The organism is Leclercia sp. M50, assembly GCF_037150775.1.
Lineage (GTDB): Bacteria > Pseudomonadota > Gammaproteobacteria > Enterobacterales > Enterobacteriaceae > Enterobacter.
The window spans coordinates 1-57671 of the sequence record NZ_JBBCPK010000011.1; the positions used below are offsets into that span (position 1 = coordinate 1).

The window sequence follows — 57671 nt, forward strand, 5'->3', positions numbered from 1 at the left end:
AGCGCGGTGGTCCCACCTGACCCCATGCCGAACTCAGAAGTGAAACGCCGTAGCGCCGATGGTAGTGTGGGGTCTCCCCATGCGAGAGTAGGGAACTGCCAGGCATCAAATCAGGCCGAAAGCCCATCCTCACGGATGGGCTTTTTGCGTTTCTGCGCATTCTATCCCGTCTTTAAAGTTATCCCCCTAACCGATTCCATATACGGTAAACTATCCCGGTTTTTGCATCTGGATAGCGTCTATGAATCACTCCCTTAAGCCCTGGAACACCTTCGGTATTGACCGAAATGCCCGACAGATCGTGCGGGCCGACGATGCGCAGCAACTGCTGGCCGCATGGAATCACGCCACGCAACACAACCTCCCTGTTCTTATTCTGGGCGAAGGCAGTAACGTTCTCTTTCTGGAAGACTTTTCTGGTACAGTGATCGTTAACCGCATCAGCGGGATTAAAGTTGAAGAGGCGCAGGATTGCTGGCGTTTGCACGTGGGAGCCGGGGAGAACTGGCATCGCCTGGTGCAGTTTACCCTTGAAAATAATATGCCGGGGCTGGAAAACCTGGCGCTAATCCCTGGCTGTGCGGGTTCATCTCCTATTCAGAATATCGGTGCCTATGGCATCGAACTCAAACATGTTTGTGATTATGTCGACTGTATCGAGCTGGCAACGGGTAATCCGCTGCGTTTAAGTGCGGAACAGTGCCGCTTTGGCTATCGCGACAGCATTTTCAAACATGAGTATCAGGATAAATATGTCATCGTTGCGGTTGGTCTGCGCCTGACCAAAAACTGGCAGCCTGTCCTTACCTACGGCGATCTCACTCGTCTGGATCCTGCCACGGTCACTGCAAAAGAGATTTTCGACGCGGTTTGCCATATGCGAATGAGTAAATTGCCCGATCCGAAAGTGAACGGTAACGCCGGAAGCTTCTTCAAAAATCCGGTTATCTCCGGTGAAAAAGCCGAAACCTTACTCGCCCAGTGGCCGCAGGCGCCACACTATCCGCAGGCAGATGGCAGCGTTAAGCTGGCTGCGGGCTGGCTGATCGATCAGTGTCAGCTTAAAGGCACAACCTGTGGCGGCGCAGCGGTACATCGTCAGCAGGCCCTGGTGCTTATCAACGAAAACAATGCGACCAGCCGTGATGTCGTGCAGCTGGCCCATCAGGTGCGCCAGCATGTGGGTGAAAAATTTGATGTCTGGCTGGAGCCGGAGGTGCGCTTTATCGGCCATCACGGTGAAGTTAATGCGGTGGAGGCCATTGCATGAAGGATCATACCGTTCCCCTGAAGCTTATCTCTGTTCTGGCTGATGGCGATTTCCATTCCGGTGAACAGCTGGGCGAACAGCTGGGAATGAGCCGCGCCGCCATCAATAAACATATTCAGACCCTGCGTGACTGGGGAGTGGATGTCTTTACCGTGCCGGGCAAAGGCTACAGTCTGCCGGAGCCGGTTCAGCTCCTGGACGAAGCCTTTATCAGCAGTCAGATCACCGACAGCAGCGTTGCCGTTCTGCCGGTGATTGACTCTACCAACCAGTATCTGCTCGACCGACTTGACACGCTACAGTCCGGCGACTGCTGCGTGGCAGAATACCAACAGGCGGGTCGTGGCCGCCGGGGACGTAAATGGTTTTCGCCTTTTGGCGCCAATCTTTATCTCTCCATGTACTGGCGTCTGGAACAAGGTCCCGCCGCCGCCATCGGCCTCAGTCTGGTGATTGGCATTGTGCTGGCAGAAGTGTTGCAGTCGCTGGGTGCCGACAAAGTGCGCGTGAAGTGGCCAAACGATCTCTATCTGAACGATCGCAAACTGGCTGGTATTCTGGTAGAACTGACCGGGAAAACCGGTGATGCCGCGCAGATCGTAATGGGTGCGGGGATAAATCTGGTGATGCGCAATGTACAGGCCGAAGATATTAATCAGGGCTGGATCAACCTGCAGGAAGCAGGGATCGCCATCGATCGCAATGTCCTTGCCGTGCAGGTGATTAACGAGCTACGCCACTCGCTGAAAATCTTCGAACAGGAAGGTTTAGCCCCGTTCCTGCCCCGCTGGGAAAAGCTGGATAACTTTGCTCACCGTGCGGTGAAGCTGATTATCGGCGACAAAGAGATCTACGGCACGTCGCGCGGTATCAACGAGCAGGGCGCGCTGTTACTGGAGCAGGATGGCGTGATTAAACCATGGGTCGGCGGCGAGATTTCACTGCGCAGCGCCGAATAAATTGCGGGGAGCCGCGGGCTCCCCGGTTCTTCAGCTATACCGCCGCCACCCCCCGTGCGAAGCGGCAACCAGAATAATCCCTAAACGCCTGGTTACACTCTCTTAAACAGTTCCCGATAAGGTATACTCTGAAAGCAGCAGGGTAACAGTTGATTAACCTGCCTTTCGCGTTTCTGGAGATCCATTTTGCGTGTCAGCCGCTCTTTAACTATCAAACAAATGGCGATGGTCACTGCCGTCACCATGGTGTTTGTTTTCGTCTTTTGCGTTATTTTGCTGTTTCATGCCATTCAGCAAAATCGCTACAACACGGCTACGCAACTCGAGAGCATCGCCCGCTCAATCCGTGAGCCTCTCTCTGCCGCTATTCTGAAGGGTGATATTCCTCAGGCGGAGTCCATTATCAAAAGCATCAAGCCGGCAGGGGTCGTCAGCCAGGCGGATGTTGTGCTGCCGAATCAGTTTCAGGCGCTACGCATGAACTTTATCCCGGAGCATCCGGTACCGGTGATGATGAAGCGGCTGTTTGAAATGCCGGTGCAGATCTCCCTTCCGGTCTATTCGCTACAGCGTCCGGCGAACCCGCAGCCGCTGGCCTATCTGGTGCTACAGTCTGACTCCTGGCGAATGTACAAATTTGTCATCAGTTGGATCTCAACGTTGGTAACCACTTACTTATTATTGACGCTGATGCTTACCGTGGCGCTGACCTGGTGCATAAACCGTCTCATCGTCCATCCGCTGCGTCGCATTGCCCGGGAGCTGGATACCCTCTCGCCGCAGCAACAGATGGGGCACCAGCTTGCCCTGCCGCGCCTGCATCACGACGACGAAATTGGCATGCTGGTCCGCAGCTACAACCTCAACCAGCAGCGTATGCTGCGCCAGCATGATGAGCTCAACCACAATGCCACCCGTTTTCCGGTGTCGGAACTGCCCAACAAGGCATTTTTGATGGTGATGCTGGAGCAGGCGGTGAAGCGGCAGCAGACCATGGCGCTGATAGTGGTGGCCTGTGAAACATTGCAGGATACCGCCGGCGTGCTGAAAGAGAGCCAGCGAGAGATGGTCTTGCTGACGCTGGTCGAAAAGCTGAAATCCGTGCTTGCGCCGCGGATGGTACTGACGCAGGTAAGCGGCTACGACTTCGTGATTATCGCTAATGGCGTCAAGGAGCCGTGGCATGCCATCACATTAGGTCAGCAAGTGCTTACTGTTATCAATGAGCGGTTGCCGGTTCAGGGGATCCAGCTGCGCCCGAGCGCCAGTATTGGTATCGCCATGTTTTACGGTAACCTGACCGCAGAGCAACTTTACCGCCGGGCATTTTCCGCCGCGTTTACCGCCCGGCAGAAGGGTAAGAATCAGATTCAGTTCTTTGAGCCCGAGCAGATGGAGAAAGCGCAGCAGCGGCTCTCAGAAGAGAACGATATTCTGACCGCGCTGGACAGCAACAATTTTGCCATCTGGCTACAGCCGCAGGTCGATCTGCGTACCGGTGAGGTCCATAGCGCCGAAGCGCTGTTGCGGATGTGTCAGCCCGACGGCAGTTGGGCGCTTCCGGAAGGGCTGATCGACCGTATTGAAAATTGCGGCCTGATTGTGACGGTGGGTCACTGGGTACTGGAAGAGTCCTGTCGTCTGCTGTCAGCCTGGCAGTCGCGTGGGGTGATGATGCCGCTATCGGTTAACCTGTCGGCGCTACAGCTAATGCACCCCAACATGGTTCCGGACCTGCTGGCGATGATTCTCCGCTATCGGATTAAGCCGGATACCCTCATTCTGGAAGTGACCGAGAGCCGCCGGATTGACGATCCTAACGAAGCGGTAGCGATACTCCGCCCGCTGCGGAATGCCGGGGTGCGCATCGCGCTGGACGATTTTGGCATGGGATACGCTGGTCTGCGCCAACTGCAACATATGAAAACCCTGCCGGTAGACGTACTGAAGATTGATAAGGCGTTTGTGGAGGGGCTGCCGGAAGACAGCAGCATGGTCGAGGCGATTATCCAGCTGGCGCGTAGCCTGAAGCTGAGCATTATTGCCGAAGGGATCGAAACCGAAGCCCAGCGTCATTGGCTGGCCGATGCCGGGGTAGAGTGCGGGCAAGGATATCTGTTCGATAAAGCCGTTCCTGGCGATATTTTTGAGAGTCGCTATCTTAAACACAATGCCAATAGCGCTGATGACTGAAATGTTGCTGGATTGTGCGAGTCAGCTCAAATTTCTTAACATTTGCGTTTCAATTTCAGCCTGAACTTCTATCTGTCCTGATTTATGGGTGGTATTTTAAGGCCGCAGGTAACGGGTAACCCTACATTTCCTGCGGCTTTTCTTCCCAAGGACATCTTATGAAAACCTCTCTCTTCAAAAGTCTTTACTTTCAGGTATTAACCGCCATTGCCATTGGTATTCTGCTTGGTCATTACTACCCTGAATTAGGCGCCCAGATGAAACCGCTTGGCGATGCTTTCGTTAAGCTGATTAAGATGGTGATCGCGCCGGTTATTTTCTGCACCGTCGTGACCGGTATCGCAGGCATGGAAAGCATGAAAGCCGTTGGCCGTACGGGTGCGGTGGCGCTGCTCTATTTCGAAGTCGTCAGTACCCTCGCGCTGATCATTGGTCTGGTGATTGTTAACGTCGTGCAGCCCGGCGCGGGCATGAACGTTGACCCCTCGACGCTGGATGCGAAAGCGGTGGCGGTCTATGCCGAGCAGGCGAAAGATCAGGGTGTGGTCGCCTTCCTGCTGGATGTGATCCCCGGCAGCGTAATTGGCGCCTTCGCCAGCGGGAATATTCTGCAGGTGCTGCTGTTCGCCGTGATGTTTGGTTTTGCCCTGCATCGCCTCGGCAGCAAAGGTCAGCTGATTTTTAACGTTATTGAAAGCTTCTCGCAGGTGATTTTCGGCATTATCAACATGATTATGCGTCTGGCACCCATTGGCGCCTTCGGGGCAATGGCCTTCACCATCGGTAAATATGGTGTCGGTACCCTCGTGCAGTTAGGCCAGCTGATCATCTGCTTCTATATCACCTGTATTCTGTTTGTGGTGGTGGTGCTGGGCAGCATCGCCCGCGCGACCGGCTTCAGCATCTTCAAGTTCATTCGCTACATCCGTGAAGAGCTGCTGATTGTGCTGGGCACCTCCTCATCCGAATCGGCGCTGCCGCGCATGCTTGATAAGATGGAGAAGCTGGGCTGCCGTAAATCGGTCGTCGGGCTGGTGATCCCCACCGGCTACTCCTTTAACCTGGATGGGACATCGATCTACCTGACGATGGCGGCGGTGTTCATCGCCCAGGCCACTAACAGCCATATGGATATCTTCCATCAAATTACGCTGCTGGTTGTGCTGCTGCTCTCCTCAAAAGGAGCGGCTGGGGTCACGGGGAGCGGATTTATCGTCCTGGCGGCAACCATCTCCGCGGTGGGACATCTGCCGGTGGCCGGCCTGGCGTTGATCCTCGGTATCGACCGCTTTATGTCTGAAGCCCGTGCGCTGACCAACCTGGTCGGTAACGGCGTGGCAACAGTAGTCGTGGCGAAGTGGGTAAAAGAGCTGGACCACAAAAAGCTCGACGATACGCTGAATAATCGTGCGCCAGACGGCAAAACACACGGTTTGTCCTCCTAAAATCTTCCCTCAGGCCCGCATTCCCTTGTCGGGGTGCGGGCTCCTGCGCATAATGGCCCAGCATACTTGTCATAATTCGATAAGATTTATTTCGGGTAAATTTCACTTCATGCCGTGACGTTTCGTTTCATGCGCGGTCTAATCGGAGTGTTTTGTACATCATATTTAGAGTGCGACAGGGCGTGTGGCACTCTTTGTTACCAGGAATGTTGATCAGGGGTTCACATGCAGGGCACAAAAATTCGACTCTTAACCGGCGGTTTGCTCATGATGGCAGCAGCCAGTTACGTGCAGGCTGACGCGCTCCAGCCGGACCCGGCCTGGCAACAGGGAACGCTGTCTAACGGTTTTCAGTGGCAAGTTTTAGCCACCCCACAGCGCCCCAGCGACCGCATTGAAATCCGCCTTTCCGTCAATACCGGCTCCCTGACCGAGAGTACGCAACAGAGCGGTTTCAGTCATTTCCTGCCCCGTCTGGCTCTGACCCAAAGCGGTAGCCTTCAGGCTGTACAGGCCCGTTCACTGTGGCAACAGGGTATCGATCCGAAACGCCCGCTGCCGCCTGCTGTCGTCTCCTACGACTACACCATGTTTAACCTCAGCCTGCCAAACAACCGCAACGATCTGCTTAAAGAGGCGCTGACCTGGCTGTCAGATACCGCCGGTAACGTGTCCATTACCCCTGAGACGGTGAATTACGCCCTGAGCAACAGCGACATGGTGGCGACCTGGCCTGCGGATACCAAAGAGGGCTGGTGGCGCTATCGTCTGAAAGGTTCGGCGCTGCTGGGCCACGATCCGGCAGAGCCGCTAAAGCAACCGGTTGATATTGAACAGGTGAAGTCGTTCTACCAGACCTGGTATACCCCGGATGCCATGACCCTGATTGTGGTCGGTAACATTGATAGCCGCGCGGTGATTGAGCAGATTGGCAAAACCTTCGGCGAGCTGAAAGGCAAACGTAACACGCCAGCGCCGGTGCCAACGCTTTCACCTCTGCGCGCAGAGCCGGTGAGCATCATGACCGATGCCGTGCGCCAGGATCGTCTCTCCATCATGTGGGACAGCCCGTGGCAGCCGATTCGTGAATCTGCCGCGCTGCTGCGCTACTGGCGCGCCGATTTAGCCCGTGAAGCGCTGTTCTGGCATGTTCAGCAAACCCTGAGTAAGAACAACGCCAAAGATATTGGTCTGGGCTTTGATTGCCGGGTGCTGTTCCAACGCGCCCAGTGCGCCATTAATGTTGAGTCGCCGGGCGACAAGCTGAACGCCAATATGGCGATAGTGGCAAAAGAGCTGGCGAAAGTACGTGATAACGGCCTGAGCGAAGAGGAGTTCAACGCGCTGGTGGCGCAGAAAAATATTGAGCTGCAAAAACTGTTCGCCACCTATGCCCGTACCGATACCGATATCCTGATCAGCCAGCGTATTCGCTCCCTGCAAAATCAGGTGGTGGATATCGCGCCGGAACAGTATCAGAAGCTGCGTCAGGATTTCCTTAACAGCCTGACCGCGGATATGTTGAGCCAGGATCTGCGTCAGCAGCTTTCTCAGGATATGTCGCTAATTTTAATGCAGCCGAAAGGTGAACCTGAATATGATATGAAGGAGCTGCAGGCGACGTGGAACGACATTATGGCACCCGCGCAGTAAAAGGAAAAAGGCAACGTAAGTTGCCTTTTTTAATGGATACAGCCCTTAAGCAGGCATCGCTTCGCGTGGAATGATGGCGCCGCGATACTGGATCACCGTGCTGGCGGTCAGGTGGCCGCGCTGCGCTGCCGCTTCCGGCGTACCGCCCGTCAGACGCACCGCCAGATAGCCGGCGCTGAAGGAGTCACCCGCCGCGGTCGTATCAATCACTTTCTCTTTCGCCAGCTTCACCGCAGGTACTTCGATAACCGCTTCTCCGGCGATCGCCACCAGGCACGAATCTGCCCCGCGCTTAATTACCACTTCGCTGACACCGGCGGCCTGCGTACGCGCAATCACCTCATCAACCGGCTTCTCGCCCCACAGCGCATCTTCGTCGTCGAGGGTTAAGAAAGCGATATCGGTGCATTCCAGCATCTGGCTATAGACCTGCTGCGTCTCTTCGCGGCTGGCCCACAGGCGTGGACGGTAGTTGTTGTCGAAAATCACCTTCCCGCCGTTGGCGCGGCATTCGCGCAGCAGGGAGAGCAGTTTTTCACGGCTGCTCTGGCTGAGGATCGCAAGGCTGATGCCGCTCAGATAGAGGTAGTCGAAATGGGCCAGCGTTTCGCAGATCTGCGCCGCGCTGTCGCTCTCCAGCCAGAATTTGGCGGCAGCTTCGTTACGCCAGTAATAGAAGGTGCGCTCGCCGGTGCTGTCGGTCTCGATGTAATAGAGGCCCGGCAGGCGGTTTTCCATCCGCTGGGTCAGGGAGGTGTCGACATTTTCACTCTGCCATGCGTCCAGCATCTGCTGGCTGAAATTGTCGGTGCCCAGCGCCGTAACATAGTTTACCGCCAGCGCGTCAGCATCGACCTGACGAGCAATATATACGGAGGTATTTAAGGTGTCGCCACCAAAGCCGCGGCTGACTTCCGCGCCTTTCTGGGAGAGTTCGATCATACATTCGCCGATCACGGCAATTTTTTTGGACATAGTCGTGAACCTGGATAATTAAACTGCGGTTAGTTTGCGCTGGAGGCCGGAAGCGGTCAACTGTATTAAAACGACGTTCCATTATTTTTTTGAACTCGGACAAGTTCCTGACGGGTTTGATATCTCAGATTTTCATTTTCGTCCGCAACCGGACATAAAGTTCTCTTACCAGGAGCCGATAATCCTTTGACCAGTCCCGACAGGCTCTTTCCCATTCAACAGGACATCTGAAATGAAGTTAAGGCAGGACATCCAGCTGCTGAGCATCCCTGAAGCGAGTATTGAGAACTTACAGGAACACCGCTACTGGCTGCAATGTGAGCGCGCTTATACTTATCAGCCGATCTACCGCACCGACGGTAAGCTGATGGCGATTGAGATCCTGACCGTCGTGACCCATCCTTCAAACCCGGCACAGCGGATTGCACCGGATCGCTACTTCGCGGAAGTCCCCGTGCGTCATCGTCTGGATATCCTGGAGGAGCAGCTCGCCATGCTGGCGGTGAGACAAAACTTTTTCGCCGACAACAACATTCTGGCTTCGGTTAACGTCGATGGCCCAACTCTGCTGGCGGTGCGGCAGGATGAGAGCCTGCAGAAGCTGATCCAGCGGCTGCCGTGGCTGCGCTTTGAGCTGGTGGAGCACGTTCGTCTGCCACAGGACTCCTCGTTTGCCACCATGTGTGAGTTTGGCCCGCTGTGGCTGGACGACTTTGGCACCGGTATGGCGAACTTCTCCGCCCTGAGCGAAGTGCGTTACGACTACATCAAAGTGGCGCGCGATCTGTTCATTATGCTGCGCCAGACGCCGGAAGGGCGCAATCTGTTCACGCTTCTGCTGCAACTGATGAACCGCTACTGCCAGGGGGTTATCGTCGAAGGCGTCGAGACGCTGGAAGAGTGGCGCGATGTACAGAACTCACCCGCCGCTGCCGCCCAAGGCTATTTCCTCTCCCGCCCGGTGTCGATGGAGACGCTCGACAACGTAATCATCACCCTGTAAAACTCAGCAGCTTCCCGTAATAGCGCGTGGTTAACGCGTTATTACCGGACGCTGCCGCCCCCTTTCCGCATGCCTGGACTATATTCATGAAAGGCAAGTGATTACTGAAAGGGAGTATGGGATGACAAAAACAGCGAAGATTATCACCTGGACAGGGGGAGTCTTCTTGTTGCTGATTGTGGTGCTGATTGTCGTGATCGCGACATTTGACTGGAACCGCCTCAAACCGACCATCAACCAGAAAGTCTCGACCGAACTTAACCGTCCTTTCGCTATTCGCGGGGACTTGGGCGTGGTATGGGAGCGGCAGAAGGGCGAAACGGGCTGGCGCAGCTGGATACCCTGGCCGCACGTTCATGCTAACGACGTTATTCTCGGCAACCCGCCGGACATTCCTGAAATCACCATGGTGCATCTCCCGCGCGTGGAGGCCACCCTTGCGCCGCTGGCGCTGCTTACCAAAACGGTCTATCTGCCGTGGATCAAACTGCAACAGCCAGATGCCCGGCTGATCCGCCTGTCGGAGAAGACCAATAACTGGACCTTCGATCTGGCAGGCGATGATAAAGAAAAAGATCCTGATGCCCAGCCTTCGTCCTGGTCTTTCCGCCTCGATAATATTCTGTTCGATCGTGGGCGGATCGACGTGAACGACGCGGTCAGCAAAGCACAGATGGAGATCTTCGTCGATCCGCTGGGCAAGCCGGTACCCTTCAGCGAAGTGACTGGCGATAAAGGCAAAAAGGATAAGGTCGGCGATTACGTCTTTGGCCTGAAGGCGGAAGGGCGCTACAACGATCAGCCGCTGCGCGGCACCGGTAAAATTGGCGGTATGCTGGCGCTGCGCAGCGAAGGCACCCCCTTCCCGGTGCAGGCTGACTTCCGCTCCGGCAATACCCGGGTGGCTTTTGTCGGTACGGTGAACGACCCAATGAAGATGGGCGGCGTCGATCTGAAGCTGAAATTCGCCGGGGATTCGCTGGGCGAACTTTATGAGCTGACCGGCGTATTGCTGCCTGATACGCCGCCGTTTGAAACCGATGGTCGGCTGGTGGCGAAGATCAATTCGGAAGAGGCCTCGGTCTACGATTACCGCAACTTTAATGGCCGGATCGGTGACAGCGATATCCACGGTTCGCTGACCTACACCACCGGCAAACCGCGGCCGAAGCTGGAAGGTGATGTGGAGTCGCGTCAGCTGCGGCTGGCGGACCTCGGGCCGCTGATTGGCGTCGACTCCGGTAAAGGCACCAAAGCGGAGGAGGTGCGCAAGCAGGCGCCGCCGTCCGGCAAAGTGCTGCCGAACGATCGCTTCGAAACAGATAAGTGGGACGTAATGGATGCGGACGTGCGCTTCAAAGGGCGGCGGATCGAGCATGGCAGCAGTCTGCCTATCAGTAATCTTTCTACCCATATCCTCCTGAAAAACGCCGACCTGCGTCTGGAGCCGCTGAAGTTTGGTCTGGCTGGCGGCACCATCTCCTCAAATATCCATCTTGAAGGCGATAAAAATCCGATGCGGGGCCAGGCCGATATTCAGGCGCGACGGCTGAAGCTGAAGGAGCTGATGCCGGATGTGGAGCTGATGCAGAAAACCCTGGGGGAGATGAATGGCGATGCCAAAATTCGCGGTACCGGCAACTCTGTTGCGGCCCTGCTGGGGAACGGTAACGGCAATCTGAAGCTGCTGATGAACGACGGGCTGGTGAGCCGTAACCTGATGGAAATTCTGGGTCTGAACGTCGGGAACTTCATCGTCGGCCAGATCTTTGGCGACGACGAGGTGCGGGTAAACTGCGCAGCGGCCAATATTGACCTGGTCAACGGCGTCGCACGGCCGCAGATTTTCGCCTTCGATACTGAAAACGCGGTGATCAACGTCACCGGCACCGCCAGTATGGCCTCGGAACAGCTGGATCTCACCATCAACCCGGAAAGTAAAGGCATTCGCATCGTGACGCTGCGCTCGCCGCTGTACGTGCGTGGTAGCTTTAAAGATCCGGATGCGGGGGTGAAGGCGGGGCCGTTAATTGCTCGTGGTGCGGTGGCCGCTGCGCTGGCGACCCTGGTTACCCCTGCTGCAGCGCTGCTGGCGCTCATCTCGCCGTCTGAGGGGCAGGCCAATCAGTGTCAAACCATTCTGTCGCAGATGAAGAAATAGTGGGAGGCTTTGCCCGGCCTACAGGAGAATGTAGGCCGGGTAAGCGCAGCGCCACCCGGCATTAAGGATCACAATGACTGATGGCGAGTCTCGTGAGTCAGCAGCAGCGCAATCAGCGTCAGTGCCGCCATCGCCGCCAGGTAGATCCCTACGTATTGCAGACCGTAATTCGCCTGTAACCAGGTAGCGATATACGGCGCCACGGACGCACCCAGAATCGAAGAGACGTTATAGGAGAAGGAGGCGCCCGTGTAACGCACTTCGGTCGGGAAGAGCTCTGGCAGCAGCGCGCCCATCGGACCGAATGTCAGCCCCATCAGGCTCAGGCCAATCAGCAGATACGCCATCACCAGCGCCGGATTACCGGAACCGAGCAGCGGCGGGAAGACGAACAGCGCAAACAGAATAATCAGCGAAGTGATCACAATCATGCTCGGGCGACGGCCAAAACGGTCGGCCAGCAGGCCCGCAATCGGCACCATCACGCCAAAACCGATAACCGCCATCATCAGCATCCAGAGCACTTCGTTACGCGGCAGGCCCAGGCCCACCGGCGCAGGCGTGGTGCTGAAGGTCATGGAATAGACGGTCATGATATAGAACAGCGTGTAGGTCGCCAGCATGATGAAGGTGCCGAGCACGGTCACGCGAACGTGTTTGGTCAGCAGCGTGCCCAGCGGGATTTTTACCTGTTTTTTCGCGGCGGCCACTTTGGCAAACACCGGGGTCTCGTGCAGGGAGACGCGCACATAGAGGCCAATCAGCACCAGCACCGCCGAGAAGATAAACGGAATACGCCAGCCCCAGGTCATGAACTGCTCGTCAGTCAGCAGCCAGGAGAGCAGCAGGAAGGTGCCGTTGGCAAAGAAGAAGCCAATCGGCGCGCCCAACTGTGGGAAGGATCCATACAGCGCACGTTTGCGTGGCGGGGCATTTTCGGTGGCCAGCAGCGCCGCGCCGCCCCATTCCCCGCCCAGTCCCAGACCCTGGCCAAAACGGGCCAGCGCCAGAAGCAGCGGGGCCAGAATCCCGATGGTTTCATAGGTCGGCAGCAGGCCGATGGCAACGGTGGAGATCCCCATGGTCAGCAGCGAAGCAACCAGGGTTACCTTACGCCCGACGCGATCGCCGAAGTGACCGAACAGGGCCGAGCCGATAGGGCGCGCAACAAAGGCGATGGCGAAGGTTGCCAGCGACTGTAGCGTGGCCGCCGTCGGGTCGCCCTGCGGGAAGAAGATATGCGGGAAAACGATAACCGCAGCGGTGGCGTAAATATAGAAGTCGAAGAATTCGATGGCGGTGCCAATCAGTGACGCGACGACGACTTTATTGCGCGAGTTAACCGGGGCGTTTTCCTGCTCTGAATTGAGTGTTGTGGCTGTGGCTTGCATAAACTTTTCTTATTTTTGGCGAACGAAAGGCCATATTACGCACAGCAAAAGCGATATTTCAATCTGTAACAAACGCAGCGGCCGGTGAAAAAGAGAGCAAAAAGCGGATAATTTTCGGACCAGAAGAATCACATCTATGAAATGCTTCACAGAAATAAAAAGTTGGAATATATAACTGGTTTTCGGTTAAATAAAAGTTACAGGCTGGATTTATATGCTGAAATGATGAATCGGGCTGATATATTTCATTCTTATTCAGCCCGATAGGGGAATTAACGGTGGCTTTTACCGGGCATTCGCCGGTCATCCGGGTACTCGGCGGTGGCGATCCATGCCGCGCAGAAGAGGGTCAGTCTGGCGAAGAAATAGAAGAAGGCCAGCAACCCCAGCACGGAGCCGAATGCCGCCCCGGACGGGGAGGTCACCAGCGACGGCAGGGTGTAGGTCATCACGATTTTAATGACCTCAAAGCCGATAGCGGCAATGAACGTGCCGCGGATCAGCGCCTTACGGCGAGGGCGATGACGCGGCAGGCGCCAGAAAATCCAGAAGAAGAGCAGGTAGTTCGCCAGCATCGAGATCCCTAACCCCACCAGATGCCAGACCGGCTTCAGCCACTCGATGGTGTCGAGATAGAGCGCGGAGATGATCATCTGCTGCGCCGAGCCTGCCGCGGAAGTGATGGAGAGGGTGATAACCAGCGCCACCAGCAGCCCGATCAGCGAGACGAAGTCGCGGAAATACTTAATCCAGATTTTCTCCTGGTCCTGCGGCTTACGCTCCCAGACGTCGCGCGACTGGGCGCGGATCGCTTCACGCAGGTTGCCCATCCAGTTGATGCCGGAGTAGAGCGCCACAAACAAACCGACTATCCCGACAGTAGTACGTTGCTGGACGGCGGTGTTGATGGTGCTTTTCAGGGTCGAGGCCAGCGTCGGATCGCTGACGTTTTGCAGGATTTTGCTGAAGATGTCCTGCAACAGCGTCGGGTGCGACACCAGCACAAACCCCGCTGCCGCAAAGGAGAGCATCAGGATGGGGATCATCGACAGGAAGGAGAAGTAGGTGATTGCGGCGCCAAACTGGTTGCCCAACCGATCGTTAAAACGCTCGGCGGCGAGCAGCAGGTGAGCAATCATTGGCCGCTGATGGAACAGCTGGGTGAGATCTTTCGCCTTGTCGAGCAGGCTACCCCTTTTGCGCTCGGCGGTAATTTTGGGTTCATCTGGCGCCGGGGGCGGGCTATTTTCCAGTTTCTTAATCGGCTCGTAGTCCAGATCCTGGGTGGGACGTTGCTGGCTGCTATCCGGCATCAGTCACGTTTTCCTTATCGTTAGCGAGAGTTCATTGCAATTATAGCCTGCGCTCAGTCAACGTAGGTTTTCATGATTTCCGTGAGCCAGGCCATAAACAGATGCACCCGTCGGGAGAGGTTGCGGCGGTGGGGATAAATGAGCGACACCGGCATGGGCCTGGCGCGGTACTGCGGAAGGATCTCCAGCAGCTTTTTGGCCCGCAGGGCGTCACGCACGCCTACCCGCGGCACCTGAATAATTCCCAGCCCGGCGAGGGCGGAGGCATGGTAAGTCTCGGTGCTGTTGACCGTCAGGACACCGCCGGTCTTAACCCAGTGGGTCGCCTCACCATCGTAATATTCGAACCCCTGGGGCCGGGTGCCGAGATGCGTTGCGTAATGCACCACCGCATGGGAGGTTAAATCATCCAGCCCGTCGGGATAGCCAAAACGCGACAGATAATCGGGGCTGGCGCAGTTGATCACCGACAGCCTGCCGAGCGGGCGGGCAATTAAGCCGGAATCTTTCAGGGTGCCGACGCGCACCACGCAATCAAATCCTTCCCGAATCACATCCACCAGCCGGTCGCTGCTGCTCAGCTCCAGTTCAATGCCGGGGTACTGTTGCAGAAAAAGCGGCAGTTTGGGGATGACTAAATTTCGCGCAACGTTGGCCGGCATATCGACGCGTATTCTTCCACTGACGCTGGCAGGGTCGTGCAAAAAAAGACCATCCAGTTCTTCCATATTGGTCAGCAGATCTTTGGCCCGTTCGTAGTAGACCATACCGTCCTGCGTCAGGCTGACCCGACGCGTGGTACGGTGCAGCAGCTGGGTGCCAAGCCCGTTCTCCAGCGCCTGAATCTGGCGCGATACGCTACCTTTAGGCAGGCCCATTGAATCTGCGGCGCGGGAAAAACTCTCCAGTTCAGCGACGCGAATAAATAACTGCATTGCGTGAATTTTATCCATAGGGAGCGCTCATTGTTGTTTATTTTGAAACAGTGAAGCGTTGCGTAGCGTATTTATTGATTTTCTATCACCTAATAAGCTCTTTCTCAATCATCACAACAGCCGAAACGAGGTTTCTTATGACTGAACGTATAGCAATAGTGACCGGCGGCAGCCGCGGGCTCGGTAAAAACGCGGCGCTGAAGCTGGCAGCAAAGGGTGTCGGGATCCTGCTGACCTACAACCGGAGCGAGCAGGAAGCGCTCGAAGTTGTACGTGAAATTGAACAAAAAGGGGTAAAAGCAGCAGCATTGCAGCTGAACGTCGGGGATATTGCCAGCTTTGAACAGTTCGCCACTAAGGTGAGTGAAAAACTGCATTCAGTCTGGCAGCGCAACACCTTCGATTATTTGTTGAACAACGCAGGTGTGGGTTTATATGCCCCCTATATGGAAACCACGGAAGCGCAGTTTGATGAAGTGATGAACATCCATTTCAAAGGCCCGTTCTTTCTGACCCAAGGGCTATTGCCGCTGATGGAAAACGGCGGGCGGATCCTCAACGTCTCATCTGGCCTGGCTCGTTTTGCGCTACCGGGCTCCAGCACCTATGCGGCGATGAAAGGGGCTATGGAAGTGCTCACCCGCTACCAGGCTAAGGAGCTGGGGGCGCGCGGGATCACCGCCAACATTATCGCCCCGGGGGCTATCGAAACCGATTTTGGCGGCGGTCGCGTACGCGATAACAAAGCGATCAATCAGCAGATCGCCTCCCAGACAGCGTTGGGCCGCGTTGGGTTACCGGACGATATCGGCGATGCGATTGCGGCGCTGCTCAGCGACGAACTCGGCTGGATGAATGCGCAGCGCGTTGAGGTCTCCGGAGGGATGTTCCTGTAATCAGGTGCCGGGGAGGGAGCCCCGCGGCACGCTTAGCAATACTCTTTTCTCAACAGCCCAAACAGCCAGTCGTTATGCCACTCACCTGCCAGCCAGTAGCTTTCGCGCAGTTCACCTTCCAGCACAAAGCCCACTTTTTCCAGCAGACGTTTAGAGGCGACATTGCCCGCCGTCACCGTAGCGGTCAAACGGCGGATACCTCCCTGCATAAAGGCGTAATCGCACACCGCCTGTAAGGATTCAAAGCCGTAACCTTTGCCCTGCGCCTGCGGGGCAAAGAGGAACCCCACTTCGGCACAATCATCATCGCGATGAATATAGCCCGTGACCCCTAGCGGGGTCTGATTGTGATCGCGCACCACCAGGCACAGCCAGTGATCACTGCCTGGCGACCACGCGGGCAGGCGAGAGGTAAACGTTTCGCGAATGGCCTCTTCCGGACGGGCTTCGGCCACGTAGCGCATCACATCGGGGTGTTGCTGTAGGGAGAGAAAAAAGGGCCAGTCCTCTTCCTGCAGTGGGGAACAGGTTAAACGCGGGGTGTGCAGCACAGGCATGCCAGATCTCCGGGAGCTTTTGTAAATGATATTAACATTATCACTGAAATAGTGCCGGTTATCGGGTATGTTTAATCTGGTATAACCACTTAAAAAACAACCGCTCTCCGTTCGCTGCGCCTGAATCTTTGCGCGGCAGTTAAGGATAATGATGACCCTCAGTAAATCGCACGTGATCCGCGAGCAGTTTGAACGCTGTCTGGGAATTATTCGTCAGGCCTCTGTGGAGATCCTGCTCCTGTTAAAGGTGCATGTTGCCGAAGGCAAAGATCCCCGTTGGTTCCTTGAGCAGCTGGATTCCGCCAGACTGGCGCTGGGGGGCTGGGCGAGCGTGGCAAAACGCCTGAACCTCAACGATGCGGAGCTCTCACAATTCACCCTGCAATTGCGGCTTTTGCAGCAGCGGGTGCCGCAGTATGAGAGCGGGCAGGATGTGAGCGACAACCAGCTGATTGCCGCGACGCGCTTTGTGACGGCCCTGGAACACCTGCGTTTGCAGCAGCCGCTGCTGACCTACAGTACCGAAATGAGCCCCGGCGATGAGCTTCAGCAACAGCAAGCCCGGAAACAGGTACGTGCGCTGGAATTGATGATTAAAGGGCTGATTATGCAGGCCTGGCCGGATCCAACGCGCCTGAACAATCACCTTAAAACGCTCTTCGGTGCCGATCGGGTTCGCCGCTGGCTGCAGCAGGGCGAGCGCAACGATGCCCTCGGCGGCATGATGTTTAGCGAGCTGGCGCTGATGCTGGTGGACAAGAAAGAGTACTCCCGCTCTTATTCGGCGCTGTTCAGCGATCCCGCTCTGCTGACGCTGATGGTGGAACCGCGTAAGACGCTCCACTCCTTTCTTGATGATATCCGCCTGATCCGCAACAACATCATTGCCCGGCAGCCGCTGACCTCCGCGCAAATCCTGCTGCTGGACAACTACTACGCCCAGATTGCCGGCCCCGTTCAGCGTGCCTTTAACGAAGGCCGTACCGCCGTAAACCCGGCGGGGTTGATGGCAGAGAATAACCACGAGCTGGAGCTCTTCTGGGAAAATGCGCGAGAAAAAAGCCGGGCCACCGGCGATGACATTTTTGAGGTGCGCGACGCTATCGATAAACCGAACCGTCGGCCCGCGCGCACCCCGGAGCAACGCGATCACCTGATCTCGGTGGGGCTGTGGGGGGCGGTGGGGGTGATGGTGATGGGAATGCTGGTGGCGGGTACCTGGCTATTAATGGAAAGCAGCACGCCGACCCAGGCGGCCAGTACCACCTCGCCTCCTGTGCAAACGGCGGCGGAAGAGATGCGTGAGTCGCCCTCCTCCCGCGAAACGCTGACGCGCATGGGCGTCACCTGGGATGAGAATAACTTCCGCGCAGCGATCGACAGGAACGATACCCGCGTGGCGCTGCTGTTCCTGAAGGCGGGAATGGAGTGGAAGCTCTCCTGGACAGAGCACGCCCTGTCGGTGGGACATCGGGAGGTGCTGGATATCCTGATGCGCTATCGTCTGCAGATGGGGCAGGCGAAGCCCTGCCGACAGTTTATCAACACCCTCGCACACGCGATGTCAGCGGGCGAACCGCTGACGGATCTGCGTAAAGAGTATCTGCAGGCATTTTGTACCGTTCCGGCGGTGGTAGAACGCCAGCGACGCGAGATGGATCAGGCGAAGCGGCGGGCACAGGCCCAGCCGGACGCCAGTACCAAAAAATGGCAGACGATTCATACAGCCATTTATGAGGTGATCCGCTGACAACGCGGGGAGCTACGGCTCCCCGTACAGGCCAATGAGTCTGCGCACCACGCCGTTAGTCCAGCCAAAACCGTCCTGCAGGGGATACTCACCCCCGCCCCCTTCCCGGGGCTGGCTGCTGGCGATGTGGTACTTCTCGATGAGCTTGTGATTCATTTTGTAGAAATGGTTTACCGTGTGCAGCCAGCTCCACGCGATCTCATCCCCCAGAGAATCATTGCCGTATTGTTTGAATCCCTGGATCGCCATCCACTGTAATGGCGCCCAGCCGTTAGGTTTATCCCACTGCTCCCCGGTTTCATACTCGGTGGCAAGGATACCGCCCGGCGTCAGGAGGCGCGCTTTTACCGCGTCGGATAACCGTTCGGCCTGCTCATGGGTACACATACCGACATACAGCGGCACGATGCTGGCCGCGGAAAAGAGCGCCAGCTGCTCCCGGCGCCAGTCGTAATCGCGATAGCAGCCGTTCTCCTCATCCCACAGATAGCGGTTAACCGCCGCGCGGCGATCGCTCGCTTTCTGGCGGAAGCGATCCGCAGTCTCTTTATCCCCTTTTGAGGCTGAAATATTGGCGATGGCGCTCTCCAGCTTGAACAGGAACGCGTTGAGATCGATAGGGATAAACTGCGTGGTGCGGATACTCGCCAGCCGGCTCGGATCCCGCAGCCAGCGGGAGGAGTAGTCCCAACCGGAGGCAGCCCCGGCGCGCAGATCGCGATAGACCTCGTTAGGTGGACGCCCGGAGTGACGGGCGGTTTCAACGTCCTCTATCCAGGATTCATCCCTTGGAGTGTCACGGTCATCCCAGTAACGGTTGAGCAGAGAGCCGTCCGGCATACGTACCGCACTGCGATAGGCCTGGTTGAGCAGTAGCGACTCCGCGCCGTCCATCCAGAAGGCGTACTCCATCTTCAGATGGTCCAGATAGCGTTTGGCACCGCGCACGCCATCCTCTTCAAACAGCTCCACCATCAGGGCAAACACCGGCGGTTGCGAGCGGCTCAGATAGTAGGTGCGGTTGCCGTTAGGAATATGACCGTACTTTTCAATCATCCACGCAAAGTTATCTGCCATGCACTTGAGCATGTCGTGGCGACCGCTTTCGGCCAGCCCCAGCATGGTAAAATAGGAGTCCCAGTAGTAGGTCTCGCTGAATCGCCCGCCGGGGACGATGTAGGCCTGCGGCAGCGCCAGCAGTGACGACCACGGGATATGATCCTGCGGCTCCCGGGTCAGTACCGGCCACAGGTTGTCGATATGGTCTTTGAGCGAGAAAGAGGGATCCGATACATATTCGCTCGACAGCACTTCTGGCAGCCAGAAGTGGTTTTCCACAAACTGGCGCAGGTCAAAGTCGCGGTGTCGTCTCACCTTGCGATAGCGGATAAGGATATCCAGCGGATCCATTTTCGGCGCACAGTCTGGAAAGGTTTTGCTGTCTTCAAACAGTCGCGACGACTGAACATGCTCGAAGAGTTCAAGGTAGCGATCGGCAGGGGTGAGCGCATCGGATGCGGGCAGCCCTTCAATCATTTCAGGTTCCGGTTCCGCCTCGAGCATTTCATCCAGTTTTAACTCGCAGGGATCGATTTCGTAGAGAAGTTCTTGTTCTATGTCGAACTCTACGGTCTCTACAGTGCGTATTTTCTGGTTGAACATGGTGGTCAGGACCTCCGGTTTGCGTAGTCTCAGGTCTGGTTTTATCCGGTTGCTTACTAATCTTAGACATTCGCTTCGGTCTGTGGTGGAGGAAATGTGCGGTAGATCACGCTTTGCTACGAAGCGAAAAAGGGGGCTGTTGGTGCCATGTTGATGTTTTTCAGGCAATAAATAGAACATCCAGCCGCTAAGAGAGCGAATAAAATTCGGATCATTCGCTATCCCATTATGAGGGGATCAGGCGACAACCTCCACTTCTTCAGTGGAGCGACAGTAAAACGCCCGGGAAAGCGCGGGTTGGCCTTTTTTAAAAAAATATTGCCAGGCAATGATCTCCCACTCTTAGTTCTTTCTCAGAAAACTCCTGCCTGGCAGGTTGCAATAAGTTAGTGTCTGGTAGGCGTTTTTTTATTGTAATGTTTTTTGGTGTGATTTTTTCTCAGAAAAATCCTGCAACATGATTAATATTCTCCTTAATGACATATATTGCAGGTTGGTTGCGGCATATTGCCCAAAGAAAAAACCATCGCTACAATGCGCCTATCCGAAATAGCAACGCTTAACGTTATACGTTAAGCGTTGCTATTTCGGTCTAAAGGAATGGGTGTTCTCTACGGTGTTATTTTTCTAAAAATATACCGGAAGCACTCTGTTCAATATGAAATAATCATAATAAGGATATGTTAAATGAAAAAAATCAACATGACTGAAGCAAGTGCAATTATCGGTGGTACTTGCGAAACGTGTGAAAATACTTATGAATTAATGATCGTAAACGGTTCTGACGTATGCGCTGCAGTGACTACTTGCACTGACAAAAATGGCGTTGTGACCAGAAGTTACAAAGTTTCAGACAAAAACAACTGCCCAGCTATCGGCTAAGAAACGTCTGTTTCTTATATAATCAGAATAAATATTAATTATTCTGAAGGGCGTTGTAAGATTTCTGCAACGCCCCCCTTAGTGCTTCTCCCGTGAGCGTCTCCTATTTTATTTTCAGGATGAAAAGCCTCCCATGAAAAAAAGAATTCTTCTTATTCTGGCTTACACCATTTTTATCGCTGTCATTTCATCATTGATTACGACCGGCTGGTTCCATTATTTCGTATTCAATAAGAACGGTAATAGCGCGCAGCAAGCATTAATATCACTGCCAGCGGATAAAGTAGCAAAAAGCCCAATCGCTGACGGAGAGGATATTATTGAAATTTTTTCATACGGTTGCCATTACTGTGTGGTGAACGAAAAAAACGTTGCTGCGTTGGAAAAACGCTTGCCCGCCGGGAAGAAACTGGTACGTCTTCATTTCAACCTGGATAAGCAAGGCGGGTTGGCGCGCTTTGCACCGGTGTTCGCCACGCTGCAGGTGATGGGGATTGAAGAAGCGCATCGTGAAAGCGCCTATCAGGCGGTGATAAAGGATAAAGTTGATTTAAGCGATCCAGCGCAGCGCACTGCCTGGTTGGAAAAAAACAATATTAACGTGGATAAATACAATACCGTCAGCCAGTCTGCTGAAGTAAAAGCGCTTATGGATTATATGGTTCGCGTTACTCAGTATTATAACATCAATGCAACGCCATCATTTATTATTAATAAAAAATGGGTCGCGCTTCAGGACAGTGATTTCTCCTCTTTCGCGGACAAATTACTCACGCTGTTAGAAACCGATCGCGCGCCGGAGTAATAATGAAATTTTTTGCCCTGTGGTGTGCGCTGTTGTGGAAAAACCTCGCCGTCAGATGCCAGCTGTTATTACATAAGCTCGGGCTTATCAGCTACAGGGCACATTGCTTATTATTCCGGTGCATGCACTATCGCGTTATGTTCGCTTTCTCACATGTAAGCCGCTTTCTGGGGCTGACACGGCGTGATGTGAAATTACGGGCCGCCGTTGCCCAATCCAACCGCCAGTGCCTGCTTCATGATAACAAAGCATTTGACTATATCTGGCTGACACAGCGGCGTGAGTTACTGGTCCAGGCCGCGACCTACGGACAAAATCGCTGGGTCCTGCATGAGCTAGCCGCCTGTACGGCGCAGCTCAACGCTGTCGTCGAACCGTTACAACGGGCAGGCCAGCCGGTGATCCTCGCCCCGTTACATATGGTTTCGGACATACTCAGCACGATGATCGGTGCCACGGTCTACCCAGGCAAGGCGACGGTGATTACGTCACGCAGTGCCGATGTCTATTCTGCAGCCGAACGGCAAACGGTTGGTCTCGATCTTACGTATTGTTCCATACACGATGATAATAAAGACATCGCCGGAAAGCTGATGACCTCGGTAATGGATGCCGCGACCAACCAGCGCAATATTATTCTATTTCCGGATATCACTCCGGACTTTACGCAGTTTGCCAGTAAAGACAAAGCCGGGAAATTAAAATGCCAGTTATTCGGCCGCCCGGCTAGTTTGCATAGCGGCATTATCCGGCTGGCGAGAATGATGTCAGCGAAAGTGGTTTTTTATCATCTTTATTACGATAACGGCCTGAAAATTTACATTCATACTCCGGTTCCGGCAAATAAAGTGAAAGACGAAATGCCGGGCATCATTGAAAAAAGTATTCGCGAGTATTCCACTGACTGGATGCTTTGGCATTCACACTCGTTATTCTTCATTAATGATTGAAAATAAATAAGTTTACAGCGCGGTGACAGTGATATTAAAGATGAGAACAGGACGTTCAAAGGTGTCAATTATGGAACATATCATTCCTGAAATGGTTTATCAGGCAGAAACAAACGAATGCGCGCTGGCCTGTATTTCCATGCTGGCGGAAACACAGGGGGTCAATGCGCCTCTTGATGCGTTGCGCGAGCGTTTTCCGGCGTCTGCCCACGGCACCGCACTTTCAACCATGTGCGATATCCTGAGCGAACTGGCGATCCCCGTTTATCCGGTCGCTTTCGATTTGCATGAACTTGCAGAACTACCGTTACCGGCCATTTTGCATTATGGCGCGAGCCACTATGTGCTGCTGGCCTACCGTCAGGGAAGCTATGTTTGCGTGATGAATCCGGCGATTGGCGAGCAGCTCTTACCCATCGCCGCGCTGAAATCTGAAATCAGCGGTTATGCCCTGGTGCTCGACCAGGAGGCGAAGAGCGCCGCACCGCCGAGGGAGAAACAGAAACGCACACGACGCTTTCGCGCGCTGGAATGTATGAGTTTAAAACAGACGGCAGCGATCCCAGGCATTTATCGACTGATGCTGCTGGCGTTTCTGATTTCACTGACCTTGTTCATCATGCCGGTGATGGTCAGCTCTGCTATCAACAACGTTTTCTCCTCGGGCGGTAAAACAGAATTTCCATATTTCTATTACCTGCTGGCCTTTGTCGTCTCAACTCTGCTGGCTTTCTTTGTACGCAGCGTGACCGAGCGTTTTATCAAACGTTTTGTGGTGATGCAGAGCGTCAGCGGTTTTGCTCATCTTCTGATGAACTCACTCGCGTTCTTCGAAAAACGCAGCCCCGGCGAGATCTTCAGCCGATTCTCCAACTGGCAAATGGCGGCAGCCCAAAAAATCGAGCTGGATAACGGCCTGCGAATAGACTGGGTGGTGGGAGTCATTGCGCTGGGGGTCATGTGCTACATCAGTCCACTGCTGGCCGCCGTTTCCGCCATTGGCGTAACGCTGATGGGACTGGTCAGCGTTTGGGCTATTTTCCGCGACCGCTATTTTACGCAACAGATGCAGGTGAAGAGCGCAGAGCAAAGCGATTTTCTGCTGGAAACCATCCAGGGGTTTGCGACGCTGAAATCGGCTGGCTTGACCAGCCAGCGTCAGACCGCCTTTACAAATTATGTCGTCTCCCTGTTTGACTGTCGGCAGAAACAGAAAATCTACGAGCAGGTGAAGGGGAGTCTGTATCAGCTGATTGGCAGTCTCGAGATGGTCTTTTTTATGCTGCTGGCGTTGCCGTTGCTGAAAAATAACAGTATCTCGCTGGGTGAGTTTTTTGCCTACAGCTTTGTGCGGCAGATCTTTACCGCCTATATCACCCAGATCTTCTTCTCGGTTCTGCGCAAAAACCAGCTGCACGTGATCGATACCCGCGCCGCCGATCTGTTCCCCAGGGTGAAAGAAGAGCGTCACGACGCACTACTGCCGCCCGTGGCGTTTAATCATCAGCTCCACTATCGTGAATTGCAGTATGCGTACGATCCCGGCAAACCGGTGCTCGACAACGTATCGATGGTGCTGCGCCGCGGTGAATCGCTGGCGATTATTGGCGAGTCTGGCGCGGGAAAGAGCACATTGCTTAAAGTCATCACCGGGCTTATTGAACCTCAGTCCGGGGAGATCCTCGCCGACGGACAGCCGGTAAACAGTCGTCAGGCGCAGAAACTGTTCTTCCTGCAAAGTCAGGAGGACATCCTTTTCAACACCAGCGTATTGCAGAACATCACGCTGTTCGATCGCGAGTATGATGCAAAAAAACAGGCGCGCATCAATAAATCCCTGCACGGACTGAACCTGACCGACGTGATTGAACGTCTCCCGGGAAAACAGAACGCCCTTATTCGCGAAAGCCATCCCGCCCTGTCGCTTGGGCAACGTCAGCGTCTGATGCTGGCCCGGGCAATGTACAGCGATTGCCCGGTGATGGTGCTGGATGAGCCGACTGCCAATCTTGATGAACAGACCGCTCACCAGGTGATGCAAACCCTGATTGACCATTGCCGTGAATATGAAAAAACGCTGATCGTCGTGACGCACAGTGAAACGACGCTACACCTGTTTGACCGTCTCTGTTCAATGAAAAAAGGCCATATAGAAACGGTGGCGAGCACCCCTGTGTCCGTCATTCTCCCTGAAGGAGAACCGGCGTGAAATTGACATTCAAACAGCTACCGGCCATGACGGGCAGACGCCGCAAAACGTTTTATGCCCTGGGCGCGTTGGCCGTGGCGCTGGTGCTCGTCGGTGTGCTGGCTGTGCAACGTATGTGGTCCGGGACCGACGTGCCGGTCGTTACGCAGGTAATATCACGTGGTGATATCCAGAAAACCGTCCTGGCGACCGGCATCCTCAAACCTTCTGTGCAGGTCAATGTCGGTGCACAGGTCAATGGTCAGCTAAAAAAACTGCATGTTCGCGCCGGCGATCGCGTTACTAAAGGTCAACTGCTGGCTGAAATTGACCCGGCGTTGCAACAAAGCGAGCTGCGTAAATCTGAAGCGGCGCTGGATATTGCCATCGCCCAGAAAGAGGCCGCCCAGGTCACGCTCAAACAGTACGATCTTGAGCTTAAACGCCAGCGGCGGATGGATCGTGACGGTTCGGGTACGAAGAGCAATCTTGAAGAGGCGCAGGCGAGGTTCGATACGCAGAAGGCGCAGCTGCTCGTCAATGAAGCGCAGATCGTACAGGCGTGGATGGCGCTGGAAACGGCAAAAGCCAATCTGGGTTATACGCAGATTATGGCACCGGTAGACGGACAAGTATTGGGTATCGTGACCCGGGAAGGACAGACCGTCGTCTCTTCGCAGACCGCGCCGACCATTCTGGTACTGGCTGACGTTGATACCATGACGGTGCATACGCGTATTTCAGAAACAGACATACTGAAAGTCCATCCTGGCCAGCCGCTGTGGTTTTCCGTTGTGGCCGATCCTAAGCGTCGGTACCAAAGCGTGATGGGTGCCCTTCAGGCTGCGCCAAATGATGCTTTACAGGATGACAATGCCCGTCCACAGGGGCAACAAGCCTCCGCCGTCTATTACGATGGTGTATTCAGCGTACCGAACCCCGACCATCTGCTACGTACCTCCATGACGGCACAAGTGTTCATCATCACCGATGAGGTTAAAAATGTACTGCGCCTGCCCCTGATGGCGTTGGGTCAGCAGCAGGGAAAAGATCGCTATCAGGTGCAGGTAATGAAGGGCGATAAGATCGAACAGCGGCAGGTGCGAGTTGGCATCAACGACCGTCAGTTCGTTGAAGTAAAAGAGGGGCTGAGCGAAGGCGAGCATGTGGTGATGGTGCAAAATGAGACCGGGGCTGCGCATGGCTAACGCGCCGGTTATCGAACTTTCGCACATCTCCCGCCACTTTGGCTCGGGCAGCGCTGCGGTCACTGTGCTGAAGGATGTCTCCCTGCGTGTGGACGTGGGCGAGATGGTCGCCATTATCGGTGCATCGGGTTCCGGGAAATCCACGCTAATGAATATCATTGGCTGTCTGGATAAGCCGTCGGAAGGCGAAATGCGCATTATGGAGATTCCTGCGCAGGTGGCCAGCAGCGAACAACTTGCAGAACTACGCAGCCAGTATCTGGGCTTTATTTTCCAGCGCTATCATCTGATGCCCTATCTGACGGCCATCGAAAACGTCACCATTCCGGCATTGTATACCGATATGCCTGCCTCTGAACGTCGGAGACGGGCTAAGTACCTGTTGACTCGCCTGGGCCTTGGTGAGCGTATGAATTACCGGCCTGCACAGCTGTCAGGCGGGCAGCAGCAACGCGTCAGTATCGCACGAGCCCTGATGAACGGCGCGCCGGTGATTCTGGCGGATGAGCCTACGGGGGCGCTCGACAGTACCAGCGGCCAGGAACTGATGGCCATTTTGCATGGACTGCATCAGGCCGGGCATACGCTTATTATCGTCACCCATGACCGGCATATCGCCGAACAGTGCCAGCGCATTGTCGAAATCCATGACGGGCAGATTGTGGCTGACCGGGTCAACACGGTTATGCCGAAGGCGACCACTCATGACCTTCCGACCATAACTGCCACCGGGCGAACGCCTGCCTGGCAGAGCATTAAGGAAGCGGTGCGCATGGCGTGGCGCTCACTGCTTGGGCATCGGATCCGTGCCTTCCTTTCCATGCTGGGCATCATTATCGGCATCTCTTCTGTTGTCTCATCTATGGCGGTCGGTGAGGGGGCTCGGCAAAGCATTCTCAGCCAGATAAGCCAGCTGGGAAGCAGCTCGGTCGAAATTCGTCCCGGCCTTGGCTGGGACAAACTGCGGCCCGATTTTGAACGGGCATTAACGCTGGACGATGTGGACTTGCTCGGCAAGCAGCCATACATCGACAGCCTGTCCCCGGTGGTGAATAAAACCGTCATGGCGCTCCGGGGCGGTAAGCAAGTTGTTGTCTCCCTGTCGGGGGTCAGTAACGGATTCTTTCGCGTGCAGGGGCTGAACTTTGTCAGTGGAAACCGCTTTACGGCACGCGATCTGGATGAACGTGAGCCGGTGGTCATTATCGATCCGAATGTGCGCAGCACCCTATTCCCCGGCGGACAGGATCCTTTGGGCGAAATTATTCAGCTTTCCGGCGTGCCTTACCGGGTGATCGGCGTGGCGCAGAAAAAAGGGCCGAAGTATTTCGGCGAGCAACTTGGCGCATGGATCCCCTACACCTCGCTGCTGGAACGGATGTCGGGTGATACGCCGTTGCAGTCCATTACCCTGCGTATCGCCGACGATTATCCGATCGATGTTGCCCAGCGAAATGTGGAGCAACTGCTGGATTCGGTGCACGGCAGGCGGGATTTTTTCACCATGACCAACGATCAGATGACGAAGACGATTCGCAAAACCTCGGAGTCGATGACTCTGCTGATCACCGCGATTGCCGGAATTTCTCTGCTGGTAGGCGGCGTCGGGGTGATGAACATCATGCTGGTGTCGGTAACGGAAAGGACCCATGAGATTGGCATTCGCCTCTCGGTCGGTGCCCGGCCTGCGGACATCATGCGTCAGTTCCTGATTGAGGCGATGGTGATTTGTTCTCTCGGCGGCCTGACTGGCATTATCGGCTCGGGTCTGGCAGGGCTGATTTTTTCTCTGGTTACGCAGGAATTCACCATGATTTTCACCTGGCCGCCCATCCTTTTGGCCTGTGGCTTCTCCGCGCTGATCGGGCTTGGCTTTGGCTTTTTCCCGGCGCGCAATGCGGCCCGCCTGCATCCTACAGAGGCGCTGGCCCGCGAATGAAACTGAATCGACTCATCATTGCCGCCATGACGCTGAACCTGTTCGGCTGCGGTCAGGCGCTGAAAAGCGACTATCAAAGACCGATGCTGTCAGTGCCTGACGCCTGGCGCGTGAAGGATACTGGCGAGGGCGTAGCGAAATTTACCCCGAACTGGTGGGATAACTTTGGCGATCCGCAGCTGTCACGCCTGATCGTTTCCATGTTGCAGAGCAATAACGATCTGGCGTTGGCGGGGATCAAGCTTCGCCAGGCGCGGCTGGCGGCTGGGATATCGGATCTTAATCTGACGCCTGATGTCACCGCAGGCGGAATGGCCAGTAATACAAAGTCTCTGCGCCACAACACTACGCCGACGGAAAACTACAGCAATGCTCTTTCAGCCTCATATGAATTGGATCTCTGGGGAAAACTGGCGCGTATCCGAGAGCAGTCCGACTGGCAGGCAAAAGCATCGGAGCAGGATTTACAGGCTACCGCGCTGTCGCTTATTGGCACAACGTCTCAGCTTTACTGGCAGATTGCCAGCCTGAATCAGCAGATCGGCAATGTCCGGCAAAGTCTGGAGATTGCCAGAGAAGCACTGCGCATGGTGACCTCCCGCTGGAAGGCGGGCGATCTGGGCCAGCTCGATTATTTGCAGGCGCAGCAGACGGTATTGAACCGTGAAATTACTCTGCGTGATTTACTCCAGCAGCGCGATGAAAGCCGTAACGCGTTGGCGATTCTACTCAGCCGCCCGCCTGGACAGTACCCTGCCGAACGTCAGGCGCTGGATCTCCATCAGCGTGTTCCTGTGGCGCAGCGCCTGCCACTGGAAACCATCGCCAAAAGGCCGGACGTGCAGTCCGCAGAACTGAAACTGCGTGCCGCGCTGGCGGGTTCAGACGTGGCGCGATTGAGTTTTTATCCCTCCCTGTCGCTCAGTGCTTCGTTGAATGCCGGTGCTGCCGTGTTTCAGCAATGGTTCAGCAATCCGGCCAGAACGCTGGGTTCAGCGATCGATCTGCCTTTTATTCAATGGAACAAGGTGCAATTGACCGTCGAACAGTCCGGTCTGGATGTCCAGAGTGCAGCGATTCAGTTTCGTCAGGCGTCCTACAGTGCGCTACAGGATATCGATAACGCGATGTCGCAGCGCCTGACCTGGCAGCAGGAAAAAGAGCATTTGTTGAACAATCTGGCGCTGAGCCAACAGCGGCTGGCGCTGGTGGAAAGCCAGTATCGTCACGGTTCGGTGAGGTATCAGACGTTACTTGATGCGCAGAATGCGCTGCTGGACAGCAAAAACGCGCTGGTAACAAATCAATACAACTACCTCTATTCCACAATGAAACTCTGGTTGGCGCTAGGGGGCGGGGAAGACAATACGATGAATAAACAAGGATAAGCCATGAGAATGGACAGTTTACAGACGATAAGCGCGCCACGTCGGGTTGTGGTTACTGGCTATGGTGCAGTCACCCCGCTAGGGATGAATGCCAGTCAAAGCTGGGCAGCCATCATGGATTACAAACTCGGCTACCGTTACTGCGATAAATCTGCCGCCGGGATTAAATCCCGCTTTTATGGTCTGATCGATGAAGAGCCTTCACTCAAAGGTGTACCTGCCGCCATCCGACGCCGCCTGCCACGTTATGCGCGGCTTACGCTGGCTGCTGCGCGGGAAGCCATGCAGATGTCGTTTGGCGAGGAAAAGCCTGAGCACTATTACGATCTGCGTGATTGCGGCGCCATCATGGGCACCGGCTGGGCAGGTCAGGACGAAACCCAGGTTTATTACGACGATTATCTGCGTACCGGAGTGGGCTCTCCTTTTGGCTGTTTTTTCTCGATGCCCAGCTCGGCCACGGCGGCAGTCAGCCTGCTGTGGGGGCTTCGTGGCTATCAAAATACACCTATAGCAGCCTGCGCGACGGGGACCATCGCGATTGGCGATGCGTTTGAACTTATCCGACATGGGCGTGCAAACATGATGCTGGCGGGTGCCGGTGAATCGCTCCGTTCTGATTCAGCGGTATGGAATATTGACGTGCTTGGTGCACTGGCCAGCGAGCAGGAAGAGATCGCGCGCGCCTGTTGTCCGTTCAGCCTGCATCGTAATGGCTTTGTGCTAAGTGAAGGGGCGGCGGTGCTGTGTCTTGAAGAGCGTGAATCTGCTATTGCGCGTGGTGCGACTATTCTTGGCGAAATACTCGGGTACGGTAATTTCTCCGATGCCAGTGATTTTACCGCGCCGGCCGAAGACAAAATCGCCCGGGTGCAAACCATCCGCCATGCTCTTCAGCAGGCTGGCGTTACCGCCCGGGAGCTGGATTACATCAACGCCCATGGCACGTCTACGCCCCTCAACGACCTCAATGAAACCGAGGCGATAAAAATTGCGCTGGGCGAGGCGGCTTACACCACGCCGTGCTCAAGTACCAAATCCTATACTGGCCATCTTATTGCTGCCGCGGGCAGCTTTGAATCGATCGTTTGCTTGCAGGCCCTTGAACATCAGGTAATGCCTGCGACCTGTCATCTTGCTACGCCCGACCCGGCATGCGATCTGGATTACATACCCAATACCCATCGCCCGGCGGTGCTGAATACAACCCTCAATCTCAGTTTCGGGTTTGGCGGCGCGAACGCGGCGCTGGTGATCGGCAGGGGGAAATGATGTCGCTAAGCTACAGCCTGGAGCATGCCGAACGCTGGGCGGCCTTTTCGGGTGACTATAATCCCATTCATTTTGACGCCGCCGAAGCGAAGCGTCTGGGAATGGACGGATTATGTGTACACGGCATGCGCGCGCTGCTGGATGTAAAATCTGCGCTCAGTACCGCCGTGGAAAAACATGCATCGTCACTGGAAGGTCTGGTTTTCAGTAGTCGTCTGCGCGAGCCGGTGATGTGTGACATACCCTATGAGCTGCCTGTAAAAGAAGTGGTGCGTCATGAGCAGGTACAGGTGAACGGAAATTTGGTGAATTTTCAGACACAGAAAATCAGTATCAGTAGTAAAATCACTGGCGTTAAATCGTTGGCGTTCTCACCTGCCGCTCAGGTGAATACGCTTGAAGGGGAAGAGTTGGCGCTGCTGCATACCCAGTTTTTGACTCATGTCGGGCATGTCGCTCCGCTGTGGATTTTCCTTGATGCAATATTGTTCCGCCAGTTAGTAAATGCACCGGCAACGCTCGAGACGGTGCATAGCATTATCCCTGAGCATAAGGCTAACAGCCTGCGCGATGTTTTCAGCCTGGTGCAGGTCGTTCAGACGCACCATGAAACGCATTTTACACCCCGGTTGTTGAGGCAAAACGAGAGTGACCAGCGTTTTAACGCTATCGATTATGCGATCCTGCCGACGCTGGTAATGGGCACTAAAAATGCTGGACTCGTTTTAGTGGCAGGCATTCAGGCGTGGCGAGTTAATGAACCGCTGATGTCTGTCACGGTCACGCTGAAAACCGGACCGCTGGCTGCCTGACCGGTTGATTGCTGATAAGCAAAGAGCAATCCACCCTAAATAATATGCAACAGTCTGAATTAAAGGAATAAATCATGACAACTTTCGATGAAGTTTATAGCAAAGTTTGTGAAATGTTGTGCGATGCAAAAGACATGGAAATGGACGATCTGGATCCGGACATGCCGTTGTATCAATTAAAGCTCGATAGTCTGGATTATGTGGAACTCATGGTGTTGGCAAAGAAAGAGTTTGGCGTCACCGTAGAAGCCGAACTGTTCACAAATAATGTGAACATTACGCTTCGCGAGCTATGCCAGTATCTCAGTGAAAAAAGCCTTTAAACTATGCAGAGAAAATGGATCTTAGTCACCGGCGGAAGCCGTGGGATCGGACGTGCAACGGTGCTGCGTCTGGCGAAAGAATACAATGTGGTATTTACGTGGTATCAGGGCGAAAGTGCGGCTCGTGAGGTTGAACAGGCCTGCGCAGCGCTGCCGGGTAAGGTTGAAAGCTATCAATGCGACGGAAGCAATGAGCAGGCAGTGGCGCGTGTTGCCACTGATTTACTGACGCGTTACGGAGCGCCCCACGGCGTAGTCCACAATGCCGGTATCACGCTTGATGAGCTGCACATTAACCAAAGCCCGGATAACTGGCGTAAGGTGATGGACACGAACTTTAATGCCGTTTTCTATTTTAACCAGCATTTGCTTAAGCCGATGTTGATAGAAGGGGGCGGCTCTATGGTGATGATGTCATCAGTCACCGGCGTGAAGGGCAATAGTGGGCAAAGTGCTTATGCAGCGAGTAAAGCGGCAATGATTGGCCTTGCGCGAACGCTGTCCATAGAGTTAGGGCGTTTTAATGTCAGGGTCAATTGCCTGCTACCTGGTTATATCGATACCGATATCCTGGCCAATATACCTAAAGACAAGCTGGCTGCGCTGCACAAAACCATTCCGATGAAACGCTTCGGTACAGTAGACGAAGTCGCTGGCGCGGTGGCATGGCTGGTGAGTGACGACAGCACGTATATGACCGGACAAACCCTTATCCTCGATGGTGGCCTTTCCGCCTGAGCATGATGCAAACATCCAGTTCAACTCACACAGGACGCCTGGCGTCCTGTTTTTTTATTTATGCAAAAAATAGTCTGTTGTGAGGTTATTTTTTCTGAAAGATAAGTATGGAATCGTACAAATTTGAGATATTTCTCACTATTTTCAAAAACAGAGCCTTTTTCATCACAAAAAGCACCTCAAAGATCTAAGAAATATCCTGTCATGTTGGCTCCTGTCAGCAAGGTGGAATCATAATAAAAATGTATAGTTTCAGGCATAAAAAAGAACAACGACTCTTTTAAAGAGTAATTTGTGTGGAGCTACATTTTATCGGATATGATTCTCTATAAATAAAACAAATGAAATTTTCGCTCATCATTTGAATTTTATATATTTTTGTAACGGTTAGCATCCTGAATTCATTCACGAAAAGCTGTATAAGGCCGTCGGGCTGACAATGGATAACGTCAAATGTTAAGGCCGAATGCGGTTTTGTATTACTTTTATGAAGAAATGCCATAAGATTAAGAGTGATAGATTTATTGTAATTCATTTTTCTGGTGTTTATTTTTAATCATTATAAGAAGTTACATGAATATAAGAAAAAGCCGATCTGGAAATGCAGGGTAAAAACAACGATTTTGTGCGTAACTCGCTGAATTAAAATGATAAAAATAAATGAGCGTGGAGTAATGGAATCAGTATTGACATGAAATTACCATCTCATTAAATTGTGCTGCAATTTAGTTCGAAATGAAGCGTTGGGATTTGGGGTAACCCATTCAATGCTCTATTTACTGCGGTGGAGACTTCAGGAACTAAATAAAGGAAATGACATAGCGTTGTCGTGTAACATATTTAATAGGGACAAATTAATGAAAAAAAATCTTATTGCAGTTGCTCTGATGGCTACCTCCGTTTTCGCTACTTCAGCAATCGCTGCTGATGGCGCCGTAAATTTCACCGGCACGATTACCGATGCCGCTTGTACTGTTGATGCGGATTCTCTGAACCAGTCAGTGGTACTGGGTAACATTAGCCGCAACGCATTCAAAGCTGCCGGTGATATCTCTGGTACTAAAGGGTTCAAACTGGTACTGAAAAATTGCCCGGATACCGTAAAGGGTGCAGTTGTTCGCTTCGACGGTGAGCAGGCTGCTGGTGACAACGGCATTCTGGCGCTGACTGCAGGTGAAAAGACTGCTAAAGAAGTGGGTATTCAGATTACTGACGCACAGAATAAAGTCGTTCCACTGTACACCGACTCATCTGTTTATGAACTGGTTAGCACGGGTCCTAACACCCTGAGCTTCCGTGCAGGTTATATCGCTCTGTCTGATAAAGTCACTGTGGGTGATGCAAACGCTGTTGCTCAGTTCACTATCGTATATCAGTAATTTTCACTGAGCTAAATCAGACTGGAGGCAAGGTATGCCTCTGGTCTTTTTGAACATTCGAGACAGGCAGGGATAGCATGAAAAGATGGCGCGCTACAGCGGTAGCTGCATTATTAATGGCCCTAGGTACGACGGCGCAGGCTGGCGTAGTGGTAGGGGGTACGCGGGTAATTTATGACGGCGCAAAAAAAGAAACGTCCATTAATGTCAGTAACCCTGACAAGAATGTCTATCTCATTCAGTCATGGGTAGATAGCGATGGAACAGGGAGTGCAGGATCAGCGGATAAAGCACCCTTTATTGTTACTCCTCCTTTATTCCGACTGTACAGCAATCAGCAAAACATTTTGCGCATTGTACGTGCAGGTGGCAACCTGCCACAGAATAAAGAGTCCATGTTCTGGCTCAATATCAAATCAATTCCTTCTGCGAATAAGACACAAGAAAATACGCTGCAGATTGCAGTGAAAACGCGTATTAAGCTCATTTTCCGTCCCGCTGGCATTAAAAGTTCCCTTGAAGAGGCAGCCCAAAGCCTGACCTGGAAACGAATAGGTAACCAGTTGAAGGTCACTAACCCCTCCCCGAATTACATTAATTTTTTCAAAGTTAATGTCAATGGTGTTGAGATAAAAAACGCCACTATGGTTGCGCCGCAATCAGAGGCCAGCTTCGATTTACCGGGCAATGTTTCAGGTGGCTCACTGAGTTGGCAGTTTATTAACGATTATGGCGGCACTAGCAAACTTTTTACTGCTGGTATTTGAACTCAATCACCAGAGTGTCGCTGCGTTGGTTGAGCATGGAAGTGAAGAACGTTAGTCATCAATTTCATTATTAAATGACTGCGTTTGTATATGGGAAAATAATATGAATAACATTACGAAGAGCCATACTTCGAACCATTTTTCACGTACTCGTCTTGCCTGCTTATTAACATTTTTGATGGGCGGCGCTGCCCTTACGCATGCAGCGGAATACTTTAATCCTGCGTTACTCGAAATCGATAATCCAGGCCAGGGAAAAGCGGATTTATCTATATTCGAAGATGGCGATTTACAGGCACCAGGCACCTATCGCGTTGATATTTATCTTAACGGGTCAGAAGTTGATACCCGTGATATTAAATTTTCCCTTGTTGTTGACGCGTCGGGTAAGCAGAGCCTTTATCCCTGTCTGAGTGGAGAGTTGTTGCGGGACATCGGCGTAAAAATCGGTATGTTCCCCGGTATTAAGGTCACTGATGAGTGCGCCAATTTTACCGGTGCGATAGCGCAATCTTCTGCAAATTTCCGATTCGATCAGCAACGGCTCGATCTGAGTATGCCGCAAATAGCCCTTAATGCGGAGGCTCGTGGTTACGTTTCTCCGGAGAAATGGGATCAGGGTATTCCGGCATTACTTGTTAATTATAGTTTCAGCGGCGCTAATACTGAGGCACGAAATGGCGACAGCAGAAACTCAGATAACTATTACCTGAATCTGCGTTCAGGAGCGAATCTGGGTGCCTGGCGTCTGCGTAACTATTCTACCTGGAGTCGCGATAGTGATGGAAACGAGCGCTGGGACTCTATCAGCACCTATCTGCAACGCGACATTCATGTGTTAAGAAGCCAGCTCACCTTGGGCGACAGTACCTCACCCAGTGAAATCTTCGATTCCGTGCCGTTTCGCGGTGTCCAGTTGGCGTCCGATGAAGACATGCTGCCGGACAGTCTGAAGGGCTATTCACCGGTGGTACGCGGTATTGCCAGCAGCAATGCGCAGGTGACGATCTACCAGAACGGCTACGTCATTTACCAAAGCTATGTGCCAGCGGGCCCGTTTGCCATTACTGACCTCTATCCAACGGCGGGTAGTGGTGACCTGAATGTGATTATTAAAGAAGCTGACGGTACCGAGCGAACAATGATTGTTCCTTTTGCTTCCGTACCCGTGCTCCAGCGTGAAGGCCGCCTGAAGTATAGTGTTACCAGCGGTCAGTACCGCTCATATAACGACGACGTTGATAAGACGCTATTCTCACAGCTCACTGCCATGTATGGATTGCCGTTCGGCGCGACGCTGTATGGCGGCATGCAGGCGGCGAGTAAGTATCAGTCGCTGGCTGTGGGGATCGGTCAAAACCTTGGTCGCCTCGGAGCGCTTTCTGCTGACGTCATGCAGGCATGGACCAAACTGGAACATGCAGAGAAAGACAGCGGTCAGTCGTACCGACTGCGCTACGGTAAAAGCTTCGCTGAAACCGGGACCAACTTCAGTCTGGCCAGCTACCGCTATTCCACTGCGGGCTTTTATACGCTGCAAGAGGCACTGGATAGCTACACCGGGAATAATGGTCAATATAACGATCACAAGAAAAGCCGTGCCGAGCTGGTCTTGAGTCAAAATCTGGGAGACAAAGCCGGCGCGTTCTCTCTTAACCTGGTTAGAGAGGATTACTGGAATAACAACCGTTCAACTGAATCAATCGGTGTTGGCTATAACAACTCCTGGAAAGGGATCTCCTACGGGGTCAACTACACCTATAGCCGCAATGGTCAGGATCAGCACAAAAAACGGACGTACTATACCGATCAGATCGTGGCCGTTAACGTCAGCGTTCCATTAAGCCAATGGCTACCGAACAGCTATGCAACCTACAACCTTAACAGCAGCAAAAATGGTACGACGTCAAATAACGTTGGCCTCAACGGTACGGCACTCGCTGATAACAACCTGAGTTACAGCCTCTCCCAGGGTTATACCTCACAGGGAGGTGGAGCGAACGGCTACGCCAGTGCCGACTACAGAGGTGGATACGGGGAAGTTAACGCGGGTTATGGTTATGACAAAAGTCAACGTCGTCTCGATTATGGCTTGCAGGGCGGCATTGTCTTGCATGAAAACGGCTTAACCCTTTCACAGCCGCTCAATGAGACCGTGGTGCTGGTAAAAGCGCCGGGCGCGGACGGTGTAACCATCTCGAACAACACTGGTGTAAAAACCGACTGGCGCGGCTACGCGGTGGTGCCTTACGCCACGGCATACCGCCGTAACCAGATTTATCTTGATACCTTAACCTTGCCCGACGATGTGGATATGACCCTGACCAGTGCGTCAGTCATCCCGACCCGCGGCGCCGTCGTGCGCGCAGACTTTAACCCGAGCGTCGGACAACGTGTGCTCATGACGCTGCTCCGTGCCAATGGCGAACCGGTACCTTTCGGTGCAACGGTGAGCAAGGAGGATGGCACAAAAGACGAGGGCAGCATTGTCGGCGATGGGGGGCAGGTTTATCTGTCGGGTATGGCCGATGCCGGAACGCTGGTTGCGAAATGGGGTAACGCAGAGGCGCAGACCTGTCGGGTGAGTTATAAGCTGCCTTCGCAATCGGCCACGGCGGGTATTCAACTTATCAATGGAGACTGCCGGTAAGGCGGTATATGGATATGACCGAACGCACGATGACATTTTTCGCAGATAAGAGTTCACGCCGCACTCCCTGGCGTCGTATCGCCGGTAAAAAAAGCAGCGCGTTATTCAGCCTGGCACTGGCGGGCTGGATGTTGAGTACCTCCGTACAGGCGGCAGAATGCAGACCCGACGGTGGGACGAAACGCTATGACTTTTTAATGAATTACACATTAACAGACCCATCGGAGAACGTGACCGGAAGAACAATTTACGGTGCCTATCGGTGGAACCTTGGCGGTAGCTACCTCGTGACCTGTGACTGCACCGAACCTTACGGGCCGGCTTATATTACCGCCAAAGTGCCTGATACAGGGCTGGTATATAGTGACGGTAAGCTGCAGTTTTACGCCATCAATGACTATCTGGCCGTGGCCAGCGAGGTATGGATCGCTGGAGAAAAAAAAGAGATGGTCGCGACGCCTTTCAACAGCAAGAGCAATAGAAACCCAGCGGTCCGGTGCAATAGCTTTGTCTATGGTACCGGCTCGGAAGGTAATATTTCCCTCTATTTCCGGCGGCCTTTTGTGGGTGAGCAAATTATCCCGGTAACCAAAGTTGCCGATGTGTATATCGCTACTGATAGTACGACTCAGTCCAGCGTGCCGGTGTCAACGGTGTGGATGAATGGAAAAGTTATTGTACCACAGTCATGCGTGATTAATGGCGGGGGCGTTATTACCGTGCCTTTCGGCAATATCATGGCTGGCGATATTACGACGAAAGGCGAAATGGCTAAAAACTTCACGCCGAAAAACGTCAATTTTAATGTGGCCTGCTCCAATATTTCCGAAGGAGTGAAGGTCAGCCTCACTTTCTCGGGAACGCCGGATATGAACGATCCGACTGCGTTATCGACAACCAACAAAGATGTCGGTGTCAGAATTAAGGATCCAGAGGGAGATAACGTCGATCCGAATGGTGGCGTGTTGCCGTTAAATATGAATTATACCAGCCAGGTAGGAACGTCGGCGATCAGCTTATTTCCATTTAACACCACCGGTAAAATGCCTGAAACGGGCGACTTTACCGCAACCGCTACTCTTCGTGCTGAAATACAATAATTCCGGACGCTACCGGTAAGGGAAAATAATGAAGGATTCAATTTTTTCAATACATCAAAAGAAAAAAGCACCCGCGTTGCTGCTGTGTCTGGCTGCTGCCATGCTATCGCATACTGCAAGTGCTGATACGCAGTTGAATATAACCGGTACCATCAAAGCCTCGCCGTGCAAAATCGACGTGCCTGCAGGCGGGGTGAACGTGGATTTGGGCCAGAACATCATGGCGGGGGATCTGTCTGAGGCCAAATCGGCAACGGAATGGAAGCCTATTTCCATTATGGTGAGTGAATGTCCTGCCACCACCTCTAAGGTGACTATGGCGCTGAGCGGCACCGCGGATACCGACGAGCCTGATATGTACAAGAACAACGGAACTGCAGAACAAGTGCAAATCCAACTGCAAAGCACAGCGTCAGGTCAGGCGCTGGGAAATGCCTCTACTATGGTTCAGGACGTAGAATCTACCAGCAAGGGAACGACTTTCGATATGCAGGCGCGGGCGTACAGCTCTAAGGGTAACGCAACGGCAGGATCTATCCTTGGCGTAGTACAGCTTACCTTTGCCTATCAGTAATCCGCATTAAACGCGGCTTCAGGAAGAATCTGCGAGTAATTAAAGAAGTCTGACTCAGTAACGTTCCCGCCAGGGGCGTTACTGAGGATACACGGAAGGTAAGATGAATAAGATCAATAATCCTGTACCTCATATGGCATTAAGCCCTTCGCCTGCCGTTTCCATGGGCGAAGGCGTGTTGATCATGGACGCCAGCCCTGTTACTGCTCTGGGCATTCAGCGCGTATTGACGGCGTCATTCGGGATCGTCGAGCCCATAAGTGCCGTACAAAACCTTGCCTCTATTCCCTCTGCTGTTACCCGTTCATTGCCTGCGCTGCTTATCATGGACATTTGCGGTGAAAATGAATTGATGCTTGATGGGTTGCGGTTGTTGGCGCATCTGCACGAATCTCACCCGTCGATGAAGGTGATAATATGCACTGATTTTAGCGATCATCGTATTCTTGAGCTGTTAGTGTCATCGAATGCCAGCGGCATCTTACTCAAACACGAGCCGGTGCTGGCATTAACACAATGTGTTTCCGCCGTCATGTCAGGAGAGCGGCAGTGGGTAAGCCCTAAAGCGAAACGCTTGCTCTCTAAGAGCGCCCCGTCTGGCACGCCGCTGACCGCTCGCGAGCTGGATGTGCTTGCATATCTGTTCTCAGGTTTGAGTGTTTCCGGGATAGCGAAGACTCTCTATCGGAACGTCCGGACGGTGAGTACTCATAAGCGTAATGCAATGACAAAACTGGGCTTTCACAATGACAGTGAACTGTTTGCTCAGTGCACGTGGATGGCGAAAACAGGCCCTGCAGCTCGCCTTTAGGATCACAAGGATGAGTATAGCATCAAGATAATTACGGGGCGCAATCCCCAGTCAGCATGGAACAGCAGCGTTATGAACCTCACTTCCCCCTGGCCGCAAACAGCCGCATTGATGGACAGCCACCCCCTGGCACTTTTTGGTCTGTCGACACTTATTCACTCCATCGCGCCGACATGTAATATTTTGATCACAGAGTCGAGTCTGGATAAAATTTCAGAAGCAATGATGTATCAGTCGGTCGATATACTCATTACCGATATGCAAAGCGTAGAGGAAAGTCTCCAGCAAGGGGTGGAGACTTTGCTACAGCTGGGTTCGCAATATCCCAATATGAATATGGTTGTATATACTTTTTGCCATGACAGCCAGGAATTATGGAAGTTGTTTAATCAACAAAATATCAGCTTGATCGCGCGCGGAGAATCTATGGCTGATACTGAGGATTACTTTAAAAAAGCGTTTTCACAAAGGCGCGTGTTAAGCCCAAAAATCTGCACTGCTCTTTCTCATATCAATGATAAAAATGACAGGATGATCTCCAGTCTGACGCGTAGCGAAATTGATGTATTAAAGCATCTTCTGAATGGTATGGATTTACAGCATATTGCGAAAATGAAGGCGCTAAGTATTAAAACCGTTAGCGCGCATAAATGTAATGCGATGCGAAAACTCGGCGTAGAAACTGACGCAGAATTATTTGTACTGCTAAATGATATTTTCCATCAAAAATAATACACGCCGGGTTCATCTTTCTGATGTCATATAAAAGCTGAAAAACTGGCGCTCTATTGCCAGTTTTTCAGGAGGGGTTTAAAGCGAGTTTTTACATGCATTAACGCATGGTCACGAACTCTTCTGCCGCCGTTGGGTGAATAGCTACGGTATTATCGAAGTCTTTCTTGGTCGCACCCATTTTCAGCGCGACCGCAAAGCCCTGCAGGATCTCATCCATACCAAAGCCGATACCGTGAATGCCGACAATCTTCTCATCCGGGCCGACGCACACTAACTTCATGCGGCACGGCTGACGGTGAGACGTGACCGCGGTATACATGGCGGTGAAGGCGGATTTATACACTTTCACCTGGTCGTCGCCATAGTGCGCTCGCGCCTGAGGCTCGGTTAAACCGACGGTACCGATTGGCGGGTGGCTGAAGACCACGGTCGGGATGTTGTTGTAATCCAGGTGCTCTTCCGGTTTGTTGTTAAACAGACGCTCGGAAAGACGACGACCCGCGGCGACAGCAACCGGGGTCAGTTCAACGGCGCCGGTATTATCGCCCACGGCGTAGATGCCCGGTACGCTGGTGTTCTGGAACTTATCGACAACGATATAGCCTTTCTCATTGGTTTTGACACCCGTGACGGCCAGGTTGAAGTTGTCGTTTGCAGGTTCACGGCCAATGGCCCAGATCAGGCAATCAACGGTCTGGCTGCGGCCATCTTCCAGCTCAAGGGTCAGGCTGCCGTCAGCGTTTTTCACAACCGCTTTCGGAATGGCTTCGGTATGCAGATGTGGGCCTTCGGCATTCATCACCTCCACCAGGGTATCGACGATCAGCGGATCGAAGTTGCGCAGCGGGGCGTGTTTACGCACAAACAGGTGCGCTTCGGCGCCGAGGCCGTTAATCACGCCCGCCAGCTCCACGGCGATGTAACCCGCGCCAACGATGGCAACGCGTTTCGGCAGGGCAGGCAGCTCAAAGAAACCGTCGGAGTCGATACCGTATTCCGCACCCGGAATAGCTGGATGACTCGGGCGGCCACCGGTAGCGATCAGGATATGATCGGCGGTGATCGTTTCACCGTTGACTTCGATCGTCTTCGCATCGACAAAGCGGGCAAAACCGCGGATCACATCGACATTATTCTTGCCCAGCACGTTATCGTAGGAGGTGTGAATGCGATCGATGTAGGCGGTACGGCTGGCGATCAGGCGATCCCAGTCGAAGTTGTTAATGGTGGTATCAAAACCGTAATCCGGGCCATACAGATGGATGGCCTCGCGGATCTGCGCCGCATGCCACATCACCTTTTTCGGTACACAACCGACGTTAACGCAGGTGCCGCCGAGATCTTTTGCTTCAATCAGCGCGCACTTCTGGCCGTACATGGCCGCACGGTTAATCGAGGCGATACCGCCGCTGCCGCCGCCGATAGCGATGTAATCGTAATGCTTGGTCATGGTCTTATCCTTAATCGTTAATTGCCGCGATTGTATACCTGAAATCAATAGTTTCCATCGATGACTGCGATTACTCTGGCACGATCCAGCTAACGGTAGTATGGCCGGTACCGGCCGGGACCAGCTTTTTGTGCAGCCACGGCAGGACGTTATTCATCTGCGCTTCGAGCTTCCAGGGCGGGTTAATCACAATCATGCCGGACGCGGTCATGCCGCGCTGATCGCTGTCCGGGCGAACGGCCAGCTCAATTTGCAGGATCTTACGGATGCCGGTCGCTTCCAGATCCTTGATCATGCGTTTGATCTGTGAACGCAGCACCACCGGATACCACAGCGCATAGGTGCCGGTGGCAAAGCGTTTGTAGCCCTCGTTGATACCCGCAACCACCGCCTGGTAGTCGCTTTTGATTTCGTATGGCGGGTCGATCAGCACCAGACCGCGACGGGAAACCGGCGGCAACTTCGCTTTCAGCTGCTGGTAGCCGTCCGATTTCTCCACGCGCGCGCGGCTGTCTTTCTGGAATTCAGAGCGCAGCAGCGGGTAGTCGCTTGGATGCAGTTCGGTCAGCTGAATGCTGTCCTGCTCGCGCAGCAGCTGGCGCGCGATAAGCGGCGAACCCGGGTAGTAGCGTAACTGGCCGCTGCGGTTAAAATGGTTGATCACGCCGATATAGGGTTGCAGCTCCGCCGGCAGGTCATCCTGCTGCCAGATGCGGGCGATGCCTTCGAGGTACTCCCCGGTGCGCTCGGCGTGCTCGCCGCTAAGTTGATAGCGGCCCGCGCCGGCATGGGTGTCCAGATAGAGAAAAGGCTTATCTTTCTCTTTCAGCGCCTCGATGATCAGGCTCTGAACGGTGTGTTTAAGAACGTCGGCGTGGTTGCCCGCGTGAAAGCTGTGGCGATAACTGAGCATGGGTAGATATGTTCCGATAATGTCGATTGAGCACAGTTTACAGCAGAACGGCACAGAATACCCGCAGGCCCGGATAGCGCCGTCTGGCCCGTGCTTTTTCTGTCACCGCAGCCATTGAAATTCACTACACTTAACCCCATCCTGGAAACAATATGCTCGCGCAGGATGTGCGCTTCATTCACTCATTTAACAGGACAGTGCTTATGACCAACCCATTACTGACGCCTTTTTCGTTGCCACCGTTCTCCTCCATTCGGCCTGAACATGTTGTCCCTGCGGTCACTAAAGCGCTGGATGATTGCCGTCGTGCCGTTGAGAGCGTGGTGGCGAACGGCGCTCCCTACACCTGGGAAAACCTGTGTCAGCCGCTGGCGGAAGTGGATGATGTGCTTGGCCGCATCTTCTCCCCGGTCAGCCACCTCAACTCGGTGAAAAATAGCCCGGAACTGCGTGAAGCCTACGAACAAACTCTGCCCCTGCTGTCGGAATACAGCACCTGGGTCGGGCAGCACGAAGGGCTCTACAAAGCGTACCGCGACCTGCGCGATGGCGATCACTACGCGACGCTGAATATTGCGCAGAAAAAGGCTGTTGATAACGCGCTGCGCGATTTTGAACTGTCGGGCATCGGTCTGGCAAAAGAGAAGCAGCAGCGCTACGGCGAAATCGCGACGCGTCTGTCTGAGCTGGGCAACCAGTACAGCAATAACGTGCTGGATGCCACCATGGGCTGGACGAAGCTAATTACCGACGAAACGGAGCTGGCTGGCATGCCGGAAAGCGCCCTGGCGGCAGCAAAAGCGCAAGCCGAAGCGAAAGAGCAGGACGGTTATCTGTTGACGCTGGATATCCCGAGCTATCTGCCGGTAATGACCTACTGCGATAATCAGGCCCTGCGTGAAGAGATGTATCGCGCTTACAGCACCCGCGCGTCCGATCAAGGCCCGAACGCCGGGAAGTGGGATAACACCCCGGTGATGGCGGAAATTCTTGCCCTGCGTCACGAGCTGGCGCAGCTGCTGGGCTTTGACAGCTACGCAGATAAATCTCTTGCTACCAAAATGGCCGAAAACCCGCAGCAGGTACTCGATTTCTTAACCGATCTGGCCAAACGCGCTCGTCCTCAGGGCGAGAAAGAGCTGGCCCAGCTGCGCGCCTTTGCCAAAGCGGAATTCGGCGTCGATGAGCTGCAGCCGTGGGATATCGCGTATTACAGCGAGAAACAGAAGCAGCATCTCTACAGCATCAGCGATGAGCAGCTGCGTCCGTACTTCCCGGAAAACAAAGCCGTTAACGGCCTGTTCGAAGTGGTGAAACGCATTTACGGCATCACCGCCAAAGAGCGCAACGATGTGGAAGTGTGGCACGACGACGTGCGTTTCTTCGAACTGTACGACGACCAGAACGAACTGCGCGGCAGCTTCTATCTCGACCTCTACGCCCGCGAAAATAAACGCGGCGGCGCCTGGATGGATGACTGCGTAGGGCAGATGCGTAAAGCGGATGGCTCGCTGCAAAAGCCGGTTGCTTATCTGACCTGTAACTTCAACCGTCCGGTTAACGGCAAACCTGCGCTGTTCACCCATGACGAAGTGATCACTCTGTTCCACGAATTCGGCCACGGTCTGCACCACATGCTGACCCGCATTGAAGCGGCAGGCGTTGCCGGTATCAGCGGTGTACCGTGGGATGCCGTGGAGCTGCCGAGCCAGTTTATGGAAAACTGGTGCTGGGAGCCGGACGCGCTGGCGTTTATCTCCGGCCACTATGAGACCGGCGAGCCGCTGCCAAAAGCGCTGCTGGATAAGATGCTGGAAGCGAAAAACTACCAGGCGGCAATGTTTATCCTGCGCCAGCTGGAGTTCGGCCTGTTCGATTTCCGTCTGCATGCGGAGTTCAGCCCGGAGCAGGGGGCGAAGGTCCTCGAAACCCTGGCGGAGATCAAGAAGCAGGTCGCCCTTATTCCAGGTCCGTCCTGGGGACGCTTCCCGCACGCGTTCAGCCATATCTTTGCGGGCGGTTATGCGGCGGGCTACTACAGCTACCTGTGGGCCGACGTGCTGGCGGCAGACGCCTACTCCCGCTTCGAGGAAGAGGGGATTTTCAACCGCGAAACCGGTCAGTCGTTCCTGGATAACATCCTGACCCGCGGCGGTTCTGAAGAGCCAATGGAGCTGTTCAAACGCTTCCGTGGCCGCGAACCGCAGCTGGATGCGATGCTGGAGCATTACGGGATCAAGGGTTAGTTGATTCGTGAAAATCTGCTTAGTAGATGAAACAGGCGCCGGAGACGGCGCCTTATCTGTTCTTGCCGCCCGCTGGGGGCTGGAACACGATGAAGAAAACCTGATGGCGCTGGTGATGACCCCGGACCATCTGGAGCTGCGCAAGCGCGACGAGCCCAAACTCGGCGGCATTTTCGTCGATTTTGTTGGTGGGGCGATGGCGCACCGGCGCAAGTTTGGTGGCGGACGCGGCGAAGCGGTGGCCAAAGCGGTCGGGATTAAGGGCAGCTACCTGCCGGATGTCGTGGATGCCACGGCGGGACTCGGGCGCGACGCTTTTGTGCTGGCCTCGGTAGGCTGTCGTGTGCGGATGCTGGAGCGCAATCCGGTGGTTGCGGCATTGCTCGACGATGGACTAACCCGCGGCTATGCCGACCCGGAAATTGGTTCGTGGTTGCAGGAGCGGTTACAGCTAATCCACGCCTCAAGCCTGACGGCGCTGACCGATATCACCCCTCGCCCGCAGGTGGTCTATCTCGACCCGATGTTCCCGCATAAGCAGAAAAGCGCGCTGGTGAAGAAAGAGATGCGGGTGTTTCAGTCGCTGGTGGGGCCGGATTTAGATGCTGATGGCCTGCTGGCGCCTGCGCGTCTGCTGGCTACGAAGCGCGTGGTGGTGAAGCGCCCGGACTACGCGCCGCCGCTGGCGGAGGTTGCCACCACCAATGCGGTGGTGACCAAAGGGCACCGGTTTGATATCTATTCCGGCACCCCGGAATAAAAAAAGCCGGGTGGCGGCTTCGCCTTACCCGGCCTACATTCAGGCAATCCCGCCTTACTCGTCGTCTTCGTCGCGCAGCGGCACAATCAGCATATCCACGTGCACGGTGTTAATCAGCTGACGGGCGGATGACATCAGCTTGCTCCAGAAGTCCTGGTGATGGCCGCAGACCACCAGATCCATATCGTATTTCTTAATCGCATCGACCAGCACCTGGCCCAGGTCGCCGCTGCCGCTCAGGGTTTCGGTGATCGGATAGCCCGCATTGGTGGAAAGCTCGGTCAGTGCATGGTGGGTCTCTTCGGAGATACGCTTCTGCATATCCCCCAGATTCACATCGATCAGGCCGGTATAGAGATCGGAGTAGTTTACGTCCACATGAATTAAGGAAACTTTCGCATTGTACGGACGCGCCATGGATACCGCTTTATCAACCAGCACTTTGCTCTCCGGGGAGAGGTCAACAGCGATCAGAATATGTTTATAAGCCATAGTGTTACTCCTTCCTTAAGTTATCGATGACCAATGCCTGTAGCAGTCGTCTACCTGCTTTCATTACGGCCCAGTTAAACAAAATTTTCAAGCATTGGTGTTGATAACGATTAACCTTGTGGCAAAAAAATTAACGGATCTCCTACACTATTGAATAAGCCGTTCGGATAATAAAATGTGAAGCCGATCGGTTTTTACGTCTCTCTATCACTGAACCGTCTGTCAGGGCATTGGGGTGCGGTAGTCCCGAAGCGTTGCTTCGAGGGCGGACGCCGGGGAGGAAGTATGATTAGCACCGTCGCATTGTTTTGGGCGTTATGTGTGGTTTGCATTGTAAATATGGCGCGTTATTTCTCATCCTTGCGCGCGCTATTGGTGGTACTTCGTGGCTGCGATCCGTTGCTTTATCAATATGTGGATGGCGGGGGCTTCTTTACCTCGCACGGGCAGCCCAGCAAACAGATGCGCCTGGTGTGGTATATCTACGCCCAGCGTTATCGCGATCATCATGATGATGAGTTTATCCGTCGCTGTGAGCGCCTGCGTCGTCAGTTCATCCTGACCAGCGCACTGTGTGGCCTTGTGGTGGTGAGCATGATTGCTCTCCTCATCTGGCATTGAGCGCAAAAAAAAGCGGGCCAGTTACCTGACCCGCTCTTCGCGTAACCTGCCTGCGATTACAGGAATTGCAGGGAGATCCAGTACAGACAGCCGGACAGCAGAATCGATGCCGGCAGGGTAAATACCCAGGCCATCAGAATGCTGGTCACGGTTTTGCGTTGCAGACCGCCGCCATCAACCAGCATGGTACCCGCCACGGACGAAGAGAGAACGTGGGTAGTGGATACCGGCATACCGGTGTAGCTGGCCAGACCGATAGAGACTGCCGCCGTCATCTGAGCGGACATCCCTTGGGCATAGGTCATGCCTTTCTTACCGATCTTCTCGCCGATGGTTGTCGCCACGCGACGCCAGCCGATCATCGTACCGAGACCCAGCGCCAGCGCGACCGCCATGATGATCCAGATCGGTGCGTACTCGATGGTGTTCAGCATGTCGACTTTCAGCTTCTTCAGCAGACGTTTGTCGTCGGCAGAGACTTCAGGCAGCTTAGAAACTTTGTCGGTGACGTCGGAGATGCACAGCATGATGCGGCGCATCTGGCCACGCTGCTCTACGGAGAGCTTGTCGTAGCTTTCAACGTCCGTCAGCATGCCTTTTGCGCGCTCCAGGGCGCTGATCGCATTAGCCGGATGGCAATGGAACTCCGCCGGTTGGGTCGCGCCCGCTTCCGGAGAAGGGATCAGCTGGTCAACGCCGGTCGCTTTCTTCAGCAGGTCAGGACGCTGCTGGAAATAGGTCTCGACGTTGTTGATGGCGTCACGGGTACGGGTAATTTCGTAACCGGACGCATTCATATTCACCACGAAGCCCGCCGGGGCTACGCCGATCAGCACCAGCATCACCAGACCAATGCCTTTCTGACCATCGTTAGCGCCGTGCGAGAAAGCCACGCCGATAGCAGAGATGATCAGGGCGATACGCGTCCAGAATGGCGGCTTCTTCTTACCGTCTTTCTTTTCACGCTCGGCCGGCGTCAGGTGGATACGGGCACGTTTTTTCGTACCGCTCCAGTAACGACGCAGCAGGAAGATCAAGCCACCCGCCACAACCAGACCGACAATCGGGGAGATAATCAGTGAACCGAAAATACCCAGAACTTTAGGGATGTTCAGGGCGTCCACCACAGACGTACCGGTCATCAGCGCATTGGTTAAACCAATACCGATGATAGCGCCGATCAGCGTGTGGGAACTGGATGCTGGCAGGCCGAAATACCAGGTACCGAGGTTCCAGATAATTGCAGCAAACAGCAGGGAGAAGACCATGGCGAGACCATGACCAGAGCTGACATTCAACAGCAGATCCGTTGGCAGCATATGCACAATGGCGTAGGCTACGCTCAGACCTCCAAGAAGAACGCCAAAGAAGTTAAACACTGCCGCCATCACCACCGCAACTTGCGATCGTAATGCCCGGGTGTAGATAACCGTTGCCACTGCGTTTGCAGTATCGTGGAAGCCGTTAATCGCTTCGTAGAACAATACAAAGGCCAGAGCAAGCAAAAGTAAAAGCCCGGTATGGAAATCCAGGCCAGCAAACAAATGTAGCATAGGACGTTACGCCATTTTGAGGACATGAACGCGGCGCATTATCCAGGACAAATGCGCAACGGGCAAAGTGAAATATAGCCTTTTTTTGATTTGCTTACTGACATAAGCGTAGCAGCAAAAGAATTACTTTTTAAATTTCAAAGAAATGCATGAAATTACAGATTTTTACGCTGGTGCGTTTCTTGAGGAAACTTTACAATTCGCGCCCTGAAAACCAGGAGGATCGAGACGTGGAAAAGTACGATGCCATCATTATTGGCGCAGGTGCGGCGGGTTTATTCTGTGCGGCGATGGCCGGACAGGCAGGACGCCGGGTTCTGCTGCTCGATAACGGCAAAAAGCCAGGTCGTAAAATCCTGATGTCTGGTGGGGGCCGCTGCAACTTTACTAATCTTTATATCGAACCTACGGCCTATCTGAGCCAGAACCGTCATTTTTGCAAATCTGCGTTAGCGCGCTACACCCAGTGGGACTTCATCGACCTCGTCGGTAAACATGGTATCGCCTGGCATGAGAAAACGCTGGGGCAATTATTTTGCGACGATTCCGCGCAACAAATCGTCGATATGCTGGTGGCGGAGTGTGAAAAAGGTCAGGTTACCCTGCGACTTCGCAGCGAAGTGCTGGATGTGGCGCGTGATGAGGCAGGTTACACGTTGCAGCTTAATGGCGAAACCGTGTGCGCAGATAAGCTGGTGATCGCCAGCGGCGGGCTCTCCATGCCGGGGCTGGGTGCCACGCCGTTTGGCTATAAAATTGCCGAGCAGTTTGGGCTGAAGGTGCTCCCGACCCGTGCCGGACTGGTGCCATTCACCCTGCATAAGCCGCTGCTGGAACAGCTGCAGACCCTCTCCGGCGTGTCGGTGCCGTCGATGATTACCGCCGAAGACGGTACGGTGTTTCGGGAGAATCTGCTGTTCACCCATCGTGGCCTCTCCGGCCCGGCGGTGCTGCAAATCTCCAGCTACTGGCAGCCGGGTGAGTTCGTCACCATCAATTTAGTGCCGGATTGCGATCTGGAGAGCTTCCTCAATGAGCAGCGTGCGGCGCACCCTAACCAGAGCCTGAAAAACACCCTGGCGATACAGCTGCCGAAACGGCTGGTGGAGTGCCTGCAGCAGCTGGGGCAAATTCCTGATGTGTCACTCAAGCAGCTCAACAGCCGCGATCAGCAGGCGCTGGTCGAAACCTTAAGCGCCTGGCGCGTACAACCCAACGGCACCGAAGGTTATCGCACCGCGGAAGTGACGCTGGGGGGTGTGGACACTAACGAACTCTCTTCGCGCACCATGGAGGCCCGCAACGTGCCTGGACTCTATTTTATCGGCGAAGTCATGGACGTTACCGGCTGGCTGGGTGGCTATAACTTCCAGTGGGCGTGGGCCAGCGCCTGGGCCTGTGCAGAGGCGCTGGCAGAAAGGTAGTATTCCGGCGCAACTATTGCACCCTGTACTTCGCCCCCATCCGCTACACTGCATCTCAAACGTTCCGCTATTTTACGCCCTGTTCAGCTGAGCAGGGCGTATTGCGTTACCTTTCAGAGAGTGTGATATGCAGCTTGTGAGCATTATTATTTTGATCAACCTGACGGTGATCATTCATTCCACATGGATGTTTTTTATCCTGAAATTCATCAACCTGAATGTGGAATCGGTGATGCGCGTGGTGTTCCGCAATATCGTTATCATCATGACTGCCCTGTTTGCCCATCTGCTTGAAGCCAGCCTGTTTGCCGTTTTTTATCGCTATGTCGGCGCGTTTAATGACTGGAACACCAGCTTCTATTTCTCGCTGGTCAGCTACGCTACAGTGGGATATGGCGACGTCACGTTGCCGGAACACTGGCGACTGACTGGCGGAGTGGAAGGGCTGGTTGGCGCGCTGATGGTTGGCTGGTCGGTGGCGGTGCTGGTGGCCGTCCTGCAGCGGCTACGCGGCATGAGCCAGTAAAGCGCCGATGGCAGAACCTCCGCATTGTGAGGTAAAGTACACTCCCTCACGCAGGGTTATGCGTTTTAAGGGGAGAAGCCGGTAAACGGTCCCTCTTTTTTCTTTACTGGCCTCGCCAGTCTGCATGGTGTGTATTTTGTCTTCAAAAAGGGTTGTCTATGTCCTCTGCTCATCTCGGTTTCCCGACGGAAACCGTTGTTGTTTTTGTGGTTATGGCTGTCGGGGCGATGTTTATCGACCTCTTCATGCATCGCCATGACAAACCGATCTCACTAAAAAGCGCCTCACTCTGGTCTCTCTTCTGGGTGATGATGGCGATGGCGTTCGCCGGGTTCCTTTACGTGCATCACGGCGCCGAAGTGGCGAGCCTGTTCCTCACCGGTTACGCCCTGGAAGAGGTGCTCTCCGTTGATAACCTCTTCGTGATGATGGCGATCTTCGCCTGGTTTGGCGTGCCGGATCAGTATCGTCACCGGGTGCTCTACTGGGGGGTGATCGGCGCGATTGTCTTCCGCGGGATCTTCGTCGCCATCGGCACCAGCCTGCTAAGCCTGGGGCCATACGTTGAAGTGGTCTTTGCCCTGATTGTGGCCTGGACGGCGGTGATGATGCTTAAACGCGGCGAAGAGCAGGACGAGATTGAGGATTACTCCCAGCATCTGGCCTACCGCGCGGTAAAACGCTTCTATCCGATCTGGCCAAAAATCACCGGTAACGCGTTTCTTCTCAGCCAGAAAGAGGTGGATGCCGAGCTGGCCAAGCCTGAAAACCAGGATGTGATGGTGGGACGGGTGAAGAAGGCGAAGCGCTATGCCACGCCGCTGCTGCTCTGTGTGGCGGTGGTGGAGCTGTCAGACGTGATGTTCGCCTTTGACTCCGTGCCGGCGATCATCGCGGTCAGCCGCGAGCCGCTGATTATCTACAGCGCCATGATGTTCGCCATCCTCGGCCTGCGTACCCTCTACTTCGTGCTGGAGGCGCTGAAGCAGTATCTGGTGCATCTGGAGAAAGCGGTGATCGCGCTGCTCTTCTTCGTCGCCTTTAAGCTTGGTCTGAACGCGACGGATCACTTCTGGCACCACGGCTACGGTATCGGCGCTACGGCGAGTCTGTTGGTGGTGTTGGGCGTACTGGCAGCGGGGATTCTGGCGAGCCTGCTCTTCCCAGGGAAACGGGAAGCCTGACGGATTTTGCCCGGCGGCGCTACGCTTGCCGGGCCTACAACACCCGGCATCTTTTACGGCTTGATCGGTGAGTTGCGGCGCGCGCGCGGCGGATGGAAATGACGCCAGTGCGGATCCTGCGCCGCCGCCAGCAGCTCGTGGTCGCCCCGGGTGTCGCCCCAGGCGCGCACGTGGTAATTGGTCAGGCTGCCGTACACGCTCTCCAGCCGGGCCACCTTCTGCGCACAGCGGCAGTTATGGCCGGTGATCCGCCCGGTCAGCTTGCCCTCTTTCACCTCCAACTGGGTACCGATAAGCTTAATGCCGAGCTTGTCGGCCCACGGCTGCAACACCAGCGCCGGCGAGGCAGAGCAGATGGTCACTTCCGCGCCGGAGTTGACTTCCGCCGCCACCGCCAGCACCCCCTGGGGGCGCATCAGTTTATCCCAGTACTTTTCGCAGAACCGCTCTGCCTGCTCACGCAGCCAGTGCTCATCCACGCCGGTCAGGAAGGTTTTGATCAGCACTTCTTTCAGTTCATCACGGGTCAGCTTGCGGCGTACGCAGTGAATGGTGGGCAAGGCCATCCGCACCAGGCGACCGGCAAAGTAGCGCTTACCGAACGCAAAGCGTAAGAAGGGGATAAAGCTGTCGTGATGGGTCAGCGTGCCATCAAAGTCGAACACGGAGAGGACGCTGGATTTTGCCATCGCCTCATCGGCAATCATATTGGTCATAACAGAGTCTTAGCGTAAATTCACATTCTGTCCTCAGTTTACCTGCTTTAGCGTCAGATGCCACCCGCCAGCGGACGGGTAGCCATCGGCAGCGCTAGATAATATCGTCCACCACGCCGCCATCCACGCGCAGCGCCGCGCCGGAGGTGGCGGATGCCTGCTGGGAACAGACGTAAACCACCATGTTCGCCACTTCGTCTACCGTGGCGGCCCGCTGGATCACCGAGCTTGGGCGATTGGCCATCACGAACTCTTTTGCCAGCGTCTCCAGGGACTTGCCGGTTTTCTCTATTTCGTCTTTCATCATCTCAGCAAAGCCGTCCGACATCGTCGGGCCGGGCAGGACGCTGTTCACGGTGACGCCACTCCCGGCGACAAACTTTGCCAGACCGCGCGCCAGAGAGAGTTGGGCGGTTTTGGTGACCCCATAGTGGATCATGTCCGCCGGAATATTGCAGGCCGACTCGGAGGAGATAAAGACCACCCGGCCCCAGCCTTTTTGCACCATGCCAGGCAGCAGGGCGCGCGACAGCCGCACACCGGACATCACGTTGGTTTGCCAGTAGTGATTCCAGGTCTCGTCGTCGGTGGCGTAAAAATCCTGGGGGCCATAGATCCCGGCATTGTTGACGAGGATATCGACGCCAGAGGCGACCCGGAGCAGAGCATCCACCCCTTCCTGCGAACTGAGGTCGGCAATGGCAGCCCGCACCTGAACGCCCGGTATCTGCTGCTGCAGCTGCTGGATGCCCCGGTTGACCGAGTCGACGCTGCGTCCGTTAACAATCACCTCTGCGCCGCTCTCCGCCAGCCCTCTGGCAATGGCGAAGCCAATGCCGCCTGTGGAGGCGGTCACTAACGCCACTTTTCCCGTAAGATCGATTTTCACGGTCTGCTCCTTGTCATATTTGAAGTTCAGACCATTAAGCGTAGCAGTTCACCTTTGCGACGGCTGGCTGAAGAGGTGCAGTAAGGTTTCCACCTGTTCGTCGAGCGGGGCGAGCGTGCGTTTTACAATCAGATGCAGCGGTGTAGCACGGCGCGTGCCGTGGCTCAGGGGCACCGTTTTTAGCACACCGGTTTCCAGCTGTTGCTGAATTCGCTCTTCCGGCAGCCAGCCATACCCCACCTGATACATCACCGCATCGATAGCGGCGTCGATGGTGGAGAAGGTCCAGGCTTCGCCGCCGGGAGGCGCGGCGTAGTTCTGCCCGGCGATCTGGATGAGTGGCCAGGAGCGTAGCATTTCATCAGTGAGCGGCGTGTCGTGTTCAAACAGCGGATGTTCCCGATGCGCCACGGCGACAAAGTCGATATTCATCAACCACTCGCCGCGCCCGGTCACATCCTGGCGGCGGGTTAGCACCATCACGTCGGCTTCGCTCTGGTTCAGCGCCTCGCCGGTGTTCTCAAGTATTTCGGTCAGATGCACCTCGGTTTGCGGATAACGCTGTTGAAACTGGCGCAGAATGGCAAACAGATGACGGCGAGGGAAAATGCTGTCCACCACCACATCCAGTCGGGTACGCATCCCGTTGCGTAGCGTCGTGGCGCGCGTCTCCAGCAGGGTAAAGGCGTTTAGCAGCGGTTTGACCTGATTTAACAGCAGCTCTCCTTCCGGGGTCAGCACCGCCTTACGCCCCGCCTGGACCAGAAGCGCCACGCCCAGCCGCTCCTGCAACAATGCCAGGTTATAACTGACGGAAGATTGGCTGCGATGCGTCTCCTCTGCGGCGCGGGCAAAGCTGCCCAACTCAACGACGCGTTCCAGCAGCGACCACTGCTCAAGGGTAGTTTTGTGCATAACTAATCTAATTTTTGGATGAATTTGATTAAATCATAGCGTTATTCATCCAATTTTTGCAGGCGTAAGATGGGCTCATTGAAACAGAGGAGAAAGATTATGAGCCAGTTTGATAAACATGATTTGAGCGGTTTCGTCGGCAAACATTTGGTATATACCTACGATAACGGCTGGAACTACGAAATTTATGTCAAAAACGAGCAGACGCTCGACTACCGTATTCATAGCGGGATCGTGGCAAACCGTTGGGTAAAAGATCAGCAGGCTTATATCGTTCGTGTGGGCGAGAGTATTTATAAAATTTCGTGGACTGAACCGACCGGTACCGATGTGAGCCTGATTGTGAACCTCGGCGACAAGCTGTTCCACGGCACGATCTTCTTCCCGCGTTGGGTAATGAATAACCCGGAAAAAACCGTCTGCTTCCAGAACGATCATATTCCGCTGATGGTCTCTTATCGCGAGGCGGGCCCAGCCTACCCAACCGAGGTCATTGATGAGTTCGCCACCATTACCTTTGTGCGCGACTGCGGTGCCAATAACGATGCTGTCATTGACTGTGCTGCCAGCGAGCTGCCGGCAGACTTTCCGAATAATTTGAAATAAGCGGGTTACAGAACCTGAAGTGCGCCGTTATGGAGGGTGAAGGGCGTTGGCGTACAGACCGCAAGGCTGAGTTCGCCGCGCTGAAAGTGGCTGACGCAGAGCGCCGATCTTAAGGTGCTGTCGATACTGACAATCTGCCAGGCGCTGCCGCCGCGCTGTTTGACGATCGCCTCTTTACGCGTCCAGATGCGCCAGAAGGCCGACAGTTTTGCCTCAGGTGCCTCCCGCTCCAGCTCATCATGTTCGGCGAGGCTAAAGACGGCGTTAGCCAGCGCCTGCCAGTTATCCCGCGGACGGATCACTTCGATATCGCAGCCCACTTCGCCTTCGTCGCTTAACAGCAGGGCGATATCGTCCCCGCTGTGGCTCAGGTTAAACCAATAGGGTCTGGCATCGACGAAGGCCGGTTTGCCCTGTTCACCGAAGACAATTTCCGGTACCGGGGCGGGCGATAAGGCCCGGGCGAGCAGCGCCCGGCCAGCCAGCCAGGGGAGTCGGCGCGCGCCCTGCGGCGCCTGCTCAGAAAGCGCTGACGCCAGAGGGTCAGCGCTGAGGGTAGAAATCTTTCCCAGAAGAAACTGGTACATAGTCACGCCCAGCGTTTAATGATTATGGAAGTATTAATGCCGCCGAACGCGAAGTTATTACTTTGAATATATTCGCAGTCAATGTGACGGGCTTCACCCATAATATAATCTAACGTGCCGCATTGCTCATCCGGTTATCTTAAATTGATGGTCGGCGCGAACCCGCCCCCACGCATCATCTGCGGGCTCATTCACGTCTCCAGCGCGTACAGGGATTATCCCGGCAGCCTGCTTTTTGGTCTGCCTGGCCCAAGCAGGATCGCCAGTTTGCTGCCGCCCCGGGTGGTCTCCATCCAGATCTTACAGACGCTGGTGAGCGGCACGGAAAGTAACATCCCCACCGGGCCGAGCAACCAGCCCCAGATCAATAACGACAGGAAGACCACCAGAGTGGACATTCCCAGCCGATGGCCCATCATTCGCGGCTCAACGATATTGCCCAGCACCATGTGGACGATAAGGAATAGCGCCCCCACCATCATGCATTCGTAAAAACCGTTGAACAGGAACGCCTGGATCATCGGCGGTACGGCGGAGATCACCGCGCCGATATTAGGCACATAGTTCAGCAGGAAGGCCAGCACGCCCCACATCAGGGCAAACTGCACCCCCAGCAGCGTCAGCCCCAGCCAGACAATGGCCCCGGTCCACAAACTCAGCAGCGTTTTCAGCGCCAGGTAGTGCGACACGCCCTTCAGGGCGCGGTGTAAACCGGCGATATGGATCTGCGGATTATTGAGGGCAAAACGCATCTTGTACGGCACGTGGCGCACTTCAAACAGCATAAAGACCACGGTCATCACCAGCAGCAAAATGCTGGCCATCGCCCCGGAAAGCTGGGTCATCAGCGCGGTGGCAAAGGTCATCACCTTTTCCGAGTCCATCCGTCTCAGCATCCGCTCCGGGGAGATGTGCAGGTTGAGGAACGGGAACATTTGCTGCAGATCGACAATCTTGCGCGTCAGCTCTTTGTTGTATTTCGGCAGCATGGCGGCAAATTCATTGAGCGAGGCCGCCAGCACCCCAAACAGCGCCGTCAGTCCAATCAGCATTACCACCACCACAATGGTGATGGCAACAGGGCGGCTTACCCCCCGGCGCAAAAACCAGGTGACGAGTGGGTTAAGGACGATGGCGAAAAAGAGCGCCAGCAATAGCTGAACGAGAATATCTGCTGCGGCGTGAATGCCTGCCAGGATCACCACCAGACAGGCCAGCTTCATTAAAATATGGAGACCCGCTTTATCAGCGGGTGGAAGACCCGTTTTATCGGGCGGCGTGATTATCATGATTATTCCTCTTATAAGATGCTCCTAAGTGTAGTGCGCCCGCAGCGCTTCGGCTGACGCCGTTAATCTTAAAGTCGCTGCTGCATTTCTCTCCCTGGCGTGGTAATAGTGAAACACTGTTGTAAAAATTCTGGTGAACCTGATGCCCGAACCTGCCGCCGAACCGGCACTGAGTGGATTGCGCCTCAACCTGCGTATTGTTTCCGTCGTGATTTTCAACTTTGCCAGCTACCTGACCATCGGCCTGCCGCTGGCCGTCCTGCCGGGCTATGTGCATGACATCATGGGCTTTAGCGCCTTCTGGGCGGGTCTGGTCATCAGCCTGCAATACTTCGCCACCCTGTTAAGCCGCCCCTATGCCGGGCGCTATGCCGATCTGTTCGGGCCCAAGAGCATTGTGGTGCTGGGGCTGTGCGGCTGTTTCCTGAGCGGGGTGAGCTATTTCCTGGCCGGGCTGACCAGCGCCTGGCCGGTGGTCAGCCTGGCGCTGCTCTGTTTTGGCCGGGTAATCTTAGGCATCGGACAAAGCCTTGCCGGAACGGGCTCAACGCTGTGGGGCGTGGGGGTAGTGGGAGCTTCGCACATCGGGCGGGTGATCTCCTGGAACGGTATCGTCACCTATGGCGCAATGGCGATGGGCGCGCCCCTTGGCGTGCTCTGCTATCGCTACACCGGCCTGAGCGGGCTGGCGTTGACCATTATGGGGGTGGCGCTGCTGGCGATCCTCTTCGCCCTGCCACGTCCGAAAGTGAAGGCCAGCAAAGGCAAGCCGATGCCGTTTCGCACGGTGCTGGGGCGCGTCTGGCCCTACGGCAT

At 54.5% G+C, this 57671-nt stretch carries 49 protein-coding genes, 1 rRNA gene and 2 pseudogenes (1 of these 52 running past the window's edge); 36 read left to right on the forward strand and 16 right to left on the reverse strand.

The window, feature by feature from the left end:
* The 6 genes from rrf to WFM46_RS04375 form a co-directional block, all read left to right on the forward strand.
* Positions 1 to 104: ribosomal RNA gene (gene rrf / locus WFM46_RS04350) — 5S ribosomal RNA — on the forward strand; the annotation flags it as partial.
* Between the two features lie 137 nt (positions 105 to 241).
* Positions 242 to 1270 carry a UDP-N-acetylmuramate dehydrogenase gene (gene murB, locus WFM46_RS04355; protein ID WP_336997126.1) on the forward strand — a complete coding sequence of 343 codons (1029 nt, stop codon included), beginning with the start codon at positions 242 to 244 and terminating at the stop codon, positions 1268 to 1270.
* Entirely contained in the window at positions 1267 to 2229 is a 963-nt protein-coding gene (gene birA / locus WFM46_RS04360) for a bifunctional biotin--[acetyl-CoA-carboxylase] ligase/biotin operon repressor BirA (protein ID WP_336997127.1), read from the forward strand. The genes murB and birA overlap by 4 nt, the downstream gene beginning before the upstream one ends.
* Positions 2230 to 2415: 186 nt before the next feature.
* Complete coding sequence (hmsP, locus tag WFM46_RS04365; protein ID WP_336997128.1) at positions 2416 to 4422, forward strand: biofilm formation regulator HmsP; 2007 nt, start codon at positions 2416 to 2418, stop codon at positions 4420 to 4422.
* Between the two features lie 158 nt (positions 4423 to 4580).
* On the forward strand, positions 4581 to 5867 hold the full coding sequence (dctA, locus tag WFM46_RS04370) for a C4-dicarboxylate transporter DctC (RefSeq protein ID WP_180209457.1): 1287 nt from the start codon (positions 4581 to 4583) through the stop codon (positions 5865 to 5867).
* A gap of 225 nt (positions 5868 to 6092) precedes the next feature.
* On the forward strand, positions 6093 to 7520 hold the full coding sequence (locus WFM46_RS04375; RefSeq protein ID WP_442913443.1) for a M16 family metallopeptidase: 1428 nt from the start codon (positions 6093 to 6095) through the stop codon (positions 7518 to 7520).
* Positions 7521 to 7565: 45 nt separating this feature from the next.
* Here the strand turns inward: WFM46_RS04375 and WFM46_RS04380 are convergent, their stop codons facing one another.
* The gene (locus WFM46_RS04380) at positions 7566 to 8495 is read right to left on the reverse strand and encodes a sugar kinase (protein WP_103824715.1); all 930 of its coding nucleotides are present in this window, start codon (positions 8493 to 8495) and stop codon (positions 7566 to 7568) included.
* A gap of 232 nt (positions 8496 to 8727) precedes the next feature.
* Here WFM46_RS04380 and pdeH point away from each other — a divergent pair, with 232 nt between their 5' ends.
* Both pdeH and WFM46_RS04390 read left to right on the forward strand, forming a co-directional pair.
* Complete coding sequence (gene pdeH / locus WFM46_RS04385; RefSeq protein WP_103177401.1) at positions 8728 to 9498, forward strand: cyclic-guanylate-specific phosphodiesterase; 771 nt, start codon at positions 8728 to 8730, stop codon at positions 9496 to 9498.
* A 121-nt stretch (positions 9499 to 9619) separates the two neighbouring features.
* Entirely contained in the window at positions 9620 to 11659 is a 2040-nt protein-coding gene (locus tag WFM46_RS04390; RefSeq protein WP_156655344.1) for an AsmA family protein, read from the forward strand.
* Positions 11660 to 11727: 68 nt separating this feature from the next.
* Here WFM46_RS04390 and WFM46_RS04395 read toward each other — a convergent pair whose 3' ends face one another.
* The 3 genes from WFM46_RS04395 to WFM46_RS04405 form a co-directional block, all read right to left on the reverse strand.
* Positions 11728 to 13050, reverse strand: a complete 1323-nt coding sequence (locus WFM46_RS04395) for an MFS transporter (RefSeq protein ID WP_103177399.1) — start codon at positions 13048 to 13050, stop codon at positions 11728 to 11730.
* Positions 13051 to 13322: 272 nt separating this feature from the next.
* Positions 13323 to 14363, reverse strand: a complete 1041-nt coding sequence (gene yhjD / locus WFM46_RS04400; RefSeq protein ID WP_442913444.1) for an inner membrane protein YhjD — start codon at positions 14361 to 14363, stop codon at positions 13323 to 13325.
* A 53-nt stretch (positions 14364 to 14416) separates the two neighbouring features.
* Positions 14417 to 15316: a LysR family transcriptional regulator gene (locus WFM46_RS04405; protein WP_103177397.1), complete on the reverse strand. Its 900-nt coding sequence runs from the start codon at positions 15314 to 15316 to the stop codon at positions 14417 to 14419.
* A 119-nt stretch (positions 15317 to 15435) separates the two neighbouring features.
* On the opposite strand from WFM46_RS04405, the gene WFM46_RS04410 reads away from it, so the two are divergent.
* Positions 15436 to 16194: an SDR family NAD(P)-dependent oxidoreductase gene (locus tag WFM46_RS04410; RefSeq protein WP_336997129.1), complete on the forward strand. Its 759-nt coding sequence runs from the start codon at positions 15436 to 15438 to the stop codon at positions 16192 to 16194.
* Between the two features lie 32 nt (positions 16195 to 16226).
* On the opposite strand, the gene WFM46_RS04415 is transcribed toward WFM46_RS04410, so the two are convergent.
* Positions 16227 to 16751: a GNAT family N-acetyltransferase gene (locus tag WFM46_RS04415; protein ID WP_336997130.1), complete on the reverse strand. Its 525-nt coding sequence runs from the start codon at positions 16749 to 16751 to the stop codon at positions 16227 to 16229.
* 151 nt (positions 16752 to 16902) lie between these two features.
* Here WFM46_RS04415 and WFM46_RS04420 point away from each other — a divergent pair, with 151 nt between their 5' ends.
* Positions 16903 to 18501 (forward strand): STY4199 family HEPN domain-containing protein, encoded by a 1599-nt coding sequence (locus WFM46_RS04420; protein WP_336997151.1) that lies wholly within the window; start codon positions 16903 to 16905, stop codon positions 18499 to 18501.
* Positions 18502 to 18513: 12 nt separating this feature from the next.
* On the opposite strand, the gene WFM46_RS04425 is transcribed toward WFM46_RS04420, so the two are convergent.
* On the reverse strand, positions 18514 to 20163 hold the full coding sequence (locus WFM46_RS04425) for an alpha,alpha-trehalase (RefSeq protein WP_103177393.1): 1650 nt from the start codon (positions 20161 to 20163) through the stop codon (positions 18514 to 18516).
* Positions 20164 to 20850: 687 nt separating this feature from the next.
* On the opposite strand from WFM46_RS04425, the gene WFM46_RS04430 reads away from it, so the two are divergent.
* The 18 genes from WFM46_RS04430 (at position 20851) to WFM46_RS04515 (ending at position 40681) form a co-directional block, all read left to right on the forward strand.
* Positions 20851 to 21045 (forward strand): DUF4762 family protein, encoded by a 195-nt coding sequence (locus WFM46_RS04430; protein WP_180209451.1) that lies wholly within the window; start codon positions 20851 to 20853, stop codon positions 21043 to 21045.
* A 133-nt stretch (positions 21046 to 21178) separates the two neighbouring features.
* The gene (locus tag WFM46_RS04435) at positions 21179 to 21850 is read left to right on the forward strand and encodes a DsbA family protein (protein ID WP_336997131.1); all 672 of its coding nucleotides are present in this window, start codon (positions 21179 to 21181) and stop codon (positions 21848 to 21850) included.
* A 2-nt stretch (positions 21851 to 21852) separates the two neighbouring features.
* Positions 21853 to 22800 (forward strand): ABC transporter, encoded by a 948-nt coding sequence (locus tag WFM46_RS04440; RefSeq protein ID WP_336997132.1) that lies wholly within the window; start codon positions 21853 to 21855, stop codon positions 22798 to 22800.
* A 70-nt stretch (positions 22801 to 22870) separates the two neighbouring features.
* Positions 22871 to 25009 (forward strand): peptidase domain-containing ABC transporter, encoded by a 2139-nt coding sequence (locus WFM46_RS04445; protein ID WP_336997133.1) that lies wholly within the window; start codon positions 22871 to 22873, stop codon positions 25007 to 25009.
* A 26-nt stretch (positions 25010 to 25035) separates the two neighbouring features.
* Positions 25036 to 26196: an efflux RND transporter periplasmic adaptor subunit gene (locus WFM46_RS04450; protein WP_336997152.1), complete on the forward strand. Its 1161-nt coding sequence runs from the start codon at positions 25036 to 25038 to the stop codon at positions 26194 to 26196.
* A complete protein-coding gene (locus WFM46_RS04455; protein ID WP_336997134.1) occupies positions 26189 to 28135 on the forward strand; it encodes an ABC transporter permease in 1947 nt (648 codons plus the stop codon). The genes WFM46_RS04450 and WFM46_RS04455 overlap by 8 nt, the downstream gene beginning before the upstream one ends.
* Positions 28132 to 29523 (forward strand): efflux transporter outer membrane subunit, encoded by a 1392-nt coding sequence (locus WFM46_RS04460; protein ID WP_180209448.1) that lies wholly within the window; start codon positions 28132 to 28134, stop codon positions 29521 to 29523. The genes WFM46_RS04455 and WFM46_RS04460 overlap by 4 nt, the downstream gene beginning before the upstream one ends.
* Before the next feature lie 9 nt (positions 29524 to 29532).
* Positions 29533 to 30795, forward strand: coding sequence for a beta-ketoacyl-[acyl-carrier-protein] synthase family protein (locus tag WFM46_RS04465; RefSeq protein ID WP_180209460.1), 1263 nt, complete (start codon positions 29533 to 29535; stop codon positions 30793 to 30795).
* A complete protein-coding gene (locus WFM46_RS04470; protein ID WP_180209447.1) occupies positions 30795 to 31607 on the forward strand; it encodes a MaoC/PaaZ C-terminal domain-containing protein in 813 nt (270 codons plus the stop codon). Before WFM46_RS04465 ends, WFM46_RS04470 begins: the two co-directional genes overlap by 1 nt.
* Before the next feature lie 74 nt (positions 31608 to 31681).
* Positions 31682 to 31930: an acyl carrier protein gene (locus WFM46_RS04475; RefSeq protein WP_336997135.1), complete on the forward strand. Its 249-nt coding sequence runs from the start codon at positions 31682 to 31684 to the stop codon at positions 31928 to 31930.
* Positions 31931 to 31933: 3 nt separating this feature from the next.
* Positions 31934 to 32668, forward strand: a complete 735-nt coding sequence (locus tag WFM46_RS04480) for an SDR family NAD(P)-dependent oxidoreductase (protein WP_336997136.1) — start codon at positions 31934 to 31936, stop codon at positions 32666 to 32668.
* Between the two features lie 857 nt (positions 32669 to 33525).
* Positions 33526 to 34047, forward strand: a complete 522-nt coding sequence (locus WFM46_RS04485) for a fimbrial protein (RefSeq protein ID WP_336997137.1) — start codon at positions 33526 to 33528, stop codon at positions 34045 to 34047.
* 77 nt (positions 34048 to 34124) lie between these two features.
* A complete protein-coding gene (locus WFM46_RS04490; RefSeq protein ID WP_336997138.1) occupies positions 34125 to 34814 on the forward strand; it encodes a fimbrial biogenesis chaperone in 690 nt (229 codons plus the stop codon).
* A gap of 103 nt (positions 34815 to 34917) precedes the next feature.
* Positions 34918 to 37464, forward strand: a complete 2547-nt coding sequence (locus WFM46_RS04495) for a fimbria/pilus outer membrane usher protein (protein WP_336997139.1) — start codon at positions 34918 to 34920, stop codon at positions 37462 to 37464.
* An 8-nt stretch (positions 37465 to 37472) separates the two neighbouring features.
* Positions 37473 to 38564, forward strand: a complete 1092-nt coding sequence (locus tag WFM46_RS04500) for a fimbrial protein (RefSeq protein ID WP_336997140.1) — start codon at positions 37473 to 37475, stop codon at positions 38562 to 38564.
* Between the two features lie 28 nt (positions 38565 to 38592).
* Positions 38593 to 39138 (forward strand): fimbrial protein, encoded by a 546-nt coding sequence (locus WFM46_RS04505; protein WP_336997141.1) that lies wholly within the window; start codon positions 38593 to 38595, stop codon positions 39136 to 39138.
* A 103-nt stretch (positions 39139 to 39241) separates the two neighbouring features.
* Positions 39242 to 39949 carry a response regulator transcription factor gene (locus WFM46_RS04510; protein WP_336997142.1) on the forward strand — a complete coding sequence of 236 codons (708 nt, stop codon included), beginning with the start codon at positions 39242 to 39244 and terminating at the stop codon, positions 39947 to 39949.
* A 72-nt stretch (positions 39950 to 40021) separates the two neighbouring features.
* Positions 40022 to 40681, forward strand: coding sequence for a LuxR C-terminal-related transcriptional regulator (locus WFM46_RS04515; RefSeq protein ID WP_336997143.1), 660 nt, complete (start codon positions 40022 to 40024; stop codon positions 40679 to 40681).
* 100 nt (positions 40682 to 40781) lie between these two features.
* On the opposite strand, the gene gorA is transcribed toward WFM46_RS04515, so the two are convergent.
* On the reverse strand, positions 40782 to 42134 hold the full coding sequence (gorA, locus tag WFM46_RS04520) for a glutathione-disulfide reductase (RefSeq protein WP_103177389.1): 1353 nt from the start codon (positions 42132 to 42134) through the stop codon (positions 40782 to 40784).
* A gap of 70 nt (positions 42135 to 42204) precedes the next feature.
* The gene (locus tag WFM46_RS04525; RefSeq protein ID WP_336997144.1) at positions 42205 to 43047 is read right to left on the reverse strand and encodes a 23S rRNA (adenine(2030)-N(6))-methyltransferase RlmJ; all 843 of its coding nucleotides are present in this window, start codon (positions 43045 to 43047) and stop codon (positions 42205 to 42207) included.
* Positions 43048 to 43250: 203 nt separating this feature from the next.
* On the opposite strand from WFM46_RS04525, the gene prlC reads away from it, so the two are divergent.
* Positions 43251 to 45293 carry an oligopeptidase A gene (gene prlC / locus WFM46_RS04530; protein WP_180209438.1) on the forward strand — a complete coding sequence of 681 codons (2043 nt, stop codon included), beginning with the start codon at positions 43251 to 43253 and terminating at the stop codon, positions 45291 to 45293.
* Positions 45294 to 45300: 7 nt separating this feature from the next.
* Positions 45301 to 46053, forward strand: coding sequence for a 16S rRNA (guanine(1516)-N(2))-methyltransferase RsmJ (gene rsmJ / locus WFM46_RS04535; protein WP_336997145.1), 753 nt, complete (start codon positions 45301 to 45303; stop codon positions 46051 to 46053).
* Between the two features lie 54 nt (positions 46054 to 46107).
* On the opposite strand, the gene uspA is transcribed toward rsmJ, so the two are convergent.
* A complete protein-coding gene (gene uspA, locus WFM46_RS04540; RefSeq protein ID WP_103177386.1) occupies positions 46108 to 46545 on the reverse strand; it encodes a universal stress protein UspA in 438 nt (145 codons plus the stop codon).
* A gap of 285 nt (positions 46546 to 46830) precedes the next feature.
* Here uspA and uspB point away from each other — a divergent pair, with 285 nt between their 5' ends.
* A complete protein-coding gene (gene uspB / locus WFM46_RS04545) occupies positions 46831 to 47166 on the forward strand; it encodes a universal stress protein UspB (RefSeq protein WP_032615027.1) in 336 nt (111 codons plus the stop codon).
* A 56-nt stretch (positions 47167 to 47222) separates the two neighbouring features.
* On the opposite strand, the gene pitA is transcribed toward uspB, so the two are convergent.
* Entirely contained in the window at positions 47223 to 48719 is a 1497-nt protein-coding gene (pitA, locus tag WFM46_RS04550) for an inorganic phosphate transporter PitA (RefSeq protein WP_103177385.1), read from the reverse strand.
* A gap of 230 nt (positions 48720 to 48949) precedes the next feature.
* On the opposite strand from pitA, the gene WFM46_RS04555 reads away from it, so the two are divergent.
* From WFM46_RS04555 to WFM46_RS04565, 3 genes are all read left to right on the forward strand, one after another.
* The gene (locus WFM46_RS04555) at positions 48950 to 50143 is read left to right on the forward strand and encodes an NAD(P)/FAD-dependent oxidoreductase (RefSeq protein ID WP_336997146.1); all 1194 of its coding nucleotides are present in this window, start codon (positions 48950 to 48952) and stop codon (positions 50141 to 50143) included.
* A gap of 127 nt (positions 50144 to 50270) precedes the next feature.
* Positions 50271 to 50669: an ion channel gene (locus tag WFM46_RS04560; protein WP_103177384.1), complete on the forward strand. Its 399-nt coding sequence runs from the start codon at positions 50271 to 50273 to the stop codon at positions 50667 to 50669.
* A 158-nt stretch (positions 50670 to 50827) separates the two neighbouring features.
* On the forward strand, positions 50828 to 51853 hold the full coding sequence (locus tag WFM46_RS04565) for a TerC/Alx family metal homeostasis membrane protein (protein WP_103177383.1): 1026 nt from the start codon (positions 50828 to 50830) through the stop codon (positions 51851 to 51853).
* 53 nt (positions 51854 to 51906) lie between these two features.
* Here the strand turns inward: WFM46_RS04565 and WFM46_RS04570 are convergent, their stop codons facing one another.
* The 3 genes from WFM46_RS04570 to WFM46_RS04580 all read right to left on the reverse strand — a co-directional run bounded on the left by WFM46_RS04570 (position 51907) and on the right by WFM46_RS04580 (position 54373).
* Positions 51907 to 52569, reverse strand: a complete 663-nt coding sequence (locus tag WFM46_RS04570; protein ID WP_103177382.1) for an HAD family hydrolase — start codon at positions 52567 to 52569, stop codon at positions 51907 to 51909.
* Positions 52570 to 52663: 94 nt separating this feature from the next.
* The gene (locus WFM46_RS04575) at positions 52664 to 53458 is read right to left on the reverse strand and encodes an SDR family NAD(P)-dependent oxidoreductase (protein WP_103177381.1); all 795 of its coding nucleotides are present in this window, start codon (positions 53456 to 53458) and stop codon (positions 52664 to 52666) included.
* Positions 53459 to 53506: 48 nt separating this feature from the next.
* Positions 53507 to 54373: a LysR family transcriptional regulator gene (locus WFM46_RS04580; RefSeq protein ID WP_336997147.1), complete on the reverse strand. Its 867-nt coding sequence runs from the start codon at positions 54371 to 54373 to the stop codon at positions 53507 to 53509.
* Between the two features lie 99 nt (positions 54374 to 54472).
* Between WFM46_RS04580 and WFM46_RS04585 the strand changes: the two genes are divergently transcribed.
* The gene (locus WFM46_RS04585; protein WP_103177379.1) at positions 54473 to 54979 is read left to right on the forward strand and encodes a phenolic acid decarboxylase; all 507 of its coding nucleotides are present in this window, start codon (positions 54473 to 54475) and stop codon (positions 54977 to 54979) included.
* 5 nt (positions 54980 to 54984) lie between these two features.
* Here the strand turns inward: WFM46_RS04585 and acpT are convergent, their stop codons facing one another.
* The 3 genes and pseudogenes from acpT to WFM46_RS04600 all read right to left on the reverse strand — a co-directional run bounded on the left by acpT (position 54985) and on the right by WFM46_RS04600 (position 56855).
* Entirely contained in the window at positions 54985 to 55566 is a 582-nt protein-coding gene (gene acpT, locus WFM46_RS04590; protein ID WP_180209431.1) for a 4'-phosphopantetheinyl transferase AcpT, read from the reverse strand.
* A 2-nt stretch (positions 55567 to 55568) separates the two neighbouring features.
* Positions 55569 to 55757, reverse strand: a pseudogene (locus WFM46_RS04595) (beta-ketoacyl-ACP synthase); the annotation flags it as partial.
* A gap of 24 nt (positions 55758 to 55781) precedes the next feature.
* The gene (locus WFM46_RS04600; protein ID WP_103177377.1) at positions 55782 to 56855 is read right to left on the reverse strand and encodes an AI-2E family transporter; all 1074 of its coding nucleotides are present in this window, start codon (positions 56853 to 56855) and stop codon (positions 55782 to 55784) included.
* Positions 56856 to 56963: 108 nt separating this feature from the next.
* Here WFM46_RS04600 and WFM46_RS04605 point away from each other — a divergent pair.
* Positions 56964 to 57671: pseudogene (locus WFM46_RS04605) on the forward strand (MFS transporter) (it continues 532 nt past the right edge of the window).

Bases quoted from the DNA above. Each gene is read 5' to 3' on its own strand.
- WFM46_RS04465 (WP_180209460.1), top strand. From the start codon at position 29,533: ATGGACAGTTTACAGACGATAAGCGCGCCACGTCGGGTTGTGGTTACT.
- WFM46_RS04500 (WP_336997140.1), top strand. From the start codon at position 37,473: ATGGATATGACCGAACGCACGATGACATTTTTCGCAGATAAGAGTTCA.
- WFM46_RS04580 (WP_336997147.1), bottom strand. From the start codon at position 54,373: ATGCACAAAACTACCCTTGAGCAGTGGTCGCTGCTGGAACGCGTCGTT.
- WFM46_RS04515 (WP_336997143.1), top strand. From the start codon at position 40,022: ATGAACCTCACTTCCCCCTGGCCGCAAACAGCCGCATTGATGGACAGC.
- WFM46_RS04480 (WP_336997136.1), top strand. From the start codon at position 31,934: ATGCAGAGAAAATGGATCTTAGTCACCGGCGGAAGCCGTGGGATCGGA.
- uspB (WP_032615027.1), top strand. From the start codon at position 46,831: ATGATTAGCACCGTCGCATTGTTTTGGGCGTTATGTGTGGTTTGCATT.
- WFM46_RS04475 (WP_336997135.1), top strand. From the start codon at position 31,682: ATGACAACTTTCGATGAAGTTTATAGCAAAGTTTGTGAAATGTTGTGC.
- WFM46_RS04570 (WP_103177382.1), bottom strand. From the start codon at position 52,569: ATGACCAATATGATTGCCGATGAGGCGATGGCAAAATCCAGCGTCCTC.
- WFM46_RS04410 (WP_336997129.1), top strand. From the start codon at position 15,436: ATGACTGAACGTATAGCAATAGTGACCGGCGGCAGCCGCGGGCTCGGT.
- WFM46_RS04390 (WP_156655344.1), top strand. From the start codon at position 9,620: ATGACAAAAACAGCGAAGATTATCACCTGGACAGGGGGAGTCTTCTTG.
- WFM46_RS04460 (WP_180209448.1), top strand. From the start codon at position 28,132: ATGAAACTGAATCGACTCATCATTGCCGCCATGACGCTGAACCTGTTC.
- dctA (WP_180209457.1), top strand. From the start codon at position 4,581: ATGAAAACCTCTCTCTTCAAAAGTCTTTACTTTCAGGTATTAACCGCC.
- WFM46_RS04435 (WP_336997131.1), top strand. From the start codon at position 21,179: ATGAAAAAAAGAATTCTTCTTATTCTGGCTTACACCATTTTTATCGCT.
- WFM46_RS04395 (WP_103177399.1), bottom strand. From the start codon at position 13,050: ATGCAAGCCACAGCCACAACACTCAATTCAGAGCAGGAAAACGCCCCG.
- WFM46_RS04490 (WP_336997138.1), top strand. From the start codon at position 34,125: ATGAAAAGATGGCGCGCTACAGCGGTAGCTGCATTATTAATGGCCCTA.
- WFM46_RS04375 (WP_442913443.1), top strand. From the start codon at position 6,093: ATGCAGGGCACAAAAATTCGACTCTTAACCGGCGGTTTGCTCATGATG.
- uspA (WP_103177386.1), bottom strand. From the start codon at position 46,545: ATGGCTTATAAACATATTCTGATCGCTGTTGACCTCTCCCCGGAGAGC.
- murB (WP_336997126.1), top strand. From the start codon at position 242: ATGAATCACTCCCTTAAGCCCTGGAACACCTTCGGTATTGACCGAAAT.
- gorA (WP_103177389.1), bottom strand. From the start codon at position 42,134: ATGACCAAGCATTACGATTACATCGCTATCGGCGGCGGCAGCGGCGGT.
- WFM46_RS04430 (WP_180209451.1), top strand. From the start codon at position 20,851: ATGAAAAAAATCAACATGACTGAAGCAAGTGCAATTATCGGTGGTACT.
- WFM46_RS04600 (WP_103177377.1), bottom strand. From the start codon at position 56,855: ATGATAATCACGCCGCCCGATAAAACGGGTCTTCCACCCGCTGATAAA.
- WFM46_RS04495 (WP_336997139.1), top strand. From the start codon at position 34,918: ATGAATAACATTACGAAGAGCCATACTTCGAACCATTTTTCACGTACT.
- pitA (WP_103177385.1), bottom strand. From the start codon at position 48,719: ATGCTACATTTGTTTGCTGGCCTGGATTTCCATACCGGGCTTTTACTT.
- WFM46_RS04440 (WP_336997132.1), top strand. From the start codon at position 21,853: ATGAAATTTTTTGCCCTGTGGTGTGCGCTGTTGTGGAAAAACCTCGCC.
- WFM46_RS04455 (WP_336997134.1), top strand. From the start codon at position 26,189: ATGGCTAACGCGCCGGTTATCGAACTTTCGCACATCTCCCGCCACTTT.
- WFM46_RS04505 (WP_336997141.1), top strand. From the start codon at position 38,593: ATGAAGGATTCAATTTTTTCAATACATCAAAAGAAAAAAGCACCCGCG.
- WFM46_RS04470 (WP_180209447.1), top strand. From the start codon at position 30,795: ATGTCGCTAAGCTACAGCCTGGAGCATGCCGAACGCTGGGCGGCCTTT.
- birA (WP_336997127.1), top strand. From the start codon at position 1,267: ATGAAGGATCATACCGTTCCCCTGAAGCTTATCTCTGTTCTGGCTGAT.
- yhjD (WP_442913444.1), bottom strand. From the start codon at position 14,363: ATGCCGGATAGCAGCCAGCAACGTCCCACCCAGGATCTGGACTACGAG.
- WFM46_RS04445 (WP_336997133.1), top strand. From the start codon at position 22,871: ATGGAACATATCATTCCTGAAATGGTTTATCAGGCAGAAACAAACGAA.
- WFM46_RS04565 (WP_103177383.1), top strand. From the start codon at position 50,828: ATGTCCTCTGCTCATCTCGGTTTCCCGACGGAAACCGTTGTTGTTTTT.
- pdeH (WP_103177401.1), top strand. From the start codon at position 8,728: ATGAAGTTAAGGCAGGACATCCAGCTGCTGAGCATCCCTGAAGCGAGT.
- WFM46_RS04415 (WP_336997130.1), bottom strand. From the start codon at position 16,751: ATGCCTGTGCTGCACACCCCGCGTTTAACCTGTTCCCCACTGCAGGAA.
- WFM46_RS04425 (WP_103177393.1), bottom strand. From the start codon at position 20,163: ATGTTCAACCAGAAAATACGCACTGTAGAGACCGTAGAGTTCGACATA.
- WFM46_RS04450 (WP_336997152.1), top strand. From the start codon at position 25,036: ATGACGGGCAGACGCCGCAAAACGTTTTATGCCCTGGGCGCGTTGGCC.
- WFM46_RS04585 (WP_103177379.1), top strand. From the start codon at position 54,473: ATGAGCCAGTTTGATAAACATGATTTGAGCGGTTTCGTCGGCAAACAT.
- WFM46_RS04525 (WP_336997144.1), bottom strand. From the start codon at position 43,047: ATGCTCAGTTATCGCCACAGCTTTCACGCGGGCAACCACGCCGACGTT.
- prlC (WP_180209438.1), top strand. From the start codon at position 43,251: ATGACCAACCCATTACTGACGCCTTTTTCGTTGCCACCGTTCTCCTCC.
- WFM46_RS04380 (WP_103824715.1), bottom strand. From the start codon at position 8,495: ATGTCCAAAAAAATTGCCGTGATCGGCGAATGTATGATCGAACTCTCC.
- WFM46_RS04420 (WP_336997151.1), top strand. From the start codon at position 16,903: ATGACCCTCAGTAAATCGCACGTGATCCGCGAGCAGTTTGAACGCTGT.
- WFM46_RS04510 (WP_336997142.1), top strand. From the start codon at position 39,242: ATGAATAAGATCAATAATCCTGTACCTCATATGGCATTAAGCCCTTCG.
- WFM46_RS04485 (WP_336997137.1), top strand. From the start codon at position 33,526: ATGAAAAAAAATCTTATTGCAGTTGCTCTGATGGCTACCTCCGTTTTC.
- WFM46_RS04560 (WP_103177384.1), top strand. From the start codon at position 50,271: ATGCAGCTTGTGAGCATTATTATTTTGATCAACCTGACGGTGATCATT.
- WFM46_RS04405 (WP_103177397.1), bottom strand. From the start codon at position 15,316: ATGGATAAAATTCACGCAATGCAGTTATTTATTCGCGTCGCTGAACTG.
- acpT (WP_180209431.1), bottom strand. From the start codon at position 55,566: ATGTACCAGTTTCTTCTGGGAAAGATTTCTACCCTCAGCGCTGACCCT.